The organism is Dyella marensis (genome assembly GCF_900112865.1).
In the GTDB taxonomy this organism is placed as follows: Bacteria; Pseudomonadota; Gammaproteobacteria; order Xanthomonadales; family Rhodanobacteraceae; genus Dyella_D; species Dyella_D marensis_A.
The window spans coordinates 136220-193890 of record NZ_FONH01000003.1; the positions used below are offsets into that span (position 1 = coordinate 136220).

The 57671-nt window shown below is 67.2% G+C and carries 43 protein-coding genes and 1 pseudogene (2 of these 44 running past the window's edge); 25 read left to right on the top strand and 19 right to left on the bottom strand.

Annotation, left to right across the window (positions count from 1 at the left end):
• Both BM172_RS06310 and BM172_RS06315 read left to right on the top strand, forming a co-directional pair.
• Positions 1-435 (top strand): annotated as a pseudogene (locus tag BM172_RS06310) (ATPase domain-containing protein); it begins 1060 nt to the left of the window's first position.
• A complete protein-coding gene (locus tag BM172_RS06315; protein WP_026636035.1) occupies positions 428-2482 on the top strand; it encodes a hybrid sensor histidine kinase/response regulator in 2055 nt (684 codons plus the stop codon). Before BM172_RS06310 ends, BM172_RS06315 begins: the two are co-directional and overlap by 8 nt.
• Before the next feature lie 91 nt (positions 2483-2573).
• Here the strand turns inward: BM172_RS06315 and BM172_RS06320 are convergent, their stop codons facing one another.
• The 3 genes from BM172_RS06320 to BM172_RS06330 form a co-directional block, all read right to left on the bottom strand.
• Positions 2574-3833: an NHL repeat-containing protein gene (locus BM172_RS06320; protein ID WP_026636036.1), complete on the bottom strand. Its 1260-nt coding sequence runs from the start codon at positions 3831-3833 to the stop codon at positions 2574-2576.
• A gap of 491 nt (positions 3834-4324) precedes the next feature.
• The gene (locus BM172_RS06325) at positions 4325-5233 is read right to left on the bottom strand and encodes an alpha/beta hydrolase (protein ID WP_197022880.1); all 909 of its coding nucleotides are present in this window, start codon (positions 5231-5233) and stop codon (positions 4325-4327) included.
• 178 nt (positions 5234-5411) lie between these two features.
• Positions 5412-6875 carry an efflux transporter outer membrane subunit gene (locus BM172_RS06330; protein ID WP_026636038.1) on the bottom strand — a complete coding sequence of 488 codons (1464 nt, stop codon included), beginning with the start codon at positions 6873-6875 and terminating at the stop codon, positions 5412-5414.
• A gap of 88 nt (positions 6876-6963) precedes the next feature.
• On the opposite strand from BM172_RS06330, the gene BM172_RS06335 reads away from it, so the two are divergent.
• From BM172_RS06335 to BM172_RS06375, 9 genes are all read left to right on the top strand, one after another.
• A complete protein-coding gene (locus tag BM172_RS06335; RefSeq protein WP_026636039.1) occupies positions 6964-7581 on the top strand; it encodes a TetR/AcrR family transcriptional regulator in 618 nt (205 codons plus the stop codon).
• An 83-nt stretch (positions 7582-7664) separates the two neighbouring features.
• Complete coding sequence (locus tag BM172_RS06340) at positions 7665-8780, top strand: efflux RND transporter periplasmic adaptor subunit (protein ID WP_026636040.1); 1116 nt, start codon at positions 7665-7667, stop codon at positions 8778-8780.
• Positions 8777-11902, top strand: a complete 3126-nt coding sequence (locus BM172_RS06345) for an efflux RND transporter permease subunit (RefSeq protein WP_026636041.1) — start codon at positions 8777-8779, stop codon at positions 11900-11902. Before BM172_RS06340 ends, BM172_RS06345 begins: the two co-directional genes overlap by 4 nt.
• Positions 11903-11975: 73 nt before the next feature.
• Positions 11976-12782, top strand: coding sequence for an oxidoreductase (locus tag BM172_RS06350; RefSeq protein WP_026636042.1), 807 nt, complete (start codon positions 11976-11978; stop codon positions 12780-12782).
• A 394-nt stretch (positions 12783-13176) separates the two neighbouring features.
• Positions 13177-13542, top strand: a complete 366-nt coding sequence (locus BM172_RS06355; protein ID WP_026636043.1) for a PadR family transcriptional regulator — start codon at positions 13177-13179, stop codon at positions 13540-13542.
• A complete protein-coding gene (locus BM172_RS06360) occupies positions 13539-14444 on the top strand; it encodes a sensor domain-containing protein (RefSeq protein WP_026636044.1) in 906 nt (301 codons plus the stop codon). The genes BM172_RS06355 and BM172_RS06360 overlap by 4 nt, the downstream gene beginning before the upstream one ends.
• A 28-nt stretch (positions 14445-14472) precedes the next feature.
• On the top strand, positions 14473-15807 hold the full coding sequence (locus BM172_RS06365; protein ID WP_051548886.1) for a hypothetical protein: 1335 nt from the start codon (positions 14473-14475) through the stop codon (positions 15805-15807).
• 25 nt (positions 15808-15832) lie between these two features.
• Positions 15833-16276: a DUF1579 family protein gene (locus BM172_RS06370; RefSeq protein WP_026636046.1), complete on the top strand. Its 444-nt coding sequence runs from the start codon at positions 15833-15835 to the stop codon at positions 16274-16276.
• Positions 16277-16477: 201 nt separating this feature from the next.
• Entirely contained in the window at positions 16478-16822 is a 345-nt protein-coding gene (locus BM172_RS06375; protein WP_197022881.1) for a DUF1090 domain-containing protein, read from the top strand.
• A 49-nt stretch (positions 16823-16871) separates the two neighbouring features.
• Here BM172_RS06375 and BM172_RS06380 read toward each other — a convergent pair whose 3' ends face one another.
• From BM172_RS06380 to BM172_RS06390, 3 genes are all read right to left on the bottom strand, one after another.
• Positions 16872-18071, bottom strand: coding sequence for a DUF1501 domain-containing protein (locus BM172_RS06380; protein ID WP_026636048.1), 1200 nt, complete (start codon positions 18069-18071; stop codon positions 16872-16874).
• A gap of 21 nt (positions 18072-18092) precedes the next feature.
• Positions 18093-19655 (bottom strand): DUF1800 domain-containing protein, encoded by a 1563-nt coding sequence (locus BM172_RS06385; RefSeq protein WP_026636049.1) that lies wholly within the window; start codon positions 19653-19655, stop codon positions 18093-18095.
• A 169-nt stretch (positions 19656-19824) separates the two neighbouring features.
• Complete coding sequence (locus BM172_RS06390; RefSeq protein ID WP_026636050.1) at positions 19825-20112, bottom strand: hypothetical protein; 288 nt, start codon at positions 20110-20112, stop codon at positions 19825-19827.
• Between the two features lie 160 nt (positions 20113-20272).
• Here BM172_RS06390 and BM172_RS06395 point away from each other — a divergent pair, with 160 nt between their 5' ends.
• From BM172_RS06395 to BM172_RS06405, 3 genes are all read left to right on the top strand, one after another.
• Positions 20273-20878, top strand: coding sequence for a class I SAM-dependent DNA methyltransferase (locus tag BM172_RS06395; RefSeq protein ID WP_026636051.1), 606 nt, complete (start codon positions 20273-20275; stop codon positions 20876-20878).
• A gap of 109 nt (positions 20879-20987) precedes the next feature.
• Positions 20988-21785, top strand: a complete 798-nt coding sequence (locus BM172_RS06400) for a hypothetical protein (protein WP_026636052.1) — start codon at positions 20988-20990, stop codon at positions 21783-21785.
• A gap of 745 nt (positions 21786-22530) precedes the next feature.
• Positions 22531-23283, top strand: coding sequence for a DNA/RNA non-specific endonuclease (locus BM172_RS06405; RefSeq protein WP_026636053.1), 753 nt, complete (start codon positions 22531-22533; stop codon positions 23281-23283).
• 279 nt (positions 23284-23562) lie between these two features.
• Here the strand turns inward: BM172_RS06405 and agaR are convergent, their stop codons facing one another.
• The 3 genes from agaR to BM172_RS06420 all read right to left on the bottom strand — a co-directional run bounded on the left by agaR (position 23563) and on the right by BM172_RS06420 (position 26610).
• A complete protein-coding gene (gene agaR / locus BM172_RS06410; RefSeq protein WP_026636054.1) occupies positions 23563-24369 on the bottom strand; it encodes a transcriptional repressor AgaR in 807 nt (268 codons plus the stop codon).
• Positions 24366-25568, bottom strand: a complete 1203-nt coding sequence (locus BM172_RS06415; protein ID WP_051548889.1) for an amidohydrolase family protein — start codon at positions 25566-25568, stop codon at positions 24366-24368. The genes agaR and BM172_RS06415 overlap by 4 nt, the downstream gene beginning before the upstream one ends.
• Positions 25569-25692: 124 nt before the next feature.
• Positions 25693-26610, bottom strand: coding sequence for a class I fructose-bisphosphate aldolase (locus BM172_RS06420; protein ID WP_051548892.1), 918 nt, complete (start codon positions 26608-26610; stop codon positions 25693-25695).
• A 57-nt stretch (positions 26611-26667) separates the two neighbouring features.
• On the opposite strand from BM172_RS06420, the gene BM172_RS06425 reads away from it, so the two are divergent.
• The 8 genes from BM172_RS06425 to BM172_RS06460 all read left to right on the top strand — a co-directional run bounded on the left by BM172_RS06425 (position 26668) and on the right by BM172_RS06460 (position 42273).
• Positions 26668-27870: an SIS domain-containing protein gene (locus BM172_RS06425; RefSeq protein WP_026636057.1), complete on the top strand. Its 1203-nt coding sequence runs from the start codon at positions 26668-26670 to the stop codon at positions 27868-27870.
• Positions 27867-28805, top strand: coding sequence for a carbohydrate kinase family protein (locus tag BM172_RS06430; RefSeq protein ID WP_026636058.1), 939 nt, complete (start codon positions 27867-27869; stop codon positions 28803-28805). The genes BM172_RS06425 and BM172_RS06430 overlap by 4 nt, the downstream gene beginning before the upstream one ends.
• Positions 28802-29734, top strand: a complete 933-nt coding sequence (locus BM172_RS06435) for a 1-phosphofructokinase family hexose kinase (protein WP_026636059.1) — start codon at positions 28802-28804, stop codon at positions 29732-29734. Before BM172_RS06430 ends, BM172_RS06435 begins: the two co-directional genes overlap by 4 nt.
• Before the next feature lie 98 nt (positions 29735-29832).
• Positions 29833-31845 (top strand): alpha-galactosidase, encoded by a 2013-nt coding sequence (locus BM172_RS06440; RefSeq protein ID WP_231504227.1) that lies wholly within the window; start codon positions 29833-29835, stop codon positions 31843-31845.
• 234 nt (positions 31846-32079) lie between these two features.
• A complete protein-coding gene (locus tag BM172_RS06445; RefSeq protein WP_035323740.1) occupies positions 32080-35097 on the top strand; it encodes a TonB-dependent receptor in 3018 nt (1005 codons plus the stop codon).
• Between the two features lie 54 nt (positions 35098-35151).
• Entirely contained in the window at positions 35152-36369 is a 1218-nt protein-coding gene (locus tag BM172_RS06450) for a purple acid phosphatase family protein (protein ID WP_026636062.1), read from the top strand.
• 33 nt (positions 36370-36402) lie between these two features.
• On the top strand, positions 36403-38886 hold the full coding sequence (locus BM172_RS06455) for an alpha-N-acetylglucosaminidase (protein WP_081805229.1): 2484 nt from the start codon (positions 36403-36405) through the stop codon (positions 38884-38886).
• Between the two features lie 1515 nt (positions 38887-40401).
• Entirely contained in the window at positions 40402-42273 is a 1872-nt protein-coding gene (locus tag BM172_RS06460; RefSeq protein ID WP_035323741.1) for a beta-galactosidase, read from the top strand.
• 165 nt (positions 42274-42438) lie between these two features.
• On the opposite strand, the gene BM172_RS06465 is transcribed toward BM172_RS06460, so the two are convergent.
• The 8 genes from BM172_RS06465 to BM172_RS06500 all read right to left on the bottom strand — a co-directional run bounded on the left by BM172_RS06465 (position 42439) and on the right by BM172_RS06500 (position 53570).
• A complete protein-coding gene (locus tag BM172_RS06465) occupies positions 42439-43779 on the bottom strand; it encodes a carbohydrate porin (RefSeq protein ID WP_081805230.1) in 1341 nt (446 codons plus the stop codon).
• 314 nt (positions 43780-44093) lie between these two features.
• Entirely contained in the window at positions 44094-45923 is a 1830-nt protein-coding gene (gene typA / locus BM172_RS06470; RefSeq protein ID WP_026636063.1) for a translational GTPase TypA, read from the bottom strand.
• 141 nt (positions 45924-46064) lie between these two features.
• Entirely contained in the window at positions 46065-48263 is a 2199-nt protein-coding gene (locus tag BM172_RS06475; protein ID WP_051548894.1) for a pilin, read from the bottom strand.
• A 103-nt stretch (positions 48264-48366) separates the two neighbouring features.
• Positions 48367-49269 carry a hydroxymethylglutaryl-CoA lyase gene (locus BM172_RS06480; RefSeq protein ID WP_026636064.1) on the bottom strand — a complete coding sequence of 301 codons (903 nt, stop codon included), beginning with the start codon at positions 49267-49269 and terminating at the stop codon, positions 48367-48369.
• A 93-nt stretch (positions 49270-49362) separates the two neighbouring features.
• Complete coding sequence (locus BM172_RS06485) at positions 49363-51360, bottom strand: acetyl/propionyl/methylcrotonyl-CoA carboxylase subunit alpha (protein ID WP_026636065.1); 1998 nt, start codon at positions 51358-51360, stop codon at positions 49363-49365.
• A gap of 359 nt (positions 51361-51719) precedes the next feature.
• Positions 51720-52238, bottom strand: a complete 519-nt coding sequence (locus BM172_RS06490) for a cupin domain-containing protein (protein ID WP_026636066.1) — start codon at positions 52236-52238, stop codon at positions 51720-51722.
• A gap of 100 nt (positions 52239-52338) precedes the next feature.
• Positions 52339-52728: a VOC family protein gene (locus BM172_RS06495; RefSeq protein ID WP_026636067.1), complete on the bottom strand. Its 390-nt coding sequence runs from the start codon at positions 52726-52728 to the stop codon at positions 52339-52341.
• 47 nt (positions 52729-52775) lie between these two features.
• The gene (locus tag BM172_RS06500) at positions 52776-53570 is read right to left on the bottom strand and encodes an enoyl-CoA hydratase-related protein (RefSeq protein WP_026636068.1); all 795 of its coding nucleotides are present in this window, start codon (positions 53568-53570) and stop codon (positions 52776-52778) included.
• A 184-nt stretch (positions 53571-53754) separates the two neighbouring features.
• Here BM172_RS06500 and BM172_RS06505 point away from each other — a divergent pair, with 184 nt between their 5' ends.
• The 3 genes from BM172_RS06505 to BM172_RS06515 are packed head-to-tail and all read left to right on the top strand — an operon-like array spanning position 53755 to position 56176.
• On the top strand, positions 53755-54000 hold the full coding sequence (locus BM172_RS06505; protein ID WP_026636069.1) for a FeoA family protein: 246 nt from the start codon (positions 53755-53757) through the stop codon (positions 53998-54000).
• Positions 53997-55853 carry a ferrous iron transporter B gene (gene feoB / locus BM172_RS06510; RefSeq protein ID WP_026636070.1) on the top strand — a complete coding sequence of 619 codons (1857 nt, stop codon included), beginning with the start codon at positions 53997-53999 and terminating at the stop codon, positions 55851-55853. The genes BM172_RS06505 and feoB overlap by 4 nt, the downstream gene beginning before the upstream one ends.
• A complete protein-coding gene (locus BM172_RS06515) occupies positions 55850-56176 on the top strand; it encodes a DUF6587 family protein (RefSeq protein ID WP_026636071.1) in 327 nt (108 codons plus the stop codon). The genes feoB and BM172_RS06515 overlap by 4 nt, the downstream gene beginning before the upstream one ends.
• A 9-nt stretch (positions 56177-56185) precedes the next feature.
• Here the strand turns inward: BM172_RS06515 and BM172_RS06520 are convergent, their stop codons facing one another.
• Together BM172_RS06520 and BM172_RS06525 are read right to left on the bottom strand one after the other, a co-directional pair.
• A complete protein-coding gene (locus BM172_RS06520) occupies positions 56186-57640 on the bottom strand; it encodes a J domain-containing protein (protein ID WP_026636072.1) in 1455 nt (484 codons plus the stop codon).
• Positions 57640-57671 carry the end of a molecular chaperone HscC gene (locus tag BM172_RS06525; RefSeq protein WP_026636073.1) on the bottom strand. Its footprint extends 1660 nt past the window's final position, so 32 of the gene's 1692 nt are visible here — the last part of the coding sequence; its start codon lies beyond the right edge, outside the window; it ends in the stop codon at positions 57640-57642. Before BM172_RS06525 ends, BM172_RS06520 begins: the two co-directional genes overlap by 1 nt.

Genomic DNA, 57671 nt, shown 5'->3' on the forward strand with positions numbered 1-57671 from the left:
TTCAGCAGGAGCGGTGCAGGATGGTGGTGATCGATAGCCTCAACGGCTACCTCTCCGCGATGCCCCAGGAGAAGCACCTGCTGCTGCAGATGCATGAACTGCTCGCCTTCCTCAACCAGTCCGGCGTAACGACCTTTCTGATCAACCCGCTGTTCGGCCTGATCCGGATCGCTGGACACCGGAAAGCTCAATGTTTCCTACATTGCGGATACGGTGATTCTGTTCCGCTTCTTCGAGGCGCATGGTCGCATCAGGAAGGCGATCTCCGTCATCAAGAATCGCAGCGGCAAACACGAGGATACGATCCGCGAGCTCTATATCGACAGCCAGGGACTGCGGGTGGGCGAGCCGCTGACGGGGTTCCACGGCGTGCTTACGGGAACGCCCGAATTCGTGGGCAACGGCGCTCCCTTACTGGAAAACCGGGATGCATGACGGGACGGCGCGCGGTAGCCTGGTGCAGGTCGTGGCGCCATGGCAGCGCGATAGCGAAAGCCTGGTCGAAGTATTGACCCGGAACGGCTATCGCGCGGCGCGCTATCCGGACCAGATCGCCCTGGCCTCGCACATCGGCGAGCAGACCGGCGTGGTCATCCTCACGGAAGAAGCACTGGAGGGCGGGACGGATGCGCTGCAGCGATCGCTGACGGGGCAGCCGACCTGGTCGGATATACCTTTCGTGGTTCTTCAATCCGCCCGGCCCGGGCGCGGGGCGCGCGTTTCGCCGTTGCCGCACATCGTCCTGAACCGGATCGAGCTGGAGCGGCCGGTCGGCTCGGACTCGCTGCTCAGCGCGGTGGCCACCGCCATGCGATCCCGGCAGAAGCAGTTCGAGATCAGGGACCGCATGGAAGACCTGGCTTTCAGTCAGAAGGCCCTGGCCGACAGCGAGGCGGAGTTGCGGCGCATCACCGACTCGCTGCCGGTACTGATCGCCTTGATCGATACCGGCTGCCGCTATCGCTTTGCCAACCGCGCCTACCAGGCCTGGTTCGGCATCGACCCCGCGGACATGCTCGGCAAGACCATCGAACAGGTATTCGGCCCGGAGCGCTGGGAGCTGCAGCAGCAAGCCGTGCGCCAGGCGCTGGCCGGCGAACCTGTGCGGCTCGAACTGGCCTGGCCCGATCCGGACGGCCGGCGCCGCGAGACCGAGATCCGCTATATCCCCCGCCGCGTCGAGGACGGCCGGATCGACGGCGTGCATCTGTTCGCGACCGACATCACCGAGCGAAAGGATGCGCTGGACGCGGTCAGGCAGGCCGCCACGCGCCTGGAGCGAACGGTCGCCGAGCGGACCTCCGCCCTGCGCGCGGAAATGCAGGCACGCTCGGAAAGCGAAGCCGCGCTCAGGCAGGCGCAGAAAATGGAGGCGGTGGGGCAGCTCACCGGCGGCATCGCGCATGACTTCAACAACATGCTCACCAGCATCATCGGCGCGCTGGATATCGTCTCGATCCGGGTTACGGACGAGCGCACCGCCAAGGTGGTGCGGGCAGCGACCGAGGCCGCCGGCCGCGCCGCCGCGCTCACGCAGCGCCTGCTCGCCTTTTCGAGGCGGCAGTCGCTGGATCCGCGTCCCGTCGACGTGAATGCGCTGATCCAGTCGATGCATATGCTGTTGACGCAGACGCTGGGCGAGCGGATCCAGGTGCAGGTTGCGCTGGCGACGCCGCTGGCCAGGGCGCTGGTGGATGTCAACCAGCTGGAGAGTGCGCTGCTCAATCTATGCATCAACGCGCGGGATGCGATGCCCGCTGGCGGGCATCTGCGGATCGCTACGCGGTATGCGGCGGCCATGCCGTTTCCGGGCGATGGCGCCGAGGCGCATGCCGGCGGCTACGTGGTGGTCGAAGTCGCCGACGACGGCGCCGGCATGGAGCCGGCCGTCAAGGATCGCGCGTTCGAGCCGTTCTTCACGACCAAGCCGATCGGGCAGGGTACCGGCCTGGGCCTGTCGATGATCTACGGCTTCATGCAGCAGTCGAAAGGCTTCATCGACCTGCAGTCGGCGCCCGGCAAGGGCACGACCATTTCGCTTTACCTGCCCGTCGCGCCCGCGCTTGCCGAGGGCGTGGCGCTTCCGCGGGATGCGCAGGCGCCGAAGGGCGAGGGGCAGCTGATCCTCGTGGTGGAGGACGACGACCAGGTAAGGCTGCTGGTCAACTTCCTGCTCGAGGAGCTTGGCTATGCGGTGGTGACCGCGCGCGATGCCAACGATGCGCTGTCCCATGTTTCCGCGCTGAGCCATATCGATCTGCTGGTGACCGATGTGGGTCTTCCCGGCATGAACGGGCGGCAGCTCGCCGAGCTGTTCCGCCAGGATCACCCTTCGGTGCCGGTGCTGTTCATGACCGGCTATGCCGAGGGCGCCGCCCTGAGATCGGAATTCCTGGGGCCGAACATGCGGATGATCGCCAAGCCGTTCGCGCTGGAGGCCTTCAGCCATGCCGTGACCAACGCGCTGGCCGGTACTGCCTGACCTGCGGCCTGCGGTTGCGGCAACCCCTCCCGCAGAAAGCGGGAGGGGCTTTGCTGATGCCGCCGTTGAGGCCGTCGATGTCGAGCGGCAGTTACTGATAGCGCGCAACGACGAAGGTCGTTGGCGAGTTGCCATAGCCCACGACGACGATCTTGCCGTCGCCTTGTATGGCGAGCCCTTGAACGGCGGCATTCGCGCTGCCGACTGCGGTGGCAACCGGTCCGAAGCTGTAGTCCTGGTTGCCGAGCTGGTCGTAGCGATTCAAGGTCAACTGGCGGTAGCTGCCCGCACTGGAGTAGCCGCCGACAATGATGCCTCCGCTGGCGTCGATGGCCATATCGCTGCCGATCGCATCGCCGCTGCCGATGGCGGCAAGGACCTTGCCGGTGCCGGATCCAAAGCCACTGTCCAGCGCGCCGGTGCTGGTGTAACGGACGGCGGCAAATCGGTAGTAGCCGCCGCTCGTGCTGTTCGCATAGCCGGCAGCGACGATCTTGCCATCGACCTGGATCGCCAGCGCGGTGGCGATGGCGGAGTTGCCGCTGAACGTGCCGCCCACATTGGTCAGAACCTTGCCGCCGGTACCGAACGTGGTGTCCAGCGCGCCATTCGCGGTGTAGCGCGTCAACGCGAACACGGTGCCGCCGCTCGATGCGTAGCCGGCCAGCACCGGCTTGCCATCCGCCTGGATGACCAGGCTGTTGGCGAAGGCCGAGCTGGTGCCAAGCGCGGAGGTGACGGTGCCGGTACCGCTGCCGAAGCTGTAATCCAGCGTCCCGCTGCTGGTCAGGCGCGCCAGCGCAAAGCCGGAACCGGCATAGCCCGCAACCCAGATCGAGCCGCCCTGTACGGCAACGGCAAAGGCTTCCGAAGCCCCCGCATAGAAATTGACGGTCGCCTTGCCCGAGCTGCCGAAGCTGGTGTCCAGCGAACCATCCGTGTTGTAGCGATAGACGGTGAAGTTGCGGGTGGAGGTGAAGTTCGGACACGAGGTGCCTGCAACGACGATCTTGCCATCCGCCTGCAGGGCGAGCGCCCGCGCCTGTCCCGAGCAGCTGCCGGACGGCGTGGTGGTGACCTTGCCGGTGCCATTGAAGCTCGTATCCAGTGCGCCGGTCGTCGTATAGCGCGCCAGTGCGAAGTCGCCGAGGGCGTCCTGGCCGGCGGTAACGATCCGTCCGTCCGGCTGGATGACCACCTTGGCGGCGGCACCGTAGCTGCCGAATGCGGTGGAGGTGATGCCTGCCGAACCGAAGGTGGGGTCCAGCGATGCGGCCTGTGCGGACGCGGCAAGTGCGCTGATGGCGCTGATGGCCATGCCGAACGAGATCTTCATCCTGTTGCTGATCACTGCGTGTTCTCCCTGTTGAATGTGCTCGAATCTATCTGGGTGTCAATTCAATTCACCGCCGTTGCCGCGTAGCCTCCCGCTCGCAGCGCTGCCCCCCTTCAAGTTGAACTTCGTTGCTGCCCTTTGCTGGTCTGACGTTGATGAGCCGATTCGTCAGAAACCCAGGTTCCGCGAGCACTTGTTGCTACCTGGTAATTATCCGATTTATCTGTCTCATAGACTGCGCCGCATGGAGCCATCGTCTGTACAACCGGCGCCGGTGCCCCAAAGTGAGCTGGAGCAGCGGTCAGGCGGACGGCGTCGTCGATGTCGCGGCCCACACCGTGCGTGACGCCGCGGCCGCCATGGGAGGCAGGTGCACCCGGCCGGATAGCCGGCGCGGATTGGTGCCAAGGCACTTCCAGTCCAGATCAGGCTGCTCAATCTGTCTCCGCTGAGGGCTGGTGATCAGGGCAGGTGATCGGTGGCAGGGTACCGGATCTCGCCGCTCTCTAAGTTTCCTCGCTTGCTTCGGGGGCCATGTGAGCCTTGAAGAATCGGGCCACGTTCGCGACCGCGTTGTCTACCTGTTGTTGCGAGTCGTAATAGTCGTAATGCGTGCCATCGGCCCAGACCAGTTCCTTTTCAACCCGAAGCTCAGCAAACAGTCTTCTCGCCTCGTCTGGAAATGCACAGCCGTCTGAGTGGACGATCAAGGTGGGCGCAGTCATACGAGCCGCTTTGCTGATGGGATCGAACTCCATGAACTGCTCCAAACCCATGAGCGCTGCCTGATTTCTGTAGGTGGGGACGTTGCCTCGTGACGGGTTGAGGTAGTAGTCGTACGAGCCAGGCTTGCCGACATTAATCGCCGTCGGATCGGTCTCGCTATAGGCCGGTACGAGATCCAGTTCTCCGCTTTTTTCGTACTTGCGCCGGGATGCCGACGATCGGGCCTTGCGCGTAGCCACGCCGTCGTCGCCATAGAGCTTGTTGTACAACGCGGGTCCAGGAAGAAAGGCCGCAATGGTGGCCAAGACCCGAAGCCCAGGCTCAACGGCCCCCAACTCGATGGCGTTTCCGGCGGAGGTGCAGATGCCGACCATGCCGACAGCCCGCACATATGGCCGTTGGCTTAGGAATGACACCGCCGCTTGAAGGTCCCGTAGCTTCTCCGCCGGTGACTCAAGCTGCCGCGGCTCTCCCGCGCTTTCACCGTAGTGGCTGTAGTCGAAAGCGAGCGCCACGAAGCCTTGACCGGCGAGCTTTTGTGCGTACGTCCCCGCCATCTGTTCCTTGACCGATGTGAGGGAGCCTTGGACGATCACGGCGTTGTACAGGTGCTGCTCGTCGAAACCTTCGGGTGTAAACAGGTGGCCGACAAGCTCAAGGCCGTCGCGTTCAAAGTAAACTTTGTCCATTTGCATAAGTCCTCTTTTGAGTTGACCGATGGCCGGTGCCGGCTGACTTCCCGGTCGCTTCGAACGCACCACGCGTGTAGCCAGCTTGCGGCGATATCCTCCACGCTCGCCGCGGCGAGCAAACGCAAGCGTGTTTGCTCGCGGGCTTGATCTCGGGTCAATCGTTTGTCCATGGCGGCTACCGGGCGACAACGGCCGCTCCGGATTCCCGAGCTTGCCATCCGCCGCCAAGCGCCTTGAATGCGGCGACCGCGGCGCGCGCCGACTCCGTCTGCGCCTGTGCTCGCTCGTCGGAGGCGCGCAGCAGGTTTTCGTCCGCCTGGAGCACCTCGATCAGACTGACTACGCCCTTTTGATAGGCCGCGAACGACGCCGCGCGCGCACGACCGAGCGAATCCACACCCCGGTCAAGCACGGCGGTTTGCTCCTCGCGCTTGACCAGGGCCGAGAACGCGTTCTCCACATCCTCGGTCGCGTGCAGAGCTGCCAGCCGATACGCCGCCAGCATTTCTGCCTGCTGACCTTTGGCCTGCTGGATCTGCGCGTTGATGCGGCCGAAATCGAACAGGCGCCAGCGCAGGCCCAGCACGCCGGCGGCCTGATTGGCGCCACTGGTGAACAGGTTGCCGCCGGCTACGGAAGTAGCACTGCCGATCAATCCGCTCAGCGAAAGCTTGGGGTAGTACTCGGCGATGGCGACGCCGATCCGCGCGTTGGATGCGGCGAGGCGCCGTTCGGCCACGATCAGGTCAGGGCGACGGCGGAGCAGTTCGCCCGGTGTTTCGGTGGCGGCGATCTGCGGGGCGCTCGGAATCTCGCGATCTTCCATGAGCTCTGCCCGATGCGTGCCCGGCTGAGCGCCCAGCATCACATCAAGCGCGTTCATGGCCGCATCCAAACCCGTTTCGAGCACCGGGACGGATGCCTGCACCTGCGCCAGCGCGCCATCGGCTTGCTTCACTTGAAGCTCAGGTGCCAATCCCTTGCCGTACAGCAGCTTGATGGTGGCGAGCAGGTCCTGCTGCGTCTGCACTTGTTGGCGCGCCACCTTCAGGCGCGCCTGCAGTCCGCGGATGGTGATGTAGATGTCGGCGGTCTGCGCCGCCACGGCCAGGCGCGTGGCCAGGGCGCCGGCTTCGGAAGCCTGGTAGTCGGCCAGCGCCGCCTCCCGTCCGCGGCGGAGGCCGCCGAACACATCCAGTTCCCAGCTCGCGCTGAAGTCGGCCTCGTAGCTGTTGCCGTAGCGGTCGAAACCGGGCGTGGCGTTCAGAACCTGGCCCAGCGGCGTTTCCACCGACTGGTAGGCCCTGGCAGCCTGGCCGCTGATGTTGCCGGAAGGCAGCAGGGCGGCCGTGGCCGCGCCAAGTCCGGCGCGTGCCTGGGCGACGCGTGCGGACGCCTGCGCGAGGTCCAGATTTTGTTCGAGTGCGAGCGTCACGTACCGGGTCAGCTGCGGATCGCCGAAGCCTGTCCACCAAGTCGCGAGTTCCGCGCCGGCCGGCGCGTGTCGTTGACCGACCTCGGCCTGGCCTTGGAAATGGTCGGGCATCGCGACCCGGGGCCGGACGTAATCGGGGCCGACGGCGCAGCCCGCGAGGAGGCCGCCGGCCATCAGCACAGCTAAGACGTGTTTGGGCGACATGGGTTCGCTCCGGAGTGGTGGATAGTGACCATATTACCAAATGGTCACTAGTTGTCCAATCCCGAGGCGAAGGGTAAGCTCCTGACCTATGAAAAAAGCAGCCCCTACGCCTCAGCCTGCCCGCGGTCCGATCGACCACGAAGTGCGCGACCAGATCGTCACCGCCGCCACCGAGCATTTCAGCCGGTACGGCTACGAGAAAACCACGGTGTCGGACCTGGCCAAGGCGGTCGGGTTTTCCAAGGCGTACATCTACAAGTTCTTCGAGTCCAAGCAGGCCATCGGCGAGATGATCTGCGCCAACTGCCTGCGCGAGATCGAGGCCGAAGTGATGGCGGCTATCGCCGAGACCGACCAGCCGTCGGAAAAGCTGCGGCGCATGTTCAAGGGCTTCACCGAGGCGACGCTCCGCCTGTTGTTCCGGGATCGCAAGCTTTACGAGATCGCTGCCTCGGCCGCCACGGAACGTTGGGCGGCGGTGGTGGCCTATGAGGAGCGCGTGCAGGCCCTGCTCAAGGAGATCCTGCAGGAGGGGCGGCAAAGCGGAGATTTCGAGCGCAAAACGCCGCTGGACGAAACTGCCGCGGCGATCTACCTCGTGATGCGCCCCTATTTCAACCCGCTGCTGTTGCAGCACAGCTTCGACTACACCGACGCAGCGCCGGGCCAGCTGTCCGGCCTGGTGCTGCGCAGCTTGTCGCCCTGAAAGATGGGATTGAAGTGACTATTGACTAATTTGGTCACTAGATAGCAGAATGAAGCCCTGGTCACTCGCCCATGGGGCTTTTTATGTTCCGGCTTCGTTTCGCTACCCCTGCTGTCGTCCTGGTACTGACGTTTGCGCTGGCGGCTTGCGGCGGAAAGGCACCCGCCGATCCGCGCACCGACGCGCCTCTGGTTCGCGTTGCCGCTGTTCAGAGCGCGCTTCCCGCCATGCGTTCGTTCACGGGCACTGTTGCCGCCCGGGTGCAGAGCGACCTGGGCTTCCGCGTTGCCGGCAAGGTGCTGCAGCGCTTGGTGGATGCCGGGCAAAGCGTCAAGCGCGGCCAGCCGCTGATGCGCATCGATCCGGTCGACCTGAAACTGGCCGCGCAGGCACGGCAGGAGGCCGTCGCGGCCGCGCGCGCGCGCGCCAGACAGACAGCGGAGGACGAGGCGCGCTATGGCGATCTGCGCGGTACCGGCGCGATTTCCGCCTCGGCCTACGACCAGGTCAAGGCGGCAGCGGATGCCGCCAAAGCCCAGTTGAGCGCCGCCGAAGCCGACGCCAACGTGGCGAACAATGCCAGTGGCTACGCCGAGCTGGTGGCGGATGGCGACGGCGTGGTGATGGAAACGCTGGCCGAACCGGGCCAGGTCGTCGGCGCCGGTCAGACCGTGGTGCGCCTGGCGCACGCCGGGCCGCGCGAGGCCGTGGTGCAACTGCCGGAAACCCTGCGTCCTGCGATCGGATCGGCCGCGCAGGCCGCATTGTTCGGCAAGGAAGGCATAAGCGCGCCGGCTACTTTGCGGCAGCTTTCCGATGCCGCCGATCCGCTCACGCGCACGTTCGAAGCGCGCTATGTCCTGCAAGGCGAGCTGGCCAGCGCCTCGCTGGGCACGACGGTGACGATCCGTCTTCCTTCCGGCCATGCCGACACCCAGGGCGACCTGCAGGTGCCGCTGGGCGCCTTGTTCGACGCAGGCAAGGGGCCGGGTGTGTGGGTGATCGGCGGCGAGCCGGCCAAGGTGTCCTGGCGGCCGGTGGTGCTGCGGCATCTGGACGACGACCGTGCGCGCATCGCTGGCCAGCTCAAGCAAGGCGACCGCGTGGTTGCGCTCGGCGCACATCTGCTGCGCGAAGGCGAGCCGGTGCGGGTGGCCAGCCAGGTTGCCGCCGCTGCGAATGAAGGGGGCCAGCCGTGAGCGAAGGTCGCTTCAATCTCTCCGCGCTCGCCGTGCGCGAGCGCTCCATCACGCTGTTCCTGATCCTGCTGATCTCGGTGGCCGGGCTGCTGGCCTTCTTCAAGCTGGGACGTGCGGAAGATCCGGCCTTTACGGTGAAGGTGATGACCATCGTCACCGCATGGCCTGGCGCCACCGCGCAGGAAATGCAGGACCAGGTCGCCGAAAAGATCGAAAAGCGCATGCAGGAGCTGCGCTGGTACGACCGCACCGAAACCTATACGCGTCCTGGCCTGGCTTTCACCACCTTGACCTTGCTCGACAGCACGCCGCCCTCGGCCGTGCAGGAAGAGTTCTACCAGGCGCGCAAGAAAATCGGCGATGAGACCGGCAATCTTCCGCCCGGCGTGATCGGGCCGCTGGTCAACGACGAATATGCCGACGTTACCTTTGCGCTGTTCGCGCTCAAGGCCAAGGGCGAACCCCAGCGTCTGCTGGTGCGCGACGCGGAAGGCCTGCGCCAGCGCCTGTTGCACGTGCCGGGCGTGAAGAAGGTCAACATCATCGGCGAGCAGGCGGAGAAGATTTATGTCGAGTTCTCGCACGATCGGCTGGCCACGCTGGGTGTGAGCCCGCAGGACGTGTTCGCCGCGCTCAACAGCCAGAACGCGCTGACGCCGGCGGGATCGGTCGAAACGAAGGGGCCGGAGGTATTCATTCGGCTGGACGGCGCCTTCGATTCGTTGCAGAAGATCAGAGATACCCCGGTGGTGGCGCATGGCCGCACGCTGAAGCTGTCGGACATCGCCACGGTCAAGCGTGGTTATGAGGATCCGGCCACTTTCATGATCCGCAACAACGGCGAACCCGCCTTGTTGCTGGGCATCGTCATGCGCGATGGCTGGAACGGACTGGATCTGGGCAAGGCGCTGGACAGCGAAGTCGGCGCGATCAACGGCGGCCTGCCGCTGGGCATGAGTCTTACCAAAGTCACCGACCAGGCCGTCAACATCAGCTCGGCGGTCGATGAGTTCATGCTGAAGTTCTTCGTCGCGCTGCTGGTGGTCATGGTGGTGTGCTTCGTCAGCATGGGCTGGCGCGTGGGGCTCGTGGTGGCCGCGGCGGTGCCGCTGACGCTGGCGGTAGTGTTCGTGGTGATGGCTGCCACCGGCAAGAATTTCGATCGCATCACCTTGGGCTCGTTGATCCTGGCGCTGGGCCTGCTGGTGGACGACGCCATCATCGCCATCGAAATGATGGTGGTGAAGATGGAAGAGGGCTACAGCCGCGTGGCCGCTTCGGCCTATGCATGGAGCCACACGGCCGCGCCCATGCTGGCGGGCACGCTGGTCACGGCGGTGGGCTTCATGCCCAACGGTTTCGCGCGCTCCACCGCGGGCGAGTACACCAGCAACATGTTCTGGATCGTAGGCATTGCGCTGGTCGCTTCCTGGGTGGTGGCGGTGGTCTTCACGCCGTACCTGGGCGTGAAGATGCTGCCGCAGTTCAAAAAGGTCGAAGGCGGCCACGAGGCGATCTACGACACGCCTCGCTACAACCGTTTCCGTCAGCTGCTGGGGCGTGTCATCGCGCGCAAATGGCTGGTAGCCGGATCCGTGGTGGGCCTGTTCGTCCTGGCCATCCTCGGCATGGCGCTGGTGAAGAAGCAGTTCTTCCCCATCTCCGACCGTCCGGAGGTGCTGGTGGAAGTGCAGATGCCCTACGGCACGTCGATCGAGCAGACCAGCGCCGTGGCGGCGAAGGTCGAAACGTGGCTGGCCAGGCAGCAAGAAGCCAAGATCGTCACTGCCTACATCGGCCAGGGCGCGCCGCGCTTCTATCTGGCGATGGGGCCGGAGCTGCCCGATCCGTCGTTCGCCAAGATCGTAATCCGCACGGACAACCAGGAGGAGCGCGAAGTGCTGAAGCAGCGGTTGCGCAAGGCCATCGCCGACGGCCTGGGCGCGGAGGCTCGCGTGCGCGTCACCCAGTTGGTGTTCGGTCCCTATTCGCCATACCCCGTCGCGTTCCGCATATCCGGCCCGGACCCGGACAAGCTGCGCGGCATCGCGACGGAGGTGGAGCAAGTCATGGACGCCAGTCCGATGATGCGCACGGTGAACGCCGATTGGGGTACCCGCACACCCACGCTGCATTTCAGCCTGCAGCAGGACCGCCTGCAGGCGGTGGGGCTCAGTTCCAGTGCGGTAGCGCAGCAACTGCAGTTCCTGCTGAGCGGCATACCGGTCAGCGCCGTGCGCGAGGACATCCGCACGGTGCAGGTGGTGGCGCGCGCGGCGGGCGGCGTGCGCCTCGATCCGGCCAGGATCGGCGACTTCACGCTGGCGGGCGCCAATGGCCAGCGCATTCCGCTGTCGCAGGTGGGCCAGGTGGACGTCCGCATGGAAGAGCCGGTCATGCGCCGGCGCGACCGCGCGCCGACCATCACGGTGCGTGGCGACATCGCCGAAAACCTGCAGCCGCCGGATGTGTCCACCGCCATGGCCAAGCAGCTGCAGCCGCTCATCGCCAAGCTGCCCGGCGGCTACCGCATCGAAGAAGCGGGGTCGATCGAGGAGTCGGGCAAGGCGACGAAAGCCATGCTGCCGCTATTCCCGATCATGCTGGCCGCCACTTTGCTGATCATCATCTTCCAGGTGCGCTCCATTTCCGCAATGGTGATGGTGTTCCTGACCAGCCCGCTGGGCCTGATCGGCGTGGTGCCCACTTTGATCCTGTTCGGGCAGCCGTTCGGCATCAACGCGCTGGTCGGACTGATTGCGTTGTCGGGCATCCTGATGCGCAACACGCTGATCCTGATCGGGCAGATCCATCACAACGAAGCGGCCGGGCTGGATCCGTTCCATGCCGTGGTCGAGGCTACGGTGCAACGTGCGCGTCCGGTCATCCTCACCGCGCTGGCGGCGATCCTGGCCTTCATTCCGCTGACCCATTCGGTGTTCTGGGGCACGCTCGCCTACACGCTGATCGGCGGCACCTTTGCCGGAACCGTCCTCACCCTGGTGTTCCTGCCGGCCATGTATTCGATCTGGTTCAAGATCAGGCCCGGAGATGCGGCGCATGGGCACCAAGGCCGACATGAGCCGCCGCAGCACAGGCTGGAGGAAGCCATCGCGGGATGAAGCCGCCGTTGAATGCGCCCATGGGCCATGGATCTGTTTCTTGCCAACCACTCTTTTATCGAAGGTATTCGCTATGTCCACTACCAAAGTCGTCGTCGTCACCGGCGTATCGTCAGGCATCGGGCGCGCCACCGCGACGAAGTTCGTCAAGCGCGGCTGCCGGGTTTTCGGCACCGTGCGCAAGCTTGCCAAGGCCGCGCCGCTGCCCGGCGTGGAGCTGATCGAAATGGATGTGAGCGACGATGCTTCCGTCCAATCCGGCATTCGCCTCATCATCGATCTCGCCAAGCGCATCGACGTGCTGGTCAATAACGCGGGAACCAGTCTGGTCGGCGCCGTGGAAGAGTCGAGCGTCGCGGAGGCGGTTTCGTTGTTCGACGCGAACGTCTTCGGCATTCTGCGCACCGCCAAGGCGGTGCTTCCCCAGATGCGCACGCAGCGCAGCGGCAGGATCGTCAACATCAGTTCCGTGCTCGGCTTCCTGCCGGCGCCATACATGGGGCTTTACGCGGCATCCAAGCATGCGGTGGAGGGGCTCTCCGAAACGCTGGATCACGAGGTGCGCCAGTTCGGCGTGCGCGTCAGCCTGGTCGAGCCGTCTTTCACCCGGACCAACCTGGACGTCAATGCGCCCCAGGCCAATGCGAAAATTGCCGACTACGACCGGGAGCGTGGACTTGCGTCGCGCGCCATCGTCGAGAGCGTCAAGAGCGCGCCGGAGCCCGAAGGCGTGGCCGAGGCCGTGGTCGATGCAGCGCTCGGTACCTGGCGCATGCGCCATACGCCAGGAGGCCAGGCGTCCCTGCTGAGCAAGTTGCGCCGGTTCATGCCCGCTGCGCCCGTCGACGCAAGCTTGAGGAAGAGCTTCGGCCTCGGATGAAAAGGGCGGCTGCATGTCGATCGACCAGGAACCCGTCGATCGGCGCAGCGTCGTGACAGTGGCGCCAAGCGATGGTCGGGCGGCCAACAGGGCGCCGCATGGCAGCGTTCGCTGGCCGGCGGCGGCCAGCCTGACGTCGTCGGGGCGGAGCAGTTCCGCGAGAGCCGCCGCTAATTCTCGAAGCGGCGATGGCCGGCGGGTCACCGTGGCCGGCGATGCATAAAGCCTCGAACGGGTGCATCACATTCGGCACCTGTGCTTGTGCATGAGGCGCATGCATTGGTGCCATGCTCCTGAGGCTTGCCCCTGCCAACCCATGACTTCCAGCGCATGGACTATTCATAACTTCACACTATGCTTCACTCACGGCTAAGTAGCCCAGAGGGTGAGCTAGGTGGAAGACGTCGCCGGCCTGTTGAAGAAATTCCAGAAGGAGCTGTCCGCGGGCACCGTGTCGCTGGTGCTGCTGGCGGTGCTTGGGCAATCGCGGCAGCCGATGTACGGCTACCAGATCGCCAAGCGGCTGGAGGAAGTGGGGGAGGGCGTGCTGGCGGGGAAGCAGAGCGCGCTCTATCCGGTGCTGCGCAACCTGGAGGCCTACGGCCTGCTGGAAAGCGAGGTGGAACCCTCGGTGAGCGGGCCGCCGCGCCGCTATTACCGCATTACGAAGCTGGGCCGCGAAGCGCTGCGCGAGTGGGTGGCGGCGTGGAGCGCTACCCGCGATTCCGTCGATACCGTTTTGCAAGGAGGGGTGACATGAACACGCCGCGCACTATCGCGGAATACCTGGAACAGCTGCGCGCCGCCCTGGCCGGCGCCGATCCCGCGCTGATCCAGGATGCGCTCTACGACGCCGAGGAACACCTGCGCGCCGAACTGCAGGAACATCCGGGCCTGTCGCAGGAAGACATGCTGGCCAAGGTGGTCGGCAGCTACGGATCGCCGGTGGAAGTGGCGGAGATCTACCGCGACCAGGAGATCAAGATCCAGCGCGCGCTGCGCCCGCCGCCGCCGCCGAAGCGGCATTCATGGATCGGGCGCTTCTTCGGCGTGGCCGCCGATCCGCGCACCTGGGGCGCGCTGTTCTACATGCTGCTGGCGCTGGCCACCGGCATCATCTATTTCACCTGGGTGGTGACCGGCATCTCGATGTCGGCGGGCCTGGCGGTGCTGATCATCGGCATTCCCTTCATCGTGCTGTTCTTCGGCACGGTGCGCGGGCTGTCGCTGATGGAAGGGCGCATCGTGGAAACCATGCTGGGCGTGCGCATGCCGCGGCGGCCGCCCTATCCGGTGGCCGGCCGTTCGCTGATGAGCCGCATCGGCGCGATGTTCACCGATGCGCGCACCTGGTCGACCATGCTGTACATGGTGCTGATGCTGCCGCTGGGCATCATCTACTTCACCCTCACGGTGACCCTGCTGGCCGTCTCGATCGCATTTATCGGGGCGCCGCTGGCCTGGACCTTCGGTGACTTCGATCACGAGCTGGCCAACATCAACTGGGGCTATGGCGCGCACGTTCCTACGTTCGGCGATGCACTGGTGCTGCTGGTCGTTGGCGTGCTGCTATTGTTTGCCACGCTGCACCTGGTACGCGGCCTCGGCCGGATGCATGGTCTGATCGCCAAGAGTCTGCTGGTGTCGCGCAGCGTTAACTGATCCCTGCCAGTTCGTCGCCGGAGGCCTCATGCTTCGTACGCGTTCGTGCCTGATCTTCGCGCTGTACCTGTCGTCGAACTTCGCTGCCGTGGCGGCCGATGCTCCGCCTTTCGAACCCGCACAGGCGAAAGCCTGGTTCGCCGAGGCTAAGCAGCAATGCCAGAAGGACGGCGGCAAATTATGGGGTGCCAGCCTGTGCGGTCCGATCATGCTGGTCGAGCCGTCCACCCGCCGCATGATCGCCAACCAGGCCGACGCGCAAGGTTTGCTGAAGGCGGAGCAGGGCGTATTCACAGGCCGCCTGCCGGATGACGTCTCCTTCGCCAACAGCTCGCTTGAATGGGCCGGCGTGCGCTGGGCGCAGATGGGCTGGCCGCTGCCGGCGGATGCGGGCCAGCGCCGTGTGCTGATGGCGCATGAGTCGTTCCATCGCATCCAGCCGCAACTGGGCATGGAGCCGTTGGGCGAGCAGGCCAATGACCAGTTGGACACGCTGCAGGGGCGCTACCTGATGCAGCTCGAATGGCGCGCTCTCGCCAGGGCGGTAGCGGCCGGCCCCGACAAGGCGCGGCGCGCGCATGCCGAAGACGCGCTGCTGTTCCGCGCGGAACGCTACCGGCAATTTCCGGCCGCTGCCCGGAGCGAACGCGCGCTGGAACGCAACGAGGGTCTTGCCGAGTACACGGGCATTGCAATAGGCGCGGTATCGCCGGCCGAGCGCATCGTGCTTACCGGCGACGACCTGGTTTCGCATGTCTCCGCACCCAGCTTCGCGCGCTCGTTCGCCTATGCCACGGGGCCGGGCTACGGCTTGTTGCTGGATCGCTACCTCCCCGCATGGCGTCAAACCATCCGCACACCGGACACGGGCCTGTCCGATCTGCTCGCCGAAGCCCTTGGCGCGAACACCGGCAACGCCACCGAGGCGGAAGTGCAGCGCCGCGCCGCCGCCTACGACGGCCCCGCGCTGCTCGCCGCGGAACAGGCGCGCGAGCAGCGCCACCAGCAGGATGTCGCACGCTACAAGGCATTGCTGGTCGATGGTCCGCGCCTGGTATTACCGCTGCGCAAGCCCAAGGTGATGTTCAATCCCAGCACCCTGATGCCGCTGGGCGAGGCCGGCACGGTCTATCCCACCATCAAGGTGCTGTCCGACTGGGGTTCCATCGAGGTGAGCGAAGCGGCGCTGATGGCGCCGGACTGGAAGCATCTTTATGTGGCGGTACCCGGCAAACAGGCCGCACGCACCGGCACCATCGTGGGTCCGGGTTGGACGCTGAAACTTAACGATGGCTGGCGGACGGATGCCGGCGAACGCCCCGGCGACCTGCTGCTGTCGCCTGCCAACCAGGGCGCGCATTGAGCGCACCGCACACGAGGTTCTTTCGATGCAGGACACGCTGGGATTTCTGATCGGCCGCTGGAGCGGCGAGGAACAGATCGCCACCACGCGCTGGGGCCAGGGCGGTCCCGCCACGGCGGAAGTGGATGCGCGCATCGAGCTGGGCGGCAAGTCGCTGGTGATTGACTATCGCGAGCAGCGCGACGGCAGGCCGGCCTTGCAGGCGCATGCGGTGATTGCCGCGGGTCCCGAACACGATCGCTTCGAATTGTTCTGGTTCGACAGCTACGGCTTCGTGCCGTCCACGCCGGCGCCGGGCCATTGGGACGGCAAGCGGCTGGTGTTCCTGCGCAGCTCGCAGCGTGGACAGACGCGCCACGTATATGCGCCGCAGGGCGACGGCAGCTACACGCTTGCGCTGGAGAGTTCTTTCGACGGCGGCGTGCAGTGGGAAGCAGTGATGAGCGGGACGTATCGTCGGATCGATTGATCCGGCGCGCCTGCGCCGATTGCCTCCACGTGAGATGTCGTTCCGAACTTTCGGATGCATGCCGTGTCCTAACGCGCCCATGCGTCTTTCCCATGCATGGGCGCCAATCCCGGCAGTCGCATTTCGCTTGAGTGCGAGGCGATGTTTTATGTAAGGAACGTCCTAATGTTAGTCAAATCCTGTTTATTGATAGCGTCATCCGTGCTTGCGATTTCGTTATCCGCTGCCGCGCAAGCTGCCGTCACCTGCGCCGACAAGCAGCACGACATCGAGCAGCAGATCAGCTACGCCAACCTGCATGGCAACGCCGAGCAGGCCGCCGGTTTGCAGAAGGCTTTGCGGGAGAGCCGCGAGCATTGCACGGAGCAGGGGCTGCACGCCGAACTGCAGCAGCAGGTAAGCGAGAAGGAGCGCAAGGTGGCCGAACGCCAGCGCGAGCTGGTCGAAGTCCAGGCCAGCGGCAAGCCCGACAAGATCGCCAAGAAGCAGCAGCGCCTGGAAGAAGCGCAGCAGGAGTTGCGCGAGGCGCGCGAAGCGTTGCGGTAAATGTCACGCGGTCGGGGATGGCCCGCCATCCCCGACCGCAGGCACGGGCTCACACCAGCTGCAGATCCTGCGGCTTCGCTCCCGGGAACACCGCCTGCAGCTGGCTCTGCGATAGCCCCCAGGTGCGCGCGAACAGGCCGCCCAGCACATCGCGATAGTTGTTGAGCACCGGATAGTCGCGATCCTGCAGCAGGTTCTGCGCATTCACCGCCACCTGCACGCCGGCGATGCGGCCGCCGCGTACGCGCCCGCCCAGCACCCAGTACACCGTGCCGTGGCCGTGGTCGGTGCCTTTGTTGCCGTTCTCGCGGAAGGTGCGGCCGAACTCGGAAACCACCACTACCACGGTGTTGTTCCATTCGTCGCCCAGCGCGTCGGCGTAGGCCGCCAGGCCCTGGCCGAGGTTAGACAGGTTGTTGGCCAGGGCGCCGTTGGCGCCGCCCTGGTTGACGTGTGTATCCCAGCCGCCCACGTCGACGAAGCCCAGGCGGTACTGGTCGCGCATCATGGTGGCGATGCGCTGGGTCTCCGCGGCGAAGTTCTTCGCGTTGGGCGCGCCGCGGTTCGCCTTCATCATTTCGTCCTGCAGGTCCTTGGAGACCTTCTGGCGCAGCTCCAGGCCGTCGGTCGCGGCGGCGGCCAGCCTGGTGCCCTTGTACATGTCGGCAAGGATGCCGGACTGCCGCTCGTCGAACGCGGGCTTGGCCACGCCGCGCAGCGAGATATTCGGGATGTCCTTGCCGCCGCCCTGGAAGCTCAGCGGCAGCGCATCGGTGAAGGCGATCGAAGGCACGTTCGCCAGCGAGCCGGAGAGCCGCGCGAGGAAGCCGGAGCGGTAATCCTTGCGCTGGCCGCTGGCTTCGCCGGATTCGATATTGTCCTGCGTCTCGAAATGGCTGCGCGACATGTCGTCGGTCCCGGCGAACGGCACGAAGGCCAGCTGCTTGCGCTGCCACAGCGGATACAGCGAATCGCGCAGCACCGGGTTGAGGCCCCACTGGCCGTCCAGGGCGATCGCGCTGTTGGCGTTGGCCGGGTCCGGGCGCGCGATGGCGATGGTGGGGCGCGACTCGTAGTAGAAGTCGCTGCCGCAGGGCACCAGCAGGTTGTTGCAGTCGTAGCCGCCGCGCAGGAACACCAGCAGCAGGCGCGGCGTGCTGGCCGGCGCGGCGAACAGGCGGCCGGAGTAGGTGAACAACGGTGCGGTCGCGGCGGCCGCGGCGGCGAGCAGGAACTGGCGGCGATTCATGGCGATCCCTCAGCGATGTGATCAGCGATAATTAAAGTCGGGCGACGACAGCAGGAAGGTGTTCCACTCCTGCTGCGAAGCGGCCTTGCCCAGCGCATCGCGCGTGGCGGCCGACAGATGCGGTTCGATCGCGTCGTAGTACAGCCGCGTGGTCAGCATCGGGAAACCCGGCGCCACGCCGTCGCTGCCCTCGGGCACGAACAGGCGGTTGTTGCCGGTGCCGATGGCGCGGGCGATCTCGAAGCGCTTGGCCATCTGGCCGGAGCTGGCCCAGCCGGCGGCATCCAGTGGCCAGCCATCCGGCGTGAGGCGGCCGTAGATCGGTTCGCCCAGCTGATTGAGCCAGTTGAGCAGCGGACGCGCATTCACCACCGGACGGCCGTCATAGGCCAGGCGCACCGAGGACACCACGAACTGCATCGGGTCCTTGAACTTCCCGCCGCTGTCGGCGGTGAATTCCCTGGCCTCGAGCATGGTGCGCAACACTTTGGCGATATCGCCGTCGCTGCGCTGGAAGGTGCGGGCCATCTTGTCGACCAGCGCCGGCGGCGGCTCGTCGGCGACGAAGTAGCGGGCCAGCTTGGTGGCGACGAACTTCGCACAGGCCGGCTGGCGGGTGATCAGGTCCACCGCCTGTTCCACTTCGTCGAAGCCGCTGCCCCTGATGCGCTGGCCGAGCAGCACCTTGTCGCCGAAGTCGTGGCGCATCGGGTTGAACTCGAACAGGCCGTCACGCACGTATTGCGCAGCCATCTTCGGATTGATGCGCTGCTTGTCTGCGGGCGGCGCAATGCCCACGCCGGTGAGGATCAGCGCCAGCTGCTGCACATCCTGCTGGGTGTAGCCGGAGCCCACGCCCAGCGTGTGCAGCTCCATCAGCTCGCGTGCGTAGTTTTCGTTGACGTGGCCCTTGGCGTTCTGCGCGTTGTCCAGGTACTCCAGCATGGCAGGGCTCTTCAGCGTGGCCATCACCAGGTCCTTGAACTTGCCCAGCGCATGCGGGCGGACGCTTTCCTCGGCGAAGCGCGCGGCGACCCAGCGCACGCGGCCCTTGGCGCCATACAGGCTGAAGTGGTTCAGCCAGAACCACACCATCTGCTCCTTCAGCTGGTTGGAGCCGTAGACGGCGCGCAGCAGGGCCGCCTGCTGGGCCTGCTGCAGCAGGTCGTTGCCGTGCTGCTGCAGGGCCTTGCGCGCGTCCACCTTGGCGTCGCCGTCGGGCATGTCCTTGATGCGCTGCTGCTCGGCCTGGAACGAGGCGATCAGCTGGTCGGGCGGTGTGTTCACCACTTCGTAGCTGTGGATCAGCTGGTCGATCGCCGGAGGCAGTTCGTCGCCCAGTTTGTCGTCCAGCTGCGCGTCGAGATAGCGGTCGCGGCCCAGCTCGCGGTAGCGGGCCACGCTGGCGCTGTCCAGGCCGAAGCCGTCGCGGCGCAGCCAGGCCACGTCGTCGGCGCCGAGCGTATCGCGGCCGCGCGCCGAGGCGGACGGTGCAGCGAGCGCAAGCGTCGCGGCGAAGGCGAGCAGCAGCGTGGAAAGGTGTCGGCGTAATGCCTGGGGGCGGGGCAGAGCAGGGCGGCGCATGCGTCTTGGCTTCCTGGCGGTTGACGGCGGCGGGGGTTGCGTTGGGATGACAACGCGCCACCTTGCCACGCGTCGACACGGGCCATCCGTGGACCGGGCCGCATTCGGCGGTGATTCACGCCGCGGCGCTTGCATCGGTCATCGCATGAAATTGCGGTGGACGGTCCGTTCAGAACTCGTCGACGAATTCCACCGCGATATCCAGCTCGCGCGAAGCCAACAGGGCCACATTGCGCACAAGCTCCACCTTCTTCTGTGGCGCCTCGATCTCTACGCGCACCACATCGCCCTGGTTGTCGTCGACCAGTTCGCTCGAGCTGGAATCGTCGCGCATCTCGTCCATCGATTCCTCGTCCACGTCTTCCACGTGTTCGATGCCGTCGATGCCGCGGATGGCGTTGATCAGCGTGTCGAGCTTGTCGTGGTCGCCGGAGATGCGCATTCGGATCATGGGCATGGCGGTGTCACCGGTAGTGCGGATACGCGGACATGCTGGCGCGGGCGGCGTATGCGCCGGGTGATGCGTGCGGTAAGGATCAGTAGTGGCGGCGTGGCTTTTCATGCTGCAATAACCCGGATCTCGCCGCCACTGGCGGCCCTTGCCGACTGCCGACCCGATGCCCAAGACCTACGACCGCGCCTATTTCGACAAGTGGTACCGCCACCCGCGCCATTCGGTGGCTTCGCCGGCCGAGCTGCGGCGCAAGGTGGCGATGGTGGTGGCGGTGGCCGAGTACTACCTGGGCCGGCCGCTCCGCAACGTGCTGGACGTCGGCTGCGGCGAGGCGCCCTGGCGCGCGCACCTGCGCGCGCTGCGGCCGGGCATTGCGTATCGCGGGCTCGATGCCAGCGAATACGTGGTGGCGCGCTACGGACGCAGCCGCAACATCGGCTGGGCGCGCTTCGGCCAGCTGGCGCAGCTGCGTTTCGACGAACGCTTCGACCTGATCGTCTGCACCGACGTGCTGCATTACCTCAAGCCGGCGGAAATCCGCGCCGGGCTGGGCGGCATCGTCGACATGCTGGAAGGCGTGGCCTTCCTCGAGGCCTATACCAGCAAGGACGACGTGGCCGGCGACCACGACGGCTTCGTCGCCCGCGCTCCGTCCTGGTATCTGCGCAGTTTCCGCGAGGCGGGGCTGCTGCCTTGCGGCACGCATTGCTATCTGGGGCCGCGGCTGGAGCGGCGCATCGCGGCGCTGGAGCGGGCCCAGCTGGCCTGAGCCGGGCCGCCGCGGCCTGTGCGGCGCTTGGCGAAATATTCGCCACCAGCCCGGCTATGATCGGCCGGCGCCCCGGAGGGAGCGCCGTTGCCAATCACTAGGGATAGCCATGCCTGACATCGGACGCGTCATCAGCCGCCATCGCAACAACGCGGCGCTTTCCATCTTCGTCCTGTTCTTCGCCGTGCTGCTGCTGGCCTGCGCGGCGTTGCTGTTCGCCATTCGCGGCAAGGCCATGGCCGATGGCGCGGCGCTGATCAACGGCAGCATGATCGGTTGCGCGGTGATCGGGCTGGCGCTGATCGGCGGCACCGTGCTGATGCGTCGTACGTACTGGGTGCTCGGCGAGGAGGGCGTGCAGCGGCGCGGCGGCCGCGGCAACGAAAGCTGGCGCTTCGACCAGATCGCGGAATGCTGCCAGTTCTATCGCGCCGGCTTGCCGGTAGGGCTGGCCTGGCGCCGCGAGGGGGACGAAGCCTGGGGCATGGTGAATGCGCATCTGAGCGGGTACCGGAAGTTCTACGACACGCTGGAGCGTGCGTATCTGCATGCACGGCTGCCGCGGCTGTTCGGGGAGCTGGAGCGTGGGCATACGCTGGAGTTCAAGGTGCTGACGCAGGCGGGGCAGTTGCAGCGACATTTGGCTTCGGGGATACGGGGGTATCTGGGGGCATCGACCGCGAGGGCGTTGCGGGTCAGTTTGACTGCTTTGCATTGGCAGGGGAGGGAGGTGGCGTTCGCGGATATCGTGGCAATGGATGTCACGAGTTGGACGTCGCGGTTGCGGTTGCATTTGCGCGATGGGACGCGGGTGGAGCTCGGCTATCAGGTTTTGTTTGACGCGACGCTGGTGATGGCGCTGATCGGCGCGCTGATTCCGCAGCGGCCGGTGCGGAAGGCGGCCTGATTCGCCATTCCGCTTCGCTCGTCATTCCTGCGCAGGCAGGAATCCGCTTTGGCTCGTCATCCCGGCGTAGGCCGGGATCCAGTAACGACCACGCTTGATTGTCGCGTTACCGCGAATGTGTCTCGCCTTTCAGGCGAGTGTTTCGTGCCGCTGCCGCGGCCCGAGTTACTTTCTCTTGCTTGCCCAAGAGAAAGTAACCAAAGAGAAGGGCACCCTGCACGGCGCCCTCCGCAGCTTCGCTGCTGCGGGTACGTGAGGGCTGGCCGGGCTTTTTGACGGGACATCCATGTCCCGTCAAAAAGGCGAGGACTCCTGTCCTCGCCCCCTTCGGGGCCTGATCGTCCAGCCCTCACCGCCGCGCCAAGGGGGTGAAGATCAAGAGCAAGATCAAAAGCGCACAAGCGGAACGCCGCGAGCTGCGCCGCGTGCTCTCGGACCGATTTTCGCGACGCCCTGCATCCCTCTCTCCCCTCCGGGGAGAGGGTCGGGGTGAGGGGCCGGGCGGAGCGAAAGGCCACGGTTCGCCGCTGAAGCCAAGTACGCGGCCCGTGCATCTTCAACCCCCATGCACGACCAACATCGTCGCCGCACTCACGCATCCATGCGCGTTATTTGCGTAACGACTCTGCGCATGGGTGACTCAATTCACAAGAGTCATCGCAAGAATTTGTATTCGATCCAACGTCACCGCACTGACATGCGCGCTTCCTAGGTTCCGGGCTCCATCTTTTCCCGGAGAAACGACATGTCACGCTTTGGTGCCTGGCTGCTTGCGGTCTGCTTTTTCGCTTCCGGCGCTTCGTACGCCGGCACGGCTTGCCCGAACTTCTTCATCGCGGGCAAGGAACCTGTGCTGGATGCATCGCTGACCAGCCGCACGACCGAGGTGTGTCACACCGAGTACGTGCTGTTCGCGTCCGGCGTGACCAAGGGACCGCTGTATTCGGCCGAGCATCTGACCGCCGATCAGGTCGCCGGTGCGGATTCGATCAGCCGCAGCGGGTCGTGGCATCAGGAGACCGGTATTCCGGTGGCGGATCGCTCACAGTCCTCGGACTACACCAACAGCGGCTATGACCGCGGCCACATGACGCCCGCCGGCGATGCGTCGACGCTGACTTCCGAAGGCGAGACTTTCTCGATGGCCAACGTGGTGCCGCAGCTGCATAAGTTGAATGCGGGCGAGTGGGAAAAGATCGAGAGCTATGTGCGCGGTCTGGCCACGCAGCTTGGCGACGTCTATGTGGTGACGGGGCCGGCGTTTGCCGCCGACTCGGTGCCGACCATCGGCAAGGATGGCGTGGCGGTGCCGGCCTATACCTGGAAGGCCGTGTACGAACCCGGCGTGGGTGCGGCGGCGTTCCTGTGCACCAATGAAGAGGACTACACCTGCACGGTGATCTCGATGGTCGACGTCAAGACCATGTCGGGCGTGGATCCGTTTCCGTCGCTGTCGCCGTCGATGAAATCCAATCCGATCGACCTGGCGCTGCCTTGAGTCATGGCGCGATGCTCGCTCCGGCCCTCTCTTGCGCGAGAGGGCCGGGGCTTGCCGGGTTGCTGTCGCGGCATCAAGGCAGATGGTCGGGATCGACGTCCGGCGGCGTGCCGTTGGCCGTGCGCACGAAGGACTGTCCTGAAGTCACCGACGGCGTAAAGAAGCCGTCGTTATCGGTTCGCGGTAACGCTCCAACCGAGCGTTACCGTCACTGGATTCCGGCCTGCGCCGGAATGACGACGATACGGAGTGCTGTCTCGGTGGGAGCTTGCGCGGCGTTCAGACCAGCATCACATCCACGCCAGCCGCGCGCAGCGCTTCCACTGCCTTGGGCTCCGCGCTGTTGTCGGTGATCACGCGGTGCAATTGCTGCACGGGGGTGATCACGGAGAGGCTGCGCTGCCCCAGCTTGCTGGCGTCGAACACCGCGATGGTCTCGCGCGACACGCGGATCATCAGCGCATTGAGCGAAGCCTCCAGCGGGTCGGGCGTGGTGACGCCGACCACCGGGTCCAATCCGTCGACGCCGAGAAAAAGCTTGTCGGCCGAAAGCTTGGCCAGCGCCTGTTCCGCATCGGGGCCGACCAGCGAATACGAGGTCTCGCGCAGCAGACCGCCGAGCATCATCACGCGGATATGCGCCAGGCCGGACAGCTCCAGCGCGATGTTCAGCGCATTGGTAATCACGGTGAGCGATTCGAACTTCTGCTGGCGGATCTGCCGCGCGATCTCCACCGTGGTGGAGCCCGAATCGAGGATCACCGTCTCGCCATCCTCGATCAGCCGGGCCGCGGCCTGGCCGATGCGCAGCTTCTGCGCATGGTGGCGCGTCTCCTTGATGTTCAGCGGCGTGTCGTGCGAGCTGGGCGCGGTGGCGGGCAGGGCGCCGCCGTGCGAGCGCGCGATGGCCGAGCTGCGCGCCAGCGATTCCAGGTCGTTGCGGATGGTGACGGCCGACGTGCTGAACTGCCTGGCCAGTTCTTCCACCGTGGCCCGGCCCTGCTTCTCGACGTATTCGACGATCAGGCGGCGGCGCTCTTCCACCAGCAGGCGGCGCGTCGGGGCGGAGGCTCGGTTGGGGGTCATGGAAGGCCTAGAAGTCGTGCGGCGTTGTCATGGTATACCTTGCGCAGGATAGCGTCTGGCAGGTCCAGCCCATAGATGGACCAGCGCCCCTGCGGCGGGGTTTCCGCGGGGGCGTAGTCGAAGTATTCGTCGTCGGTTTCCAGGAAGCGGTAGTAGATCTCGTACAGCGCGTCGCCGAACAACTGCTGCGGGACATCGTCGCCGTAAGGGGACGGCACCGCGTCGGTGCCGAACAGGATGCGGTCCTGGAAGCGTTCGAAGAAGCGCCGCGCGGTGCGCGGCTGGCGGCCCAGTTCGCCGATGCGCGCGCTGATGTCCACCACGGTGTTGGGGAAGCGCTCCAGGCAGTCGGCCACCGCGGCGAGGTTTTCCGCGCCGTTGCCGACGTGCATCAGCGCGAAGGTGGTGTTCGGGTGGCGTGCGATCACGCGGTCGCGCGCGGCGAGCAGTTCCGCATTGCCGGGGAATGCCGGACCGTAGAACGACCAGTCCGGGTGACACGCCAGCTCCTCGTAGCGCTCGTTGCTCGCGTCGGTGGGCAGGAAGAAGGCTTCCGGGTCGGAGACGTGCATGAACACCGGCATGTTCAAGGCCGCGCAGGCTTCCCACATCGGATCGAAGCGGCGGTCATCGATCGCCACCAGCGGGCCATCGTCGATGCGCTCGCGCAGGTACAGGCCCAGCGTCTTCAGCAGCTTCAGGCCGCGCGCACCGACGCGCTGCGCATGCGCGATAGCGTCGGCCTGGAGGTTCGGATAACCGGCTTCGGCGAAGCGGCCGAACGAGGGTTCGGTGAGGGTGAGGAAGCGGCCGGGGGCTGCTTTATCGAAGGTGCGGATCGCTTGTTCCAATCCTGCACCGGTGCCGCCAGTGAGGTTGACGAGAGTGCGGATGCCTTTGCGGTCCATCACCGGCAGCAGGTCCGCCGGTTGCGCGAACACGGTGATTTCCTCACCCACCGACACGCCGTTGCGCACGTTGGCGGTCCAGGTGAGGTGGGTGTGCATGTCGATCACCGGGAAGCGCGGGCGCTCCACCCGGGTCTGTTTGACGTGCAGCATGCTGCGCGGCTTGAAGTCGAACAGCCGCAGGTTGCGCTTGCCCTGGTCCGGCGCGGTGGCGAGCTGGTTCTTGCCGCTGTCGATGCGGACGGTGCCGGCGCCGGAGGGCGGGGAGCAGCAGAGGCAGGGTTTGGGCATGGTGAGCGGTGTTCTTCGTGAGCGCGTAGGTTGGGGTGAGCGCAGCGAACCCCAACGTGGCGATGACCGTGCGGGGTCTGTTGGGGTTCGCCTTTGGCTCACCCCCAACCTACGCCGCGCGGTGTCAGCGCGGATACTTCGCCATGATCTTGTGGACTTCGTTGACCAGCGCCACCGCCTGGTCCAACGGCCGCAGCCACATGTTCCGTCCGAACATCACGCCCTGCGCGCCGGAGGCCATGTAGAACTCGACCTTGCGCAGCACCGCCGCGTCGTCGTCGTTCTTCTCGCCGCCGGAGAACAGCACCATGGTGCGGCCGGCCGAGCGCACCACGCGCGCGGAACGCGCAGCGGCGTCTTCCTGCAGCTGATCGTACGGTGCCGGCGCGTTGGCGCGGTGGTCATTGGGCTCGTGCAGCTTGACGATGTCCGCGCCCATCTCCAGCGCAACGCGTGCGGCGTAGTCCTGCGCGAACAGGCTGTTCTTGCCGCCCTTCGCTTCGACCGCCTCGCCGCGCGGGTAGGACCACATCACCAGCGGCATGCCATAGCGCTCGCAGTCCTGGCGCACCCGCTCGAACTGGCGGATTTCTTCCGCCTGCCGCGGCGAGCCGACGTACATGGTGTAGCCGACGGCATCGGCGCCCAGGCGCACGGCGTCTTCCACGGAAGCGAATAACGGGGAGGTGGCTTCCGCGTCGCTGGGGATATTGGTCTTGCCGTTGAGCTTGAGGATCAGCGGAATGCGCCCGCAGTACTCGCCCATGTACTTCTCGGCCAGGCCCACGCCGAGCGCGATGGCGGAGAAGTTGCCTTCGACGGCGAGACGGAACTGGTAGTCCGGATCGACTGCGGGCGGGTTCGGAAAAAAGTCGGTGGGGCCGTGTTCCAGGCCCTGGTCCAGCGGCAGCACCAGCAGGCTGCCGTTGCGCGGTCCATGGCCATACAGCAGGCGCCACAGGCGGGTGCGCTTGCCGTGCGAAAGCGCCAGCTTCGAAAACCGTTCGGAAGTTTTCGAAAGGGCTTGTGTGCTCTGAATCATTTCGAATACCCTGCGTTTCGTGATCGAACAGTTTCACATTCGAGCGAAACGGGCAAAATGTCAATAGTTGATAAGAAAACGAAAGTAAATGATGGCCTGGCCGCCCTGCGTGCCCGTCCCGTGGCGGAGCAGCAGGCGGCCGGCTACGCCGACACCCTGCGCGAGGTGCTGCAGCAGCCCGCCACCTGGCGCAGCAGCGCGGCGCTGTTGCGCGAGCCGGCGGTGCGCGAACGCCTGGCGCGCGCGCTGTCGCCGCGGCCGTCGCACATCGTGCTGACCGGATCGGGCAGTTCCATGTACATCGGCGAATGCCTGGCGCCCACGCTGCAGCAGGGGCTGGGCATTCCCGCGCAGGCGATCGCCGCCGGCACCCTGCTCACGCACTGGCGCGGCATGCTGCCGCCGGGCGAAGGGTTGCTGGTGTCGCTGGCGCGTTCGGGCGACAGCCCCGAGAGCTGCGGCGTGGTCGATCGCGTGCTGGCCGATGCGCCGGCATGGCGGCATCTGGTGATCACCTGCAATGCCAGCGGCAAGCTGGCGACGAGCTACAACCACGACCCGCGCGTCACCGTGCTGGTGCTGGACGAGCGCACCAACGACCGCAGCCTGGTGATGACCAGCAGCTTCACCAACCTGTTGGTGGCCGGCTCCGGGCTGCTGCTCGATACCGCCGACGTGCTGACCGAACAAGCCGTGGCGGCACTGGCCGCGGCGGTCGAGCATCTGTTCGACACGCAGGCCGACGCCCTGGCCGAACTGGCCGCGCGCAACGTCGAGGCCGCGGTGTACCTGGGCAGCGGTGGCGGCATCGGCGCGGCGCACGAGGCGGCGCTGAAGATGGTGGAGATGACCGGCGGCAAGGTCATCACCATGGCCGAGACGTTCCTGGGGCTGCGCCATGGGCCGATGTCGAGCATCCGTCCGGGCACGCTGATCGTCGGCTTCCTGTCGCCTGATCCGGCCGTGCGCAGCTACGAACTGGATCTGCTGCGCGAACTGGACCGCAAGCAACTGGGCCTGGCCAAGCTGGTGGTGGGCGAGGGCATTCCCGCCGATGTGCTGCGGCCGGGCGACGTCGCCATCGAGCTGGCGGGCCTGGGCCATCATGGCGAGCTGCCGTCGCTGCTGGCCGGCGTGGCGGTGGGCCAGCTGCTGGCGTTCTTCCGCTGCCTGCACCTGGGCGACCGGCCGGACACGCCTTCGCAGGGCGTGCTCACGCGCGTGGTGCAGTCCTTCACCCTGCACGGGAACGGCGCGTGACGAGGTCCACGCCCAAGCGCGTGCTGGTGGTGGGCGAGGTCAATGTCGACCTCGTCCTGAAGGGCCTGCATGCGGAGCCCGCACCGGGCCAGGAAGTGCTGGCCGACGACTTCCTGATGACGCCGGGCAGTTCCTCGATGATCTGCGCGATGGGCCTGGCGCGGCTGGGCAATGCGGTGGCGTTCCATGGCCGGCTGGGCGCGGATGCGTGGGGCAGTTATTGCCTGGATGCGCTGCGCGATGCCGGTATCGATGTCGCCTCGCTGCAGCCGGAGGCGGCGCTGCGCACCGGCATCACCGTCTCGCTGTCGACGCCGCGCGACCGTTCGCTGGTGACCTTCTCCGGTGCGATCGCGGCCTTGCGTGCGGAGGATGTCAGCGATGCGCTGCTCGCCGGCGCGGGCCATCTGCACGTGTCCTCGTTCTATCTGCAGAAAGCGCTGCGCGCGGATATCCGCCAGCTGTTCGCGCGTGCCCGCAAGGCCGGGCTGACCCTCTCGCTCGATCCGGGCTTCGATCCCGAGCAGCGCTGGGGCGACGATCTGCGCGGCGTGCTGGAAGACGTCGATGTGTTCCTGCCGAACGAAGAAGAGCTGCGCGCGCTGACCGGCGAGAACCATGTGCGCAAGGCGCTGGCTGCGCTGGACAACGGCCGCACCCTGATCGTCGCCAAGCGCGGCCGGCAAGGCTGCGCGGTGCTGCATGACGGCAAGCTGCTGGTCGCGCCGGCACTCGCGGTCGAGGCGGTGGACAGTACCGGTGCCGGCGATTCCTTCGACGCCGGCTTCCTGCACGCCTGGCTGCGCGGGCTTCCCTTGCGCGACTGCCTGCGCTGGGGCAACGCCTGCGGCAGCCTCTCCACGCGCGGCATCGGCGGTACCACGCGCCAGGCCACGGCCGCCGAAGTCACGGCACTGCTGGCGGGCGCGGCATGATCACCGTCGCCGGCTTCAACACCGCGATCGATCGCCTGTACACGCTGGATGCGCTGGAACCCGGCGCGGTGCAGCGCGCCGCCAACGTGCAGGCCTATCCCGGCGGCAAGGGCCTGCACGTGGCGCAGACCATCGCCGCGCTGGGCGAACCCGTGCAACTGGTCGGCCTGACCGATGTGTTCCACCGCAACCTGATCGCCCGCCGCATGAGCGAGCGCGGCGTGCTGTTCCACGGCGTGGAGATCGCCGGCGAGCTGCGCCATTGCCTGGCGCTGCGCGAGCGCGACGGGCGCATGACCGAGGTGCTCGATCCCGGCCCGCTGCTGCCGCCGCGCGCGCAACAGCAATTGCTCGACACGCTGTGGCGCTGCGTGGAGGACACCGATGCGATGGTGCTCTCCGGCAGCCTGCCGCGCGGCTTCGAAGCCGATACCTATGCGGCGCTGCTGCGCCAGATCGCGCCGCGCGGCCTGCCGTGCCTGGTCGACGCCAGCGGCGAAGCGCTGCGCCTGGCTGCCGACGCCGGCGCCTTCCTGCTCAAGCCCAACCGCGACGAGGCCGCCCAGCTGGCCGGCCGCGCGGTGGACACGGTGGAAGACGCCGCCGTCGTGGCGCGCGCGCTGCATGCGCGCGGCGTGGCCTTTCCGGTGATCACCTTGGGTGCACGGGGGGCGCTGGGTTTCGATGGCGCGGATTGCTGGCACGCCTCGCTCGCCATCGCGCACAGCGCGAATGCGGTGGGTTCGGGCGACTGCTTTCTCGCGGGCGCCGCGGTGGCCCTGCGCCGCGGCGGCGAGCCCGCGCAGGCGCTGCGCCTGGGCGTGGCCTGCGGCGCGGCCAATGCGCTGCACGAGGAGACCGGCTACGTGCAGCGGGCGCAGGTGGATGCGTTGCTGGCGGAGGTCAGGCTGGTCCGCTTCGACGGTTGATATCGCGCATCGCCGTGGGAGCGGCCATGCGCGGCAAGGTGTTTCGAGGCCACGGGGAGGACCGTGGTGTTTTTCCAACCCCTGGAGAGAACTGCGGCATGTCATCTGTTTCCGTATCCGATCTTCCGCCCGCGTTGCGGCGTTCCTCGCCTGACCTGCGCCGCAAATGGATCGCTGCGCTGATCGCCGCACTCGGCATCGGCTCCGCCCAGGCGGCGGACGACGCCTCGTTCGGCAACAACGCGATCGCCGCGCGCTGGTCGTATGCCGACGGCAAGCTGGCCAGCGTGGTGGTCGACGACAAGCTCAACCAGCGCGCGCTGGAAATCACCGCGCCGTTCGTGCTGACGCTGGCCGACGGCAGCAAGCTCGCCACCGCGGACATGCGCGCCGCGGCGGCGCCGAAGACGGCGGCGCTGAAGGCGAACGCCAAGGCCTCGCGCCTGGCCGAGCGCCTGAAAGGCCAGTCGGTGCAGGCGAGCTTCACCGACGCCGGCGGCCGCTTCCGCGTCGACTGGCAACTGGTGCAGCGCGAGGGTTCGGACTATCTGCGCGAGATCGTCACCGTCACCGCGTTGCAGCAGGACGAGGCGATCAAGCGCATCGACCTGCTGCAGGCGAAGATCCCCGATGCGGAAGTGATCGGCACGGTGGCCGGCTCGCCGGTGGTGTCCGGCCGTGACTATCTCGGCTTCGAGCATCCGCTGTCCGGCAGCCAGGTGCACGGCAGCAAGGTGAATCTGTGGATCGAGCGCGAGCTGCCGTTGCGCAAGGGGCAATCGGTGACCTACTCGGCGGTGATCGGCGCCACCCACGGCGACCAGCTGCGCCGCGACTTCGCCGCCTACATCGAACGCGAACGCGCGCGCCCCTACGCGCCGTTCCTGCACTACAACTCCTGGTACGACATCGGCTACTTCACGCCCTACACCGAAGCGCAGGCGCTGGACCGCATCCATGCCTTCGGCGAAGCACTGAGTGTGAAGCGCCACGTCAAGCTCGATTCTTTCCTGTTCGACGACGGCTGGGACGACCGCAGCGGCAGCTGGCACTTCAGCAAGGACTTCCCGCGCGGCTTCCTGCCGCTGCGCGACGCGGCCGCGAAATACGGCGCCGCACCCGGCATGTGGCTGTCGCCGTGGGGCGGCTACGGTCCGCCGAAGAAGGAGCGCGCCGAGCGTGGTGCGCAGGCCGGCTACGAGATCATCGATGGCGGCCTGGCGTTGTCCGGCCCGAAGTATTACCAGCGCTTCCACGATGCCGTGATGGAGCTGGTGACCAGGAACGGCGTCAATCAGTTCAAGTTCGACGGCACCGGCAACGCCGACAAGGTGTTTCCGGGCAGCGTGTTCGACAGCGACTTCGGCGCGGCGATCCAGCTGATCGAAGATATCCGCGCCGCCAGGCCGGCCACCTTCATCAATCTCACCACCGGCACCACCGCGTCGCCGTTCTGGTTGCGCTACGCCGATTCGATCTGGCGCGACGGCGAGGACGACGACCTCACCGGTGTGGGCAGCAAGCGCGAACGCTGGATCACCTACCGCGACCGCGAGACCTACCGCAACATCGTAGTGAAGGGGCCGTTGTTCCCGCTCAACTCGCTGATGCTCCACGGCATCATCTATGCGAAGGAAAACCGCAACCTCGGCAGCGATCCAGGCCACGATTTCGCCAACGAGGTGCGTTCGTACTTCGCCACCGGCACCCAGCTGCAAGAGCTGTACATCACGCCGACGCTGCTGACCGAGGCGGACTGGGACCTGCTCGCCGAGGCGGCGCGCTGGGCGCGCGACAACGCCGAGGTGCTGCGCGATTCGCACTGGATCGGCGGCGATCCGGGGCGCCTGGACGTATACGGTTGGGCGGCGTGGTCGCCGAAGAAGTCCATCGTCACCTTGCGCAATCCCGACGCGAAGCCACAGACCGCCGTGCTCGACCTGGCCCGCCAGCTGCAGCTGCCGGCCGAGGCCGCACGCAACTTCGGCGTGCGCGACGTGTGGAAGACCGGCGGCGAGCAGGTGCCGGCCTCGCTCGACGCCGACCACGCGGCGACGGTGCAGCTGGCGCCGTTCGAAGTGCTGACGCTGGAACTCACACCCGCGCGCTGAACGCATCGCGCCGGCCGCCGCGGGAGGCGCGCGGCCGGCGAGCGAGCTTCGGGGAGGCCGGCATGACGACGTCCGGGTGCACCAGGCGCGGGCCGCTGTAAGCGCCGCGCTGCTGAGTTTCGAACGGATGGTTTGAAAGGGCCGGCAGGGACGCCGCTATCTGCCGGCCTGGTTCCGGCAGTGGGGAAGGAGCAATCAATCAATGAGCCATAAAACGATTGGGGAGTTGCCGAAATGAACAAGCGTCAAGCCAAGCACCGGAATCTGTGTCGAAGCCCACTGAGCCTGTTGATCGCGCTGAGCCTCGCCGGCGGGGTCGCGCATGCGCAGTCCACCACCGGCAGCATCGTCGGCCAGGTGCCCGCCGGCATGGGCGATAGCGTGACCCTGCAGAGCGCGAGCGGCCTGCAGCGCGACGTGGCGGTGGACGAGCGCGGCCGCTATGCGGCCAACCAGTTGCCGCTGGGCAATTACACGGTGATCTTGAAGCACAACGGCCAGGCCGTGCAGACGCGCGACAACGTGGCGTTGCGCGTGGGCACGGCGACGGACGTGTCGTTCACCGAGGCGGCCACGAAGAACCTGGAGGGCGTCAGCGTCACCGCCAGCGCGCTGCCCGCCATCGACGTCACCAGCGTCGACTCGCGCACGGTGCTCACCTCCGAGCAGCTGGCCAAGCTGCCGCTGGGTTACTCGGCCGAAGCCATCGCGCGCCTGGCGCCCGGCGCGGTGAACAATTCCGGCGGCTTCGCCAGTTCGACCGGCGGTTCGCTGGTCAGCTTCGGCGGTTCCGGCGCCAACGAGAACGCGTACTACATCAATGGTTTCAATACGACCGATCCGCTGAAGTCCGAAGGCGGTCTCACCCTGCCGTATGGTTCGATCGACCAGGAAGAGGCCTACACCGGCGGCTACAGCGCGCAGTACGGCCGTTCCGACGGCGGCGTGCTCAACATGGTGGGCAAGCGCGGAACCAACGAATGGCATGTCGGCGGACGCGCCAGCTGGGAGCCGGCCTCGCTGCGTTCGTCGGCCAGGAACTTCTATTACGAGAACGGCCAGCCCAATCCGCCGCTGGCGACCGGCACGCTGTATTCGCCGCGCGAGAAGAACGAATACTGGATCACCACCTACGACGCCTATGTCGGCGGTCCGCTGGTCAAGGACAAGCTGTTCTTCTTCGCCTCGGCGGAGATGTCCCGGCAGCAGGGCAGCTCGGTCGGCACGGTGACCAGCGCCTCGCCGTACCAGACTTACAAGTACCGGATGCCCAAGTGGTACGCGAAGCTGGACTGGAACATCAACGACAGCAATATCCTCGAGCTGACCGGGGCGTCGAACAAGCGCGCCTACCAGGCCGACCTGTACCGCTACGATTTCCAGCACATGGTGCCCGGCCGCTATGTCGGCCATGCCGACAGCACCAAGAACGGCGGCGACCTGTGGACCGGCAAGTACACCGGTTATCTCACCGAGAGCCTCACGCTCACCGCGCAGTACGGCAAGATGAAGACGCGCGCGTTCCAGCAGCCGGTGGGCTACGACCCGAACCTCACCTATATCTCCGGCATCACCGCGCAGAACCCCGCCATCGTCGGCGGCACGCCGCGCTTCAACAACCAGACCACCACCTCGCTGTACGACCCGGATCGCGGCAATAGCGTGACTAACCTGCGCGTGAGCCTGGAGTACAAGCTCGGCGATCACACGCTGACGGCTGGCATCGATAACCTCACCGCCGAGGCGTTGAACCAGGGCCGCGTGACCTCGGGTCCCGGCTATAGCTGGACCTACGGCCATTCGGACCATCCGACCGCGCCGCTGGATCCGGGCCTGGGCGTGGGCCCGACCGCCGGTTTCGCCAACGGCGCCGACGGCTACTACGTGATGAAGAACGTCAACAGCCAGCTGGCCAACGTCAAGACCGTGGAGCACGCGCAGTACATCGAGGACAACTGGCAGTTCAACGACCGCCTGCTGTTGTCGCTGGGCCTGCGCAACGACCAGTTCACCAACTACAACGCCAATGCCCAGCCGTACATCAAGCAGACCGCGCAGTGGGCGCCGCGCCTGGGCTTCGCCTGGGACGTCAACGGCGATTCCAGCTTCAAGGTATTCGGCAACGTGGGCCGTTACTACCTGGCCTCGCCGCTGGAGCCGGCGTTGAGCGCGGCCGGTGCGCAGACCAGTACCACGCAGTACTTCACCTACAGCGGCATCAATCCGGACGGTACGCCGAGCGGGCTCACCCAGATGTCGCCGCCGGTGTCGGCCAACAACAACTTCGGCGTGCTGCCCGATCCGAAGACGGTCACCGCCAAGGACCTGAAGTCGATGTACCAGGACGAGTACATCCTGGGCTTCACCAAGACCCTCGGCCACGACTGGGTGTACGGCGCCAAGGCCACGCGCCGCGTGCTGCGCAGCGCGATCGACGATTTCTGCGACGTCGACCTGATCACCGCCAAGGCGCAGGCGCTGGGCTACAACGTCAGCTCGCTCAACAGCTGCTATCTGATCAACGCCGGCCGCGCCAACACCTTCGTGGTGGTGGACGATGCGGGACAGCACCATGACGTGAAGCTCAGCCGCGAGGAACTCGGCTTCCCGGACATGAAGCGCAAGTACTACGAGCTGGACCTGTTCCTGGAGCACCCGTTCGACGGCAAGTGGTACGGCAAGCTCGACTACGTGTTCTCGCGCAGCTATGGCAACACCGAGGGCTGGACGCAGTCCAACGTGCAGTCCGACGGCCCGAGCGAATCGGCCGACTGGGACAACGCGCCGATCATGGTCTACAGCAACGGTGACCAGGGCAACGACCATCGCCACCAGCTCAAGCTGTGGGGCTATTACCAGATCACGCCGCAGTGGCTGGTATCGGGCAACCTGTCGCTGATCTCCGGCGGCCCGAACGTGTGCCTGGGCCTGTTCCCGGGCGACAATCCGGATCCGTCCGGCTATGGCTCCTCATACCACTTCTGCCGCGGCGTGCCGGTGACGCCGGGCAGCATCGGCCGGCTGCCGTGGCAGCGGCAGGTGGACCTGGGCGTGAAGTACACGCCGGATTTCGCCGCGCACAAGCTGGGCCTGCACCTGGACGTGTTCAACGCGTTCAACAGCCAGCCGGTGGTGAACATCACGCCCAACCTGTACGCCAAGTCCGATGGCACCCTGAATCCGCTGTATGGCACGCCGCGCGTGATGCAGGCGCCGCGCTACCTGCGCTTCTCGGTGACTTACGATTATTGATGAAGCAAGCGCCCGCCGCCGGCCCGGTGTCGGCGGCGTTCGCGGAGGGGATGCATGAAACATCGCGAACGACGCGCGCACGTCTGGGGCGCACTGCTGCTGTTCTTGCTGCTGGGCAGCCAGGCCATGGCCGGCACGGCGCCGGCCAAGCCGGCACAGGCGAACGATGACGACGCCAACGCGCCGTACAAGGTCTATGACGCCACGCCGGCGATCACCATGGGCCCGCTGCTGCTGGACATGGCCGAGGACGGGGTGGTGATCGAGTGGATGACCGATGCGCCGGGCGACGCCAAGGTCAGCTATGGCGAGCAGGCGCTCGATCATGAAACGGTGCCGCAGATCGATGGTCTGGTGCCGGTAGGCACGCTGCATCGCGTAGTGCTGCGCGGTCTGCAACCTGGCCGCACCTATCGATATCGGGTGGCATCCCGACGCGTAGTGGCGCTGCGGCCGTACTGGCCGGATCGCGGCAAGACGGCGGAAAGTCCGGTGTACAGCTTCACCACCTTCGATACGTCGAAGAAGAACACCCGCTTCGCGACGATGACGGACACCCATGAGAACGTCGAGCGCGTCCGTGCCTTGGCGGAGCTGGCGCAACGTCAACCGATGGACTTCATCGTGCACACCGGCGACGGCGTGCACTACGCCACTGGCGAGAGCCAGGTGAAGGAAAAGTTCCTGGAGCCGATGGCGTCAGGGTTGCAAGGACGCGTGCCGCTGCTCTATGCGCGCGGCAATCATGAGTATCGCGGTGAGTTTGCGCGTTCGCTGGGCGACTATCTGCATGCGCAGGAAGGTCGTTACTACTACATGCGTGACCAGGGTCCGCTGCATCTCGTCGTGGTCGACACCGGCGAGGACAAGCCCGACGCAACCAACGTCTACGCCGGACTCAACGATCTTCGCTCGTATCGCGCGGACGAATATGCGTGGTTCAAGCGGGTGCTCGCCGATGAGCCAAGGATGCGCAGCGCGCCGTTCACGGTGGTGCTTGGGCATGATCCGGAGTGGGGTTGGCTGGACGGCGCCAACGCCGAGTGGACGAAACGCGCGAACGAGGCCAAGGTGGATCTGTTCATCGCCGGGCACCTGCACCGGCTGGAGCGGATCAAGCCGGGCGAGCGCGGCAACGATTTCACCATCCTGGCGCTGGGGCAAGACCAGATTGCGCGGGTGGAGGCAGACGAGCGGGAGCTGAAGGTGTCGGTGCTCGATCGCGCGGGCAAGGTGCTCGATGCCTTCACGCTGAGGCGCCGGAGCAAGTAGTCTCGCGGACGGTATCCGCCGGGGAAATGGGCGATGCGTGCTACTGGCATGAAGTGGTTGCTGGCGGGTCTGATGGGCGTCGTGTCGTGCGGCGCGCGTGCCGATGCCACATTCGAGGTGACGTCTGCGCGGGCTGCCTTGAAGCGCCTGTTGCCGCGGCATGCAGCGCAGATCGCGCTGGTCGCGCTCCCTGCCGGCGCAGGCGACGGCTATCGCATCCGCGGCAAGGCCGGCCATATCGAAGTGGCCGGCACCTCGCCGGTGGCGCTGCTGGCCGGTGTCGAGACCTATCTCGAACGCGTGCCGCACGTGAGCATCGGCTGGCCGGGCGACAGCCTGGATCGCTTGCCGGCCACGCTGCCGGCGCCGCCTGAGCCGATCGAAAGCCACGCGGTGGTGCCGGATCGCTTCGCCCTCAACGATGTCGATGACGGCTATTCGGACGCCTATCTCGATTGGCCGGGATGGGAGCACAAGATCGACCTGCTCGCGCTGCGCGGCATCAACGAGGTGTTCATGCCGGTGGGTGCGGAAGAGGTGTATCGCCGCACCTTTCGCGAATTCGGCTACAGCGACGGCGAGTTGCGCGCCTGGATTCCCGCGCCGGCGCACCAGCCCTGGTGGCTGCTGCAGAACATGTCCGCGTTCGGCGGCCCGGTCTCCGCCGAGATGTTCGCGCGGCGCACCGCGCTGGCACAGCGCATCGTCGGGCGCCTGCGCGCCTTGGGCATGACGCCGGTGCTGCCCGGCTATTTCGGCACCATGCCGCCGGGCCTCGCCGCGAAGCAGCCGGGTGCGGCGCTGGTGCCGCAGGGCGAGTGGGTGGGTTTCGCGCGGCCGGACTGGCTGGATCCGCGCGATGCGCATTTCGCCAAGGTGGCCGCTGCGTTCTATCGCCACCAGCGCGAGCTGTTCGGCGATGGTGTGTTGTACAAGATGGATCTGTTGCATGAGGGCGGGCGTGCCGGCGACGTGCCGGTGGGCGACGCGGCGAAGCAAGTGTTTGCCGCGCTGAATACCGCGCATCCTGCCGCGCGCTGGGTGCTGCTCGGCTGGCAGCACAATCCGCCGCGCGCGGTGGTGGATGCGGTGCCGCACGATCGGCTGCTGATCGTCGATGGCCTGTCCGACCGCTACGACGGCATGGACCGCAAGCGCGATTGGGGCGGCGCGCCTTATGCGTTCGGCACCATCCCCAATTTCGGCGGACATACCACGCTGGGCGCGAACGCCGGCGTGTGGCTGCAACGTTTCGCGGCGTGGCGCCGCGACGGTGTCATGCGCGGCATCGCCTACATGCCGGAGGGGAGCGGCACCGATCCGGCGGCCTATGCGCTGTTCACCGCACTGGCCTGGACGCCGGTGCCGGAGCATGCACATCGCTGGTTCGACGATTACGCGGTCAGTCGCTACGGCGGCGAGGACGAGCATGCGCGCGCGGCCTGGCGCATCCTCGCGCAGACCGCCTATGCGATGCCCTCGGGCGAATGGTCGGAGCCGCATGACGGCCTGTTCGGCGCACGCCCCGGCCTGGACGCGCGCAGCGCAGCCACGTGGTCGCCGACGGCAGCGCGCTACGACCTGGCACGCTTCGACGGCGCCGTGTGCGAGCTGCTGCGCGTGGCGCCGGCCTTGCGCACGACGTCCGCCTATCGCCACGACCTGGTGGATGTCGCGCGGCAGGTGCTGAGCAACCGCTCGCGCGTGTTGCTGCCGCGGATCAAGGCGGCCTACGAGAAGAAGGACAAGGAGCAGTTCCGCGCATTGACGGCGGAATGGATGGACGACATGGCCATGCTCGACCGCCTGCTCGCTGCCGATCCGGATTTCCTGCTCGGCCGCTGGCTGATGCACGCGAAAGCCGCCGCCCGCGACGACACTGAAGCAGCACAACTGGAATACGACCAGCGCTCGATCCTGGCCAGCTGGGGCGATCGCTCCGGTGCCGACCGCGGCGGGCTGCACGACTACGCCAATCGCGAGTTGGCGGGCCTGGTCGGCGGGCTATATGCGCGGCGCTGGCGGCAGTTTTTCGATTCACTGCAGGCTGGCTTGAGCGGTGGCGACGTGCATCCGATCGACTGGTTTGCGCTGGAACAGCGGTGGGCTCATGCGCGCGAGCCGCACGCCACCGAACCGGCAGGCGACGCGTGGCGACTGGCTAGCGAAGCGGTGCAGCGCTTGCAGCTTTGCCGCGCTACACCATGGACGCCGTTCGCCGCACATCGCGCTGACCGTCACGGCCTCCGGACGGAACGGAAGGCGCTGGTGATGTCCAGGGCGATATCGCGCGCTCCGAGGCCGGGACCCGGAGTCGGTGCCGGTGTACCTGAGGCTGCAGTCGCCGGCAGGGGCGAGAATGCGCTGGAAGGGGTCGGTGGCATGGACGCGGAAGGCGTGCCGCCCGGCGTCGCGCGGCGCGCGACGGGAGCCAGGAGCGAGCTCGAAGAACTGCCCGTGGGCATGACCGCAAATGCCGAAGGCGACGGTGTCGGGGCGGCCAGGGTAGGCAGGTAGCCGCCGCCGCTGATCGCCGCGCCGGATGCGCCGGACGGATCGCGGAATGGCGAATACGGGCGGTCGGGCAGCAGGCGCCGGCTGCTGTCTTCCAGGTCGCCCATGCTGTGCCTGGCCAGTTTCATCACGGTGGACTGTTGTGCCGGCGGCAGCGAGGTGAAGTGCTCGTCGAGCTTGCGCTTGGCCTTGTTCCTGCGTGTTTCGTAATCCGCCCGGGCCGGTACGTCCTTGAGCTTGCCGGCGCCATCGGCGCCGCTGGCGGACTGTCCCGGCGCCATGCTCATGATGGTGGTGGCGCCGGCAAGCACGCCTGCCACGCCGGAGGTGACGCCGGGTTCCTGCAGCGCGCGCATGGTCTGGTGGCGCAGGTAATCGTGTCCTGCGGCCTGGCCCGAGGTCCTGACGCCCGAACCGGTATGCCCGGCCACGTCGCCGCCGGGTACGGCGAGCACGGTCTGCGCCGTATCCGTGCGCGCGCCGTCGCTGGCTTCTGCGATGTGCCTGACGTTCTCCTCGCGAATGCTGCGGCCGGAATACGAGGGCAGCACGGTGTTGCTGCTCCATGCGGGCAGGGTTGCCGTACCGTCGTTGTTGACGGAGCGGCGCGAGAGAAAGCGCATGGTGTCGGTGGGGGCGAAGGCTTCGTGATAACCGCTGCTGTGCCCGGACGTCGTGGGGTTGGAGGGAAATCTGAATTCGCCCTCTTCGATGGGCTTGGCATGGATCACCCGGTCCGTGCCCAGTGGCCTGAAGCCGCCGGAGCTCGCCTGCGATGACGTCAGCGTCCGGTCGCGCGAGGCGCTGTAGGGCGAAGACATGGGCGACAAGGTCGGCAGGGCTGGGGGTGTTGCCAGCAAGGGAGACAGCGAAGACGAAGAGCTCGACGCTGTCGCCGCCTGTGGCGTGCCGCCCATGGCGCCGTGTGTCGGGAGCAGAGGCGAGAGGGAGGACGACGAGCTGGATGGTGTCGCGGCCTGCGGCAAGCCACCCATGGCGCTGTGCATCGCCGGCACGGATGGCGGCGGCATCGACCCGCCGGGGGGCACGAGCGAAGACGAGGAGGTAGCGGTGGCCTGCCTGGCCGTGCTCGCGGATGGTCCAGGCATCGGCGAGAGCGGCGCCGGGCGCACCGGCGGAGCTCCCATTGGCGTCATCCCGCCGCCGGCTGCCGCTGCTGCTACGCGCGCGGACGAGCGGGTGACCCGCCCCGCATTCATCGGCGTCATCGCGCTCGCGCTGCGGGCTCGCCGGCTTCCGCCGCTGCCGGATCCGCCCGATCCCGCGCCGGAATCCCCTGTCCCACCGTTGCCATGTGGCATGACCCTGATTCCCCCATCAAGGAGCCCGGAGGGTACTCCTGGCCATGGGGCGCTCGCCAGGGCACCGTCCCGGGCATGCGCGCACGGCCAAGGGCACCGCCGCGCGCTACCATCGACCGGCTTTCGCCCAGCCGGTCGCCACGCGGATGCACCTCCATCCCCGCCTGCTCGATCCCCGCCCGTACGAGGAGTCCCCATGCGACGAAGAGAATTCCTGCGCCTCAGCGCGCTTGCACCGTTGGGCGCCATGAGCCTGCGCCTGGACGCCGTCACCGTGCCGTCGCTGCAGGCGGAACCGGTGCCGGACGGCCGGCCGCATCGCTTCGCCCTCGGCAAGCGCGCCTTCCTGCTGGACGGGCGCGAGTTCCAGCTCCGCAGTGGCGAGATGCATCCGATCCGGGTGCCCGCGGAGTACTGGACGCAGCGCATCCGCATGGTCAAGGCGATGGGCTTGAATACCGTCGCCATCTATCTGATGTGGAACGCGCTGGAAAAAGAGCCCGGCGTGTTCGACTTCGAAAGCGGCAACCGCGATTTCGTGCGCTTCATCAAGCTGTGCCAGCAGGAAGGCATGTGGGTGTACCTGCGGCCCGGTCCCTACGTCTGCGCCGAATGGGATTTCGGCGGCTTGCCGCCGTACCTGCTGCGCGAGCCGGACATGCGCGTGCGGCACAAGGACGACGCGCGCTACATGAAGGCGGTGACGCGCTACATGGACGCCATCGCACCGCGCATCGCGCCGCTGATGGCGGAGCGGGGCGGGCCGATCCTGATGGTGCAGGTGGAGAACGAGTACGCCTCGTTCGGCGGCGACCTGGCTTATCTGGAGCAGATCCAGGCGATGTGGCGCGAGCGCGGCATCCATGGGCCGTTCTCGATTTCCGACGGGCTGGCGACCATCCAGAAACAGCAGACCTACCTGCCCGGCACCGCGCTGGGCCTGGACGGCGATACCGATTTCGCCGCGGCGCAGGCCATCGCCGGCGAGATGCCGGTATGGGTAGGCGAGGGTTATCCCGGCTGGCTCACGCATTGGGGCGACCAGGAGTTCCAGCGCGGCGACTATGCGGCCACGCTGAAGAAGCTGATGGCCGAAGGGCGCTCGTTCAACCTGTACGTGGCGCACGGCGGCACCAATTTCGGTTTCGGCGCGGGCGCCAACGCGGATGCCGACTACGGCAAGTTCGAGCCGACCATCACCAGCTACGACTACGGCGCGCCGATCGACGAGCGCGGCGAGGCGACGGCGGACTATCGCCAGTTCCGCGAGATCATCGGCGAGCACCTGTCGCGGCCGCTGTCCGAGGTGCCGGCAGCGCCGCCGGCGATGCGCTTTGCGAAGATCGAGCTGAAACCGTATGCCTCGCTGTGGGACAACCTGACGCCTGCGCCAAAGTCCGTCGAGGACGGTCCGGTAGCCAACGAGCTGCTGCTGGCGCAGGACCACGGCATGGTGTTGTACCGCGCGATGTCACTCAAGGGTGGGCGTTTGTCGATCGAAGGCGTGCGCGATTACGCCACGGTGTTCGGCGCCGGCCGCTATCTCGGCTACATCTCGCGCGTGCGCAAGCCGGGCTTGAGCGAGGCGACGGAAGTCGAGGTGCCCGCGCCGCATGCGCAGGACGGCGAGGCGATCGAGATCCTGGTCGATAGCTTCGGCCATGTCGGCTATGGGCAGGCGATGGCGGACCGGAAAGGCATCGTGGGGGCGATCCGCTTGAATGGCGAGTTGCAGCGGCGGTGGTCGGTGCATGGCTTTCCGCTCGATGCTGCCTATCTCGCGGGATTGCGTCCGCTCGCGCAGGCGCCGGAGCGGCCTGCGGTGTTCTTCAAGGGCACGCTGACCCTGGAAAAGACAGCGGATACGTACCTCGGCATGGATGCGTGGGACAAGGGTTACGTGTGGGTGAATGGCCATCTGCTCGGGCGTTACTGGCGCATCGGTCCGCAGCAGCGATTGTTCTGTCCGGCTTCGTGGTTGAAGGCGGGGAAGAACGAGGTGCTGGTGTTCGATATGCATCGGACGGAGGGGGCGGCGATCGAGGGATTCGAGCGGCTGCACGGTTGAGCAAGGCTTGCCTCGATATCCCCAAGGCCGTCATTCCGGCGCAGGCCGGAATGACGGGCTGGTGAGGGGCGTAGGTTGGGGTGAGCGCGAGCGAACCCCAACTCCGGCACTTGCATGCGCATCGCCATGTTGGGGTTCGCTGCTGCTCACCCCAACCTACGGGATTCAGAACTCGACGTGCGCTCGCAACCCGGCGAACTTCGCCGGCCCGCGATCTCGGTTGTAGCCGGGATGGCGCACGAACTGGAAATCCGGGCTCAGCGTCAGGTGCTCGAACGGCACGAAGCTGTAGTACGCCTCCACTATCTGCTCGCGGCCATAGTTCAACGCGCCGTCGCCCAGCACGAAACCGCTGCCGCCCCGTTCCAGATACTCGCGATGCGGCGATGACAGCGCGTTGATCGCCACGCCGACGCTGAAGTGATCCTGCTTACGCCCCCAGTGCGCACCCGACAATTGGAAGCCGCCGCTGAGCGTGCGGTCCACTTCAGTGAATGCGAACGACTCGTTGCGCCCATCGTTCCAACCCGCACGCATGAACAGCCCGGTGTCACCATCGTCGGCCAGCGGCAGCTCGCCGTTGAGGCCGAAGCCGTACTTCTTGCGGCCAGGCCGATCGTCAGCGCGGATATCCGGCACGCCGCCGGTGGCAAGGGCACGGGCAATCGCCGTGCGATACACACCCATGCTTGCCTGGTTCTGGAACACCAGTGCGCGCAGCGCCCAGCCATCCTTGTCCGGCTGCACCGTCAATTCCAGCTGCTGCCCGCGCGCCTTCTGCAGCGACTGCACCAGATGCGAGCCGTTCGCTTCGGTCGGCATGCGATAGATGCCGTAGCGCAGGCTCCAGCCGGATTCGACCAGGCCCAGCATCAGGCCTTCGGTATAGCCGCGGGTGTCGGCGGCGAAATCCCAGGCGACGTTGTTGAACAGCGCCCAGTTCATGAACTGCGTGCGCGTGCCGTCGGCGTAGCGGTTCTTGTCGAAGTCGTCGTTGATCGCCATCTTGCCGAGCTTCACTTCGACGCGGCGCGCGGCTTCCTTGCCGGGCAGCTGGTCCATGGCGCGCTCGTTGTCCTCGGTCTCCTCGCCCAGCGGCAGCGTCCAGCGCAGGAAGCGGCGCGCGACATAGGGCGTCTTGCCGAGGCTGGCGGAGCCGGAGCGGATCACGTCGCCGTTCGGCAGCCCGGCCATGCCGGTGGCGCCGCTGACGCCTTCGCCCTTGAACATCTCCACGTCGAAATAGAACTGGAAATGCGCGGGCAGGGCGACGCCGAAGTAACCGCCGAAGGTGTGCGAACGCGCGGTGTCCGTGCCGGCCTTCAGGCTGAGCGGGCCGGCATACGGCGAGTGCACGCGGTACTGGTGCTGGTCGATCAAGGTGTACTGCGCGCCGAGGAACTGCGGCACGAACAGGCGGGCTTCATCGGCCTGCGCTGCGTCGTCGGCGTGGAGGTGCGGAGCGGCCAGGCAGGCGGCGGCCGCGAGGAAACATGCGAATTTCATCGTTCATTCCGTGCTTGAGGCGCGGAACGAGGCGATCAGGCGGACCCGACCCCGCTCACGGCCGCGCCGTGATCAATGGGTTGTGTGGCGTCAGCGCGCAGCGGACGCCCGGATGAGGGTCACTGTCCATGGAGGGTCGGCTTGATCTCGTGAATGCCCCGAGGCGGGGCGCGCGCATGGTCGCCATGCGTGGATGGCCTGTCAACCGTTTTTTCGTGACATGCGGGCAAAAAGAAAGGCCGCCTTGCGGCGGCGACGGGTAAATAAAAAGGCCGCCTTGCGGCGGCCTTTCGTGAAGCGCGTCGAGCAGCGAATCAACCGCCGCGCGAAGCCCTCTTGCGATCGTTCTCGGTGAGGTGCTTCTTGCGCAGGCGGATTTCCTTCGGGGTGATCTCGACCAGCTCGTCGTCGTCGATGAAGTCCAGCGCCTGCTCCAGCGAGAACTTGATCGCAGGGGTGAGCTGGATCGCATCGTCCTTGCCGGAGGCGCGCATGTTGGTCAGCGGCTTGGGCTTGATCGCATTGACGGTGAGGTCGTTGTCCTTGGCGTGGATGCCGACCAGCTGGCCCTCGTACACCGAGTCGCCTTCGGCGGCGAACAGCTTGCCGCGCTCCTGCAGCGGCCCCAGCGAATAGGCGGGCGTGTTGCCGGCGGCGTTGGCGATCATCACGCCGTTGAGGCGCTTGGCGATCTGGCCTTCTTCCTTCGGACCGTAGTGGTCGAACACGTGGAACAGCAGGCCCGAACCCTGGGTGAGGGTCTTGAACTGGTTCTGGAAGCCGATCAGGCCACGCGCCGGGATCATGTACTCCAGGCGCACGCGGCCCTTGCCGTCCGGCTCCATGTTCTTCAGCGCGCCCTTGCGGATGCCCAGACGCTCCATCACCGGACCCTGGTGGATTTCCTCCACGTCGACCACCAGCTGCTCGATCGGCTCCATCTTCTGGCCGTCGATCTCCTTGATGATCACTTCCGGACGCGACACGGCCAGCTCGTAGCCTTCGCGGCGCATGTTCTCGATCAGCACCGACAGGTGCAGCTCGCCGCGACCGGAGACCAGGAACTTGTCGGCGTCCGAACCCTGCTCGACGCGCAGCGCCACGTTGTGCACCTGCTCGCGCTCAAGGCGCTCCTTGATCTGGCGGCTGGTGAGGAACTTGCCGCCGGAGAGGTCCTTGTTGCCGGCGAACGGCGAGTTGTTCACCTGGAAGGTCATGCTGATGGTGGGCTCGTCCACGGTCAGCGCGGGCAGCGCCTCGGGCGTGTCCAGCGCGCACACGGTGTCGGAGATGGTCAGCTCCTGGATGCCGGAGATTGCCACGATGTCGCCGGCCTCGGCGGTGTCCTGCTCGATGCGCTCCAGGCCCATGAAGCCGAGCACCTGCAGGATCTTGCCCTGGCGCTTCTTGCCGTGACGGTCGATCACCGCCACCGGCATGTTCTTCTTGAGCGTGCCGCGCTGGATGCGGCCGATGCCGATCACGCCGACGAAGTTGTTGTAGTCCAGCTGGCTGATGCGCATCTGGAACGGGCCTTCCGGATCCACTTCCGGCTTGGGCGCGTGCTTCATGATCGCTTCGTACAGCGGGGTCATGTCGCCTTCGCGGGTGTCCGCGTCGAGCGAGGCGTAGCCGTTCAGCGCCGAGGCGTAGACGATCGGGAAGTCCATCTGCTCCGGCGTGGCGCCGAGGCGGTCGAACAGGTCCCACACCTGTTCCACCACCCAGTCGGGGCGCGAACCGGGACGGTCGATCTTGTTGACCACCACGATCGGCTTGAAGCCCATCGCGAAGGCCTTCTGGGTCACGAAACGGGTCTGCGGCATCGGGCCGTCCATCGCATCGACCAGGATCAGCACCGTGTCGACCATCGACAGCACGCGCTCCACCTCGCCGCCGAAGTCGGCGTGTCCGGGCGTGTCGACGATGTTGATGCGGTTGCCCTGCCAGGTGATGGCGGTGTTCTTGGCCAGGATGGTGATGCCGCGTTCCTTTTCCTGGTCGTTGCTGTCCATCACGCGCTCAGCCAGGACGGTGCGCTCGGAGAGCGTGCCGGACTGCTTCAGCAGCTGGTCGACGAGCGTGGTCTTGCCGTGGTCGACGTGGGCGACGATGGCGATATTGCGCAGATTTTCGATGGACATGGGGTGGGCTCGGGCGACCGGAGAGTCGTCTCGTGAGTTTCTCAAGGGCGAATCGGACGATTATACGGACTAATGTGACAGCTTGCTTGAACACAGGAACGGCGCCGCGGCGAAACGGCGCCATTCCGGCCCACCGGCCGCTTACCTGGCGGGCGTGGCGTCCGCGGCCTGGCTGGCGCCCTGGCGGCAGGACACCGGCAGGTACTTGTCCGCCACGCCTTCCGCATGGCAGTGCCAGGTCCAGCTGCGGCCGGCGGGCTGGGGTGTGAGCAGTACCGTGCCGTCGGTCAGCTTGGCGCTGCCGGTGCCGGCCAGGCTGAGCTGGATCGAACCGTCGGGAAGCACGCGCGGGCCGGCCTCGTCCTCGTCCAGCCCGGCTTCCTTGCCGCTCTTCGGCCAGCGGTTTTTGCTCTGGCGGAACTCGAGCACGGCGACCTTGGCCGGATCGGCCGCGGCCATGGCCTGTGCCACCTGGCTGCGCAGCTGGTAGTCCTGGTAGGCGGGGATGGCCACCGCAGCCATCACGCCGGCGGCGGCGACCGCCACCATGCCGTTGGAGCCGCTGGTGACCATTTCCAGCGGATTCTGCTCATAGGTCAGGCGCAGCGAGAGATCGTCCCGGGTGGCGTCCAGGCTGGCGCCGATCACGCCGTCGCGCGGCAGGTTGAGCGTATGCGCGGCCGGCAGCGCCTGCAGGTCCACCGTGCCGCCGCTGGCGTCGTCGAGGTACTGCAGCAGTTCCAGATAGCCGTAATAGGCCTTGCGCTGCGCGTCGTGCGAGGTGGCGGCGAAGCCGAGCAGGGTTTCCGCGCCGGGGTGGGCCTGGGCCTTCAGCCACTCGTCCATGCGCGTGTCCAGCTTGGCGGCGGCGCGGTCGGCCAGCGACTGGGGCAGCTTGCCGAAGATCAGGTAGTCGCCGTCCTCCACCCAGTACAGGTGCGAGCCCAGGCGGCCGAGCAGCTCGAGCAGCGCCTGCTGCTTCGGCTCCTGGCCGCCGGCCTCGTCGCGCAGGCGCTCGCCGAGACGGTTGGGGATCGACAGCGAATGCACCTGGGTGCCTTCCAGGCTGCGTACCTGGTAGGTCCAGCGCCTGTTCTTGGCCAGCTCCTCCAGCCTGGCGTACAGCGCGGCGCGGTCGCGCACGCGCACGGCGGCATAGCTGCCGGCGCTGTCTTCGTAGCCGACCAGTTCCGGGCCGACCCACTGGCTGAATTCGGCGAGGTCGAAGCCCATGCGCTGCTTGGAATCGGCCATGGCCTTGCGATAGGCGGCGGCGCGATCGGCGCCGAAATTGAGGATGAGCTGGTCCTCGAAGGTCTTGACCTGTTCGGTGCCGGGCAGGGCCAGCGTCACCACCCAGGAGGGCTTGCCGGCGACCTTGAATCCCGGCGCGAACTGCTGCGGCGCCAGATAACCCAGCAGGCGCGCCTGCGGCGCATGCAGCCGCAACTGCAGCCGGCCGTGGCCGTCCACCGTGCCCCAGCCGAAGGCGATGCTCTCGGTCCTGGCGGTGAATTCGCCAGGCAGGGTGCCGACGCTGTCCGCGGGAATCGCGCCCGAAGCCATGCCGCCGAGACCATGCGTGCTGAACCAGCCGAACAGGCCCTGGCCGGAAGCATCGATCTGCCGTTCCTGCTCGGTCACCTTGGCGGTGATGTCGGCGGACTTGGGATTGCGCACTTCGTCGAGCAGCGCATTCAGCGCGCCGCGATCGATGACCGCGGCGCCGACGCCGGAACGCGCCGCGAGCACGAACAGGCGGCCGCCGGCGGCATCGAAATGCAGCAGCTCGCCGGAGGCGAGGGCGCCGTCGCCCTTGGCGTCCAGCGGTGCCTGCAGGCCCAGCGCGCCGCCGAGCTGGGCGAAACGCCGGTTGAGCGCGCCGACGTCGCGCTGCTCCAGCTGCATGCTGGCCAGCAGCATGCTGCCGGGCGAGGGCATGCCCAGCGGATCGACCGCGCTGATCTCCAGCGGCCCGCGCAGATCCGACAGCAGGGCCAGGGTGAGCGGCGTGGCGCCGGCGTCGGCCAGCAGCTTGTCCTTGGCGATGGCGTCGCGCAGCGCGGCGACGGTCTTCAGGTGCTGCTCGCCGGCCAGGGTGGCGTCGAGCGGGCGGCCGTTAGGCACGGCGCCCAGCAGGCCCCACGGCGAGGGAATGCGCAGGTAGGCCACGGTGTGCGCGGGCAGGTGCTGCAGCAGCCAGGCCGGTTGCGAGAGCTGTTCCTGCGCGTGCTTGATCGCGCTGGCGTCGGCGCTGGGCGCCTGGTCGCGATGGCAGGCGCCGAGCACGGCGGAGGCGGCGAGGATGGTGGCGGGCAGCAGGCGGCGCGGCAGGTTCATTCCTTGAACTCCTGAGGTGTTGAATTGAGGTACTGCAAAGTCGGCGGAATATAGCAAAGCGCCGGGCGACGATCGCCGCCCGGCGCTCTCGGGTGGTTCCGCCTCAGGCCGCGGTGCGCGCCCGGGTGACCCGGCTGGCGGTTTCCTTGTGCAACTGCGCGGCGAGCCAGGCGCCGGTGGCGACCAGGATGTCGAGGTCGACGCCGGTCTGCATGCCCATGCCGTGCAGCATGTAGACCACGTCCTCGCTGGCCACGTTGCCGGTCGCGCCCTTGGCATACGGGCAGCCGCCGGTGCCGGACACGGCGCTGTCGACCACGCGCACGCCTTCTTCCAGGCAGCTGAGGATATTGGCCAGGGCCTGGCCGTAGGTGTCGTGGAAATGCACGGCCAGCGCCGCCATCGGCACCTCGGCCGCGACCGCCTTGAGCATGGCGCGGGCCTTGGCCGGCGTGCCGACGCCGATGGTGTCGCCCAGCGAGATCTCGTGGCAGCCGAGCTGGTGCAGGCGCGCCGCCACGCGCACCACGTCGGCTACCGGCACCTCGCCCTGGTAGGGACAGCCGAGCACGGTGGAGACATAGCCGCGCACCTTCACGCCGTCGGCGCGCGCGAGTTCCAGCACCGGACGGAAGCGCTCGATCGATTCGTCGATGCCGGCGTTGATGTTCTTGCGGTTGAAGGCCTCGGAGGCCGCGGTGAACACCGCCACCTCGGTGGCGCCCACGTCGCGCGCGCGGCGGTAGCCCTGCTCGTTCGGCACCAGCACGGGATAGCTCACGCCGGGCACCTTGCGGATGCCCTGGAACACTTCGGCGGCGTCGGCCAGCTGCGGCACCCACTTGGGGCTGACGAAGCTGGTGGCCTCGATGGTGCTCAGGCCGGTGGAGGAGAGGCGGTCGATCAGCGCGATCTTCACGTCGGCCGGAAGCAGGGTCTTTTCGTTCTGCAGGCCGTCACGGGCGCCGACTTCGACGATGCGGACGTGGTTGTCGGGGCTATTCATGGGGGCTATCCGTCAGGCGGGCGTCTTCGTAGGTCACATGCGGTTGCGATATGCGTGGCGCAAGCTGGGGTTCGCCTGGCGGCTCACCCCAACCTACGTGGCGAAGCGCACCAGCACGGCGTCGGCTTCGACGAAATCGCCCTGCGTGGCGCCGATGCTGTCGATGGTGCCGGCGCGCGGCGCCTTGAGCGCGAGCTCCATCTTCATCGCCTCCATCACCAGCAGCTCCTGGCCTTCCTCGACCTGGTCGCCGGGCCTGGCTTTCACCAGCACGATGCGGCCGGGCATCGGCGCGAGCACCTGGTTGCCGCCCGCACCCTGCCTGGCTTCCCAGGCGAACGCGGCGGCGCGGGCGAAGCTGTGGCGACGGCCGTCGCTGTCGTGCAGCAACACGCGCTGCGCGTCGGCGTGCAGCGGCAGGCGCAGCGACTGGCCATCGAAGCGCGCGCTGAGCGCCGCGCCATCGTGGCGCGCACCCTGCACGTGGCAGCTCGCGTCGCCGTGGCACAACTGGTAATCGCCATCGTGGCCGTGGGCTTCCACTTCGTAGCGCTGTTCGCGCAGCGACAACGCGACGATGCGCTTGCCGGCATGGCCGATGCGCCAGGCATCGGCGCGCGCCCACGGCGAATGCGGATCGACGCCGTGCGCGGCCTGCGCAACCACGGTGCGCTCGTCATGCAGCAGCGCCGCCACGGCCGCGGCGAACAGCAGCTGCGGCGCGGGCGCGGCGTCGCCGGCGAGGAACTCGTCCAGATGGCGGTCGAGATAGCCGGTGTCGATGCGGCCTTCCACTACCACCGGGTGGCGCACCAGGCGTTCGAGGAAGGCGATGTTGGATTTCGGCCCGGCGATCTCGCAGGCCATCAGCGCTTCGCGCAAGCGCTGCAGCGCCTGCGCGCGGTCGCGGTCGTGCACGATCAGCTTGGCGATCATCGGGTCGTAGAAGATCGTAACCGTGTCGCCCTCGATCACGCCGCCGTCGAGGCGCACGTGGCGTGAGGTTTCCGGCAGGCGCAGGCGCAGCAGTTTGCCGGAGCCGGGCAGGAAGTTCTGTTCCGGGTCTTCGGCATACAGGCGCACTTCGATGGCGTGGCCCTGCGCGTGGACGTCCTCCTGGCGCAGCGGCAGCGCTTCGCCGGCGGCGACGCGCAGCTGCCATTCGACCAGGTCGAGACCGAGCGTTTCCTCGGTGACCGGATGCTCCACCTGCAGGCGCGTGTTCATCTCCATGAAGAAGAACTCGCCGTCCTGGCCGACGATGAATTCCACCGTGCCGGCACCGACATAGTCGACGGCGCGTGCGGCCGCCACGGCGGCGGCGCCCATCGCGGCGCGGCGTGCCGGGGTGAGGAAGGGCGAGGGCGTTTCCTCCAGCACCTTCTGGTAGCGGCGCTGCGCGGAGCATTCGCGCTCGTTGAGATGGATCACGTTGCCGTGGGTGTCGCCGAACACCTGGAATTCGATGTGGCGCGGATGCTCCACATAGCGCTCCAGGATCACGCGCGTGTCGCCGAAGGCATTGGCGGCTTCGCGCTGGGCCGAGGCGAGCGCGTCGGCGAATTCCCGCTCCGCGCGCACGATGCGCATGCCCTTGCCGCCGCCGCCCGCGGCGGCCTTGATCATCAGCGGGAAGCCGGTGCTGCGCGCCTGTCCGGCGAGGAAGTCCGCGTCCTGGTTGTCGCCGTGATAGCCGGGCACCAGCGGCACGGCGTGCTTCTCCATCAGCGCCTTGGCGGCGGCCTTGGAACCCATCGCGTCGATGCTTGCCGGGCGCGGGCCGATGAAGGCGATGCCGGCCTCGGTGCAGGCCCGCGCGAAAGCGGTGTTCTCGGACAGGAAGCCATAGCCGGGATGGATGGCCTGGGCGCCGCTGCGCCGGGCCACTTCAAGGATGGTCTCGCCGCGCAGGTAGGAGTCGGCCGGACGCGGGCCGCCGATCGGCCAGGCCTCGTCGGCCAGGCGCACATGCTGCGCATCGGCGTCGGCCTCCGAATACACGGCGATGGTGCGGATGCCGAGACGGCGGCAGGTGCGGATCACGCGGCAGGCGATCTCGCCGCGGTTGGCTATCAGTACGCGCTCGAACATGCACGGGTCCGTGGCAGAAGTGCAGGGAATGGAGGTGCAAAGTCGGCCATGCTAGCGGAACGGGCGTGGCAGGCCGATGCGCGGCGCAGCATTCGGCTTTGCGCCCTCTCCCTTCGGGAGAGGGCTGGAGTGAGGGTGCGGGCGGGAGCGTCAGAGTGATGTGCACCGCTCCGGCCGCACCCTCATCCGCCTGCCGGCACCTTCCTCGCTCCTCCACGCGAAGAGGGCACAGGGATGTGCCCGGCTTTGATGAGCGAGGAAAGCAGGGCACATCCCTGTGCCCTCCCCGCGTGCTCTCCCACGGGGACTACCTTCGGGTCGCCGGAGGGAGAAGGATTCCAGGTTGCACATGGTGAGGCCTATTCGCCTTCCCAGTAGTCGACCGATTCGCCCTGCCGTCCCACCACCCGAAAGAACTGCGGCGTCCCATCCGCCGCCGGCGGATATTCAGCCATCACGCCGAATTTCCCGCTGTCCGGGTACTCGCACACCTCCGGATACTCCCGCGTGCTGATGCTGAGATAGCGCAGGTCCTTATCGCCGGTATTGGCAATTTGGTGCGCACTCTCCGGCCCTCCCGGCGGGCAGGCGATGATGTCGCCCACGCGGATCGGATGGCGTTCCTCGCCGATGCGCACCTCGCCCTCGCCCTCCAGCACGAAGAACATTTCCTCGTTCACGCGATGGTTGTGGAACGGATAGCCGCGCTTGCCCGGCGGCAGCACGGTGATGTTGTAGCCGAGCTTCTGTGCGCCGAGCTGCGCGGAGATGCGCGCGACGCGCGGACCGTAGCGCTCCGCGGCGGTGCCGGTGGGCGCAAAGGCCAGCGGCACCGGTTGCGGTTCGACGTCGGCGATATTGACGATGTGGCTGGGCATGACAGGTCCTGGGTAGGTTGGGGTGAGCCGGAGGCGAACCCCAACGTTGCGGTAGGCATGCGAGGTTCGTCGGGGTTCGCTGTGCTCACCCCAACCTACGTTATTCCGGCAAGTGGCAGACGGCTTCCACGTTGTGGCCGTCCAGGTCCAGCACGAAGGCTGCGTAGTAGTTGTCGTGATAGTGCTCGCGCAAGCCGGGCGGGCCGTTGTCGGTGCCGCCGGCGGCGAGCGCCGCGGCGTAGAACCGGTCCACTGCTTCGCGCGTCGGCGCCACGAAGGCGACATGGATCGCCGACAGCGGCGCGATCGGGTCGGCGCTGATCCAGAAGCTGGGCTTGCCGTCCTTGCCGAAGCCGGCGTGCGAGCGGCTGCCGGTCACTTCCTGGGTGACTTCCATCGCCAGGCCGCCGCCGAGCGGGGCCAGCACGCGTTCGTAGAAGGCCTTGCTGCGTGCGTAGTTCGAGACGGGCACGCCGATGTGGTCGAGCATGGAAGAACTCCTTGCGAGGAAGAGGGCGAGGGTGATCGCGGCGAAGTTTATGCCTGCGCGGTCCAGGCTGCTGCGCGCTTGTCGAGGAAGGCGCCCAGCCCTTCCTGGCCTTCCGCCGAAACGCGCAGGCGAGCGATCAACTCGGCGTTCTCGCGGTCGATGCGCTCGGCCTGCGCCTGGTCCTGGCCGGCGACCCGCAAGGCCAACCGCTTGGCTTGCGCCTGCGCGACCGGGCCCGCCTTGGCGAACGCGGCCAGCACGCCGGCCAGCGCGTCGTCCAGTTCCTCGGCGCGCACGCACTGGTGCAGCAGGCCGATGCGCTGGGCGGTCGACGCATCGAACAGTTCGCCGGTGAGAAACAGGCGGCGCGACTGGCGCAGGCCGATCGCCGCGATCACGTAGGGCGAGATCACCGCAGGCACCAGGCCGAGCTTCACTTCGGTCAGGCCGAATTTCGCGCTGTCCACGCCGATGGCGATGTCGCAGCAGGCGATAAGGCCCACGCCGCCGCCGTAAGCGGCGCCGTTGACGCGCGCCACGGTCGGCTTGGGCAGGAACTGCAGCGTGCGCATCAGGGCGGCCAGGCGCAGCGAATCCTCGCGGTTCTCCGCCTCGCTGGCCTTGGCCATGCCGCGCATCCAGTTGAGATCCGCGCCGGCGGAGAAACTGGCGCCCGCGCCGGTGAGCACCACCGCGCGCACGTTTTCGTCGCGGCCGGCGGCGGCCAGCGCGTCGGTCAGTTCGGCGATCAGGCTGTCGTCGAAGGCGTTGTGCACCTGCGGGCGGTTCATGGTGACGGTGCGGACGCCGGCGCGGTCGGCGAGCTGGAGGCTGGTGTACATGGCGGCCTGGAGGATGGGGAAAGCCCGTAGGTTAGTGAAACCGGATGGGGAGCAGGCAAGCGGGAGCAAGAGCTTGCGATACGCCCCGGTCGAATGCGGGCCTCGATGCCGCAGGCCCGTGGCCATTCACCGTTTCCGGCGCAACCAAGCTACAATGCGAACCATTCTTATTTGAGTGGTGGCCGTGCGACTGTCCGACCTGCCGAAAGGGGCGCCTGCCGTGGTGGACCGAGTGGACGATGCTCATAGCGACGATCCGATCGCGCAGCGCCTGCGCGACCTGGGCTTCGTCGCGGGCGAGCCGGTCCGCGTGGTGGCGCGTGGGCCGCTGGGCGCCGACCCGCTGCTGATCCAGATCGGCTCCACGCGTTTCGCGCTGCGCCGTACCGAAGCCGCGCGCGTCACCGTGCGCACCGGAGACCATGCATGAGCGCGACCACCTTGCGCATCGCCCTGGTGGGCAATCCCAACTGCGGCAAGACGGCGCTGTTCAACCAGCTCACCGGCGGCCGCCAGAAGGTGGCCAACTACGCCGGCGTCACCGTGGAGCGCAAGGAAGGCCGCTTCACCGCGCCCAGCGGACGCGTGCTGCACCTGCTGGACCTGCCCGGCACCTACAGTTTCGACGCCAACAGCCCGGACGAGCAGATCACCCGCGACGTCTGCGAGGGTGTGTATCCCGGCGAGCCCGCGCCCGACCTGATCGTGTGCGTGGCCGACGCCACCAACCTGCGTCTGCACCTGCGCTTCGTGCTGGAAGTGAAGCGCCTGGGCCGGCCGGTGGTGCTGGCGTTGAACATGATGGATACCGCGCGCCGCCGCGGCATCAGGATCGACGTGGCCGGGTTGCAGCAGCGGCTGGGCATTCCCGTGGTCGAGACCGTCGCAGTCAAGCGCGGCGGCGCGAAGGCGCTGATCGAGCGAGTGGACGGCGAGGTGCCCGAAGCGGCTCCGGCGCAGCCGGACGACCCGGCCAGCCGCGCCGACCTGCACGCGCAGGTGCGCGAGCTGCTGGCGGCCACCGTGGTGATGCCGCGCAATACCGACGCCATCGACGATGCGCTCGACCGCTGGGCGCTGCATCCGGTGTTCGGCTTGGGGATTCTCGCCGTGCTGATGTTCCTGATCTTCCAGGCGGTGTTCTCCTGGGCGCAGCCGGTGATGGACGCGATCGCCGCCGGCGTGGCCGCGCTCGGCGGCTGGGTGACCGGCGCGCTGCCGCAGGGGAGCGCGCTGCACAGCCTGCTCAACGACGGCGTCTTCGCCGGGCTCGGCGCGGTGCTGGTGTTCCTGCCGCAGATCCTGATCCTGTTCCTGTTCATCCTGGTGCTGGAGGAATCCGGCTACCTGCCGCGCGCGGCCTTCCTGCTGGACAAGCTGATGTTCAAGGCGGGCCTGACCGGCCGCGCCTTCATCCCGCTGCTGTCGAGCTTCGCCTGCGCGATCCCCGGCATCATGGCCACGCGCAGCATCACCGATCCGCGCGACCGCCTCACCACCATCCTGGTGGCGCCGCTGATGACCTGCTCGGCGCGCCTGCCGGTGTATACGCTGCTGATCGCCGCGTTCATTCCGCAGCGCACGGTGTGGGGCCTGTTCAACCTGCAGGGCATCGTGCTGTTCACGCTGTACGTGGCCGGCATCGTCAGCGCGCTCAGCGTGGCCTTCGTGATCAAGCGCTTCCGCAAGGACAAGAGCGAGCACGCGCTGCTGATGGAGCTGCCCTCGTACCGGCTGCCGAATCCGCGCGACATCGCGCTGGGCCTGTGGGAGCGCGCGCTGATCTTCCTCAAGCGCGTGGGTGGCATCATCCTGGCGCTGACCGTGCTGCTGTGGTTCCTGTCCAGCTTCCCGGCGCCGCCGGAAGGCGCGACGCAGCCGGCCATCGACTACAGCCTGGCCGGCCGCCTGGGCCGCCTGCTGCACTACGTGTTCGCGCCGATCGGTTTCAACTGGCAGATCTGCATCGCGCTGATCCCCGGCCTGGCCGCGCGCGAGGTGGCGGTGTCGGCGCTGGGCACGGTGTACGCGATGTCCGCCGCCGGCGGCGACGATGCCCTGGCCAGCCAGCTCGGTCCGGTGATCGCGCAGCAGTGGTCGCTGGCCACCGCGCTGTCGCTGCTGGCCTGGTATGTGTTCGCGCCGCAGTGCATGTCGACCATGGCGGTGATCCGCCGCGAGACCAATTCCTGGCGCAACGTGGCGATCACCGCGGGTTACCTGTTCGGCCTGGCCTACCTGGCCTCGCTGATCACCTACCAGGTGGCGAGGGCGCTGGCATGAGCGCGTTCGGGGTGATCCAGGCAGTGGTCATCGGCGTGCTGGTACTGGGCAGCGCGCTGTACGCGTTGCGCAAGCTGCTGCCGGGCCTGAGCACGCGCTGGCTGGCGGCGGCGTCCGCGTCGCTCAACAAGCCGTGGCGCAAGCCCTGGCTGCGCGCGCTGGGGCGTCGCCTGCAACCGGCGCAGGCGACCGGCAACTGCGGCGACGGCTGCGGCACTTGCGGTAGCTGCGGGCCCGCGCCTTCGGACTCCAGGCCGCCGTCATCCGCGCGGCCCGACGTGCAGCCGCTGGAATTCCGTTCGCGCGATCGCGCGGCGCGCTGACCCCCGTCTTCAGGCGGCCGCGGCGCTTGCCCTGCGGCGTCCGCGCTCCTTCCATGCATCGGCCAGCCAGAACGCCATCGCGATGGTGGCGCCGATTTCCGCCAGCGGTACCGTGGGGGCGTCTTCGCCGCTCAGGGCCAGGCGCAGCATGTTGGCCAGCACGATCCAGCCGACCGGATGGATGCGGAACCGCGAGGGTCCGGCGCCGCTGCGTTCGCGATAGCGGCGTATGCCCAGCACGATCGCCAGCACCACGATCACCACGCTTGCCAATTCGTCGACCCCCAGATACTTGAGCGCCACCGCGATCGCCGCCATCAGCGGAACGCAGGCCCAGCGCAGCCAGGTCCCGCGCCCGCCGTCCGTGTCGGGCAGGCGCTGCCAATAGTCGAGCCATTGCCAGCCCATATAGGCGAAAGCGAGTCCGGCGACGCCGCAGATCCACGCCGCGATGGTCGGAAAAACGTTCCAGGCCTTGCTGGCGTCGCCGCCGAGCGTGATCACGCCGAACAGCGCGGCGACCAGGGCGATGGCGGCGACGGTGGCGGTGACGATGCGCACCGAATTGATCGCCAGGCGCGGCAGCGACAAGCCGCGTGCGGCCGCCAGCAGCCAGAAATGCAACTGCTCCCGCGGCATGTAGGGGAGCAGTTCTTCCACGTGGTCGTCGCTCAGGCGGTTCGCGAAGCGCGCCAGTTCGCCCGGACGTTCCGGCAGCATCGACACCAGCAACACCTGCGGCCAGTGGAACGGGCGCACCAGCTGGCGCAACATGCGGCGGGTCATCTTGAGGTTGGGCGCATGGCCGGACCAGCCGGGGTCGTGCGCGCGCCGCGCCGCCGCCTCGATGTGCTCCGGCTGCATTTCCCATTGCAGCCGCATGCGGCGGCGCAGCCGCTGCACCGCGAACGGGTCGTAGCCGGCGCGCACGTGATCCAGATCGAAGAAGCCGAGCAGGGCGTCGAAGCATTCGGCCGGCATCGCCGTAGCCTGTTGCTGCACGCGCGCCATCATGTGCTGGCCGAGCGCAGCCTTGGCCTGCAGCGACCACAGTTCGTGGCGACCGGCCAGCCAGGCGAGCAAGGCCTGCGGGTCGCCGCGTCCGGCCACGGCGAGCAGCTCGTCCAGCAGGTGGGCGAGATCGACCGTGGTGGCAGGCAACGGCGCCTCGCCGCCCATGGCGCGCGGCGGCAGCGCGACGGGTCGGGCGTGCACCGGCGTATTGGCCGGCGCCGCCGCCATCGCGATCGGAGCTTCGTCCTGCCCATCGTCGCCATCGTGGACAGTCGCCTGCACCGTCCGGTTCTGGCAGAAGCGCAACGCGGCCTCATATGCCTCGCGCAGCCGCTGGAAACCGGCCGGATCTTCGTCGGGACGCGTGCCGCGCAGGCGCTGCGCATAGGCGCGTTTGATGCTGCGCTCGTCGGCATCCTCGGTCAGGCCGAGCAGTCCGAAGGCCCACATCAGAGTTGCCGCTCCAGCTGGTCCAGCGCGT

What these genes read in the sequence shown, in the direction of transcription:
- BM172_RS06315 (WP_026636035.1), top strand. Translation starts at nt 428, where the DNA reads ATGCATGACGGGACGGCGCGCGGTAGCCTGGTGCAGGTCGTGGCGCCA.
- BM172_RS06325 (WP_197022880.1), bottom strand. Translation starts at nt 5,233, where the DNA reads ATGGACAAAGTTTACTTTGAACGCGACGGCCTTGAGCTTGTCGGCCAC.
- BM172_RS06330 (WP_026636038.1), bottom strand. Translation starts at nt 6,875, where the DNA reads ATGTCGCCCAAACACGTCTTAGCTGTGCTGATGGCCGGCGGCCTCCTC.
- BM172_RS06335 (WP_026636039.1), top strand. Translation starts at nt 6,964, where the DNA reads ATGAAAAAAGCAGCCCCTACGCCTCAGCCTGCCCGCGGTCCGATCGAC.
- BM172_RS06340 (WP_026636040.1), top strand. Translation starts at nt 7,665, where the DNA reads ATGTTCCGGCTTCGTTTCGCTACCCCTGCTGTCGTCCTGGTACTGACG.
- BM172_RS06350 (WP_026636042.1), top strand. Translation starts at nt 11,976, where the DNA reads ATGTCCACTACCAAAGTCGTCGTCGTCACCGGCGTATCGTCAGGCATC.
- BM172_RS06360 (WP_026636044.1), top strand. Translation starts at nt 13,539, where the DNA reads ATGAACACGCCGCGCACTATCGCGGAATACCTGGAACAGCTGCGCGCC.
- BM172_RS06365 (WP_051548886.1), top strand. Translation starts at nt 14,473, where the DNA reads ATGCTTCGTACGCGTTCGTGCCTGATCTTCGCGCTGTACCTGTCGTCG.
- BM172_RS06370 (WP_026636046.1), top strand. Translation starts at nt 15,833, where the DNA reads ATGCAGGACACGCTGGGATTTCTGATCGGCCGCTGGAGCGGCGAGGAA.
- BM172_RS06380 (WP_026636048.1), bottom strand. Translation starts at nt 18,071, where the DNA reads ATGAATCGCCGCCAGTTCCTGCTCGCCGCCGCGGCCGCCGCGACCGCA.
- BM172_RS06385 (WP_026636049.1), bottom strand. Translation starts at nt 19,655, where the DNA reads ATGCGCCGCCCTGCTCTGCCCCGCCCCCAGGCATTACGCCGACACCTT.
- BM172_RS06390 (WP_026636050.1), bottom strand. Translation starts at nt 20,112, where the DNA reads ATGCCCATGATCCGAATGCGCATCTCCGGCGACCACGACAAGCTCGAC.
- BM172_RS06395 (WP_026636051.1), top strand. Translation starts at nt 20,273, where the DNA reads ATGCCCAAGACCTACGACCGCGCCTATTTCGACAAGTGGTACCGCCAC.
- BM172_RS06400 (WP_026636052.1), top strand. Translation starts at nt 20,988, where the DNA reads ATGCCTGACATCGGACGCGTCATCAGCCGCCATCGCAACAACGCGGCG.
- BM172_RS06405 (WP_026636053.1), top strand. Translation starts at nt 22,531, where the DNA reads ATGTCACGCTTTGGTGCCTGGCTGCTTGCGGTCTGCTTTTTCGCTTCC.
- agaR (WP_026636054.1), bottom strand. Translation starts at nt 24,369, where the DNA reads ATGACCCCCAACCGAGCCTCCGCCCCGACGCGCCGCCTGCTGGTGGAA.
- BM172_RS06415 (WP_051548889.1), bottom strand. Translation starts at nt 25,568, where the DNA reads ATGCCCAAACCCTGCCTCTGCTGCTCCCCGCCCTCCGGCGCCGGCACC.
- BM172_RS06420 (WP_051548892.1), bottom strand. Translation starts at nt 26,610, where the DNA reads ATGATTCAGAGCACACAAGCCCTTTCGAAAACTTCCGAACGGTTTTCG.
- BM172_RS06425 (WP_026636057.1), top strand. Translation starts at nt 26,668, where the DNA reads ATGTCAATAGTTGATAAGAAAACGAAAGTAAATGATGGCCTGGCCGCC.
- BM172_RS06435 (WP_026636059.1), top strand. Translation starts at nt 28,802, where the DNA reads ATGATCACCGTCGCCGGCTTCAACACCGCGATCGATCGCCTGTACACG.
- BM172_RS06440 (WP_231504227.1), top strand. Translation starts at nt 29,833, where the DNA reads ATGTCATCTGTTTCCGTATCCGATCTTCCGCCCGCGTTGCGGCGTTCC.
- BM172_RS06445 (WP_035323740.1), top strand. Translation starts at nt 32,080, where the DNA reads ATGAACAAGCGTCAAGCCAAGCACCGGAATCTGTGTCGAAGCCCACTG.
- BM172_RS06450 (WP_026636062.1), top strand. Translation starts at nt 35,152, where the DNA reads ATGAAACATCGCGAACGACGCGCGCACGTCTGGGGCGCACTGCTGCTG.
- BM172_RS06455 (WP_081805229.1), top strand. Translation starts at nt 36,403, where the DNA reads ATGCGTGCTACTGGCATGAAGTGGTTGCTGGCGGGTCTGATGGGCGTC.
- BM172_RS06460 (WP_035323741.1), top strand. Translation starts at nt 40,402, where the DNA reads ATGCGACGAAGAGAATTCCTGCGCCTCAGCGCGCTTGCACCGTTGGGC.
- BM172_RS06465 (WP_081805230.1), bottom strand. Translation starts at nt 43,779, where the DNA reads ATGAAATTCGCATGTTTCCTCGCGGCCGCCGCCTGCCTGGCCGCTCCG.
- typA (WP_026636063.1), bottom strand. Translation starts at nt 45,923, where the DNA reads ATGTCCATCGAAAATCTGCGCAATATCGCCATCGTCGCCCACGTCGAC.
- BM172_RS06475 (WP_051548894.1), bottom strand. Translation starts at nt 48,263, where the DNA reads ATGAACCTGCCGCGCCGCCTGCTGCCCGCCACCATCCTCGCCGCCTCC.
- BM172_RS06480 (WP_026636064.1), bottom strand. Translation starts at nt 49,269, where the DNA reads ATGAATAGCCCCGACAACCACGTCCGCATCGTCGAAGTCGGCGCCCGT.
- BM172_RS06485 (WP_026636065.1), bottom strand. Translation starts at nt 51,360, where the DNA reads ATGTTCGAGCGCGTACTGATAGCCAACCGCGGCGAGATCGCCTGCCGC.
- BM172_RS06490 (WP_026636066.1), bottom strand. Translation starts at nt 52,238, where the DNA reads ATGCCCAGCCACATCGTCAATATCGCCGACGTCGAACCGCAACCGGTG.
- BM172_RS06495 (WP_026636067.1), bottom strand. Translation starts at nt 52,728, where the DNA reads ATGCTCGACCACATCGGCGTGCCCGTCTCGAACTACGCACGCAGCAAG.
- BM172_RS06500 (WP_026636068.1), bottom strand. Translation starts at nt 53,570, where the DNA reads ATGTACACCAGCCTCCAGCTCGCCGACCGCGCCGGCGTCCGCACCGTC.
- feoB (WP_026636070.1), top strand. Translation starts at nt 53,997, where the DNA reads ATGAGCGCGACCACCTTGCGCATCGCCCTGGTGGGCAATCCCAACTGC.
- BM172_RS06515 (WP_026636071.1), top strand. Translation starts at nt 55,850, where the DNA reads ATGAGCGCGTTCGGGGTGATCCAGGCAGTGGTCATCGGCGTGCTGGTA.
- BM172_RS06520 (WP_026636072.1), bottom strand. Translation starts at nt 57,640, where the DNA reads ATGTGGGCCTTCGGACTGCTCGGCCTGACCGAGGATGCCGACGAGCGC.